The 42,144-nt window shown below is 41.5% G+C and carries 32 protein-coding genes and 5 pseudogenes; 9 read left to right on the top strand and 28 right to left on the bottom strand.

Annotated features, from left to right (window positions below):
- Positions 1–154: 154 nt before the first annotated feature.
- Positions 155–423, bottom strand: a pseudogene (locus CA598_RS21955) (heavy metal translocating P-type ATPase); the annotation flags it as partial.
- 135 nt (positions 424–558) lie between these two features.
- Here CA598_RS21955 and CA598_RS21950 point away from each other — a divergent pair.
- The 3 genes from CA598_RS21950 (at position 559) to CA598_RS21940 (ending at position 1,883) form a co-directional block, all read left to right on the top strand.
- Entirely contained in the window at positions 559–741 is a 183-nt protein-coding gene (locus CA598_RS21950; protein WP_094874495.1) for a hypothetical protein, read from the top strand.
- A 64-nt stretch (positions 742–805) separates the two neighbouring features.
- Positions 806–1,336, top strand: coding sequence for a hypothetical protein (locus CA598_RS21945; RefSeq protein ID WP_094874494.1), 531 nt, complete (start codon positions 806–808; stop codon positions 1,334–1,336).
- A complete protein-coding gene (locus CA598_RS21940; RefSeq protein ID WP_143812437.1) occupies positions 1,281–1,883 on the top strand; it encodes a hypothetical protein in 603 nt (200 codons plus the stop codon). The genes CA598_RS21945 and CA598_RS21940 overlap by 56 nt, the downstream gene beginning before the upstream one ends.
- Before the next feature lie 285 nt (positions 1,884–2,168).
- Here the strand turns inward: CA598_RS21940 and CA598_RS21935 are convergent, their stop codons facing one another.
- From CA598_RS21935 to CA598_RS21905, 6 genes are all read right to left on the bottom strand, one after another.
- Positions 2,169–2,399 (bottom strand): hypothetical protein, encoded by a 231-nt coding sequence (locus CA598_RS21935; RefSeq protein WP_094874492.1) that lies wholly within the window; start codon positions 2,397–2,399, stop codon positions 2,169–2,171.
- A gap of 93 nt (positions 2,400–2,492) precedes the next feature.
- Positions 2,493–2,894 carry a NusG domain II-containing protein gene (locus tag CA598_RS21930; RefSeq protein WP_094874491.1) on the bottom strand — a complete coding sequence of 134 codons (402 nt, stop codon included), beginning with the start codon at positions 2,892–2,894 and terminating at the stop codon, positions 2,493–2,495.
- Between the two features lie 60 nt (positions 2,895–2,954).
- The gene (locus tag CA598_RS21925) at positions 2,955–4,064 is read right to left on the bottom strand and encodes a YncE family protein (RefSeq protein ID WP_094874490.1); all 1,110 of its coding nucleotides are present in this window, start codon (positions 4,062–4,064) and stop codon (positions 2,955–2,957) included.
- Positions 4,065–4,360: 296 nt separating this feature from the next.
- The gene (locus CA598_RS21915) at positions 4,361–4,573 is read right to left on the bottom strand and encodes a DUF2933 domain-containing protein (protein ID WP_094874488.1); all 213 of its coding nucleotides are present in this window, start codon (positions 4,571–4,573) and stop codon (positions 4,361–4,363) included.
- 206 nt (positions 4,574–4,779) lie between these two features.
- Positions 4,780–5,070, bottom strand: a complete 291-nt coding sequence (locus CA598_RS21910; RefSeq protein ID WP_094874487.1) for a hypothetical protein — start codon at positions 5,068–5,070, stop codon at positions 4,780–4,782.
- Positions 5,071–5,120: 50 nt separating this feature from the next.
- Entirely contained in the window at positions 5,121–5,660 is a 540-nt protein-coding gene (locus CA598_RS21905; RefSeq protein ID WP_143812217.1) for a hypothetical protein, read from the bottom strand.
- 428 nt (positions 5,661–6,088) lie between these two features.
- On the opposite strand from CA598_RS21905, the pseudogene CA598_RS33510 reads away from it, so the two are divergent.
- Positions 6,089–6,499 (top strand): annotated as a pseudogene (locus CA598_RS33510) (C40 family peptidase).
- Between the two features lie 248 nt (positions 6,500–6,747).
- On the opposite strand, the gene CA598_RS21890 reads toward CA598_RS33510, so the two are convergent.
- The 4 genes from CA598_RS21890 to CA598_RS21875 all read right to left on the bottom strand — a co-directional run bounded on the left by CA598_RS21890 (position 6,748) and on the right by CA598_RS21875 (position 11,119).
- Complete coding sequence (locus tag CA598_RS21890; RefSeq protein WP_094874484.1) at positions 6,748–8,166, bottom strand: sensor histidine kinase; 1,419 nt, start codon at positions 8,164–8,166, stop codon at positions 6,748–6,750.
- Entirely contained in the window at positions 8,156–8,869 is a 714-nt protein-coding gene (locus CA598_RS21885; protein WP_094874483.1) for a response regulator transcription factor, read from the bottom strand. Before CA598_RS21885 ends, CA598_RS21890 begins: the two co-directional genes overlap by 11 nt.
- 35 nt (positions 8,870–8,904) lie before the next feature.
- Positions 8,905–9,699 carry a prolipoprotein diacylglyceryl transferase gene (gene lgt, locus CA598_RS21880; RefSeq protein WP_094874482.1) on the bottom strand — a complete coding sequence of 265 codons (795 nt, stop codon included), beginning with the start codon at positions 9,697–9,699 and terminating at the stop codon, positions 8,905–8,907.
- A gap of 229 nt (positions 9,700–9,928) precedes the next feature.
- A complete protein-coding gene (locus tag CA598_RS21875) occupies positions 9,929–11,119 on the bottom strand; it encodes a cell wall-binding repeat-containing protein (protein ID WP_094874481.1) in 1,191 nt (396 codons plus the stop codon).
- Positions 11,120–11,274: 155 nt separating this feature from the next.
- On the opposite strand from CA598_RS21875, the gene CA598_RS21870 reads away from it, so the two are divergent.
- The 3 genes and pseudogenes from CA598_RS21870 to CA598_RS21860 form a co-directional block, all read left to right on the top strand.
- Positions 11,275–11,931: a hypothetical protein gene (locus tag CA598_RS21870; protein WP_094877887.1), complete on the top strand. Its 657-nt coding sequence runs from the start codon at positions 11,275–11,277 to the stop codon at positions 11,929–11,931.
- 173 nt (positions 11,932–12,104) lie between these two features.
- Positions 12,105–13,296 (top strand): annotated as a pseudogene (locus CA598_RS21865) (IS256 family transposase).
- Between the two features lie 12 nt (positions 13,297–13,308).
- Positions 13,309–14,221 (top strand): annotated as a pseudogene (locus CA598_RS21860) (ISL3 family transposase); the annotation flags it as partial.
- A 1,004-nt stretch (positions 14,222–15,225) separates the two neighbouring features.
- Here the strand turns inward: CA598_RS21860 and CA598_RS21850 are convergent.
- From CA598_RS21850 to CA598_RS21825, 6 genes and pseudogenes are all read right to left on the bottom strand, one after another.
- Positions 15,226–16,056: a hypothetical protein gene (locus CA598_RS21850; protein ID WP_094877886.1), complete on the bottom strand. Its 831-nt coding sequence runs from the start codon at positions 16,054–16,056 to the stop codon at positions 15,226–15,228.
- A 467-nt stretch (positions 16,057–16,523) separates the two neighbouring features.
- Positions 16,524–16,697: pseudogene (locus CA598_RS21845) on the bottom strand (S-layer homology domain-containing protein); the annotation flags it as partial.
- 12 nt (positions 16,698–16,709) lie between these two features.
- The gene (locus tag CA598_RS21840) at positions 16,710–17,243 is read right to left on the bottom strand and encodes a hypothetical protein (RefSeq protein WP_094877884.1); all 534 of its coding nucleotides are present in this window, start codon (positions 17,241–17,243) and stop codon (positions 16,710–16,712) included.
- A gap of 176 nt (positions 17,244–17,419) precedes the next feature.
- Positions 17,420–17,566, bottom strand: a complete 147-nt coding sequence (locus CA598_RS32740) for a hypothetical protein (RefSeq protein ID WP_218832617.1) — start codon at positions 17,564–17,566, stop codon at positions 17,420–17,422.
- Positions 17,567–18,027: 461 nt separating this feature from the next.
- The gene (locus tag CA598_RS21830; protein WP_094877883.1) at positions 18,028–18,498 is read right to left on the bottom strand and encodes an immunity protein YezG family protein; all 471 of its coding nucleotides are present in this window, start codon (positions 18,496–18,498) and stop codon (positions 18,028–18,030) included.
- Between the two features lies 1 nt (position 18,499).
- Positions 18,500–23,068 carry a DNA/RNA non-specific endonuclease gene (locus tag CA598_RS21825; RefSeq protein ID WP_094877882.1) on the bottom strand — a complete coding sequence of 1,523 codons (4,569 nt, stop codon included), beginning with the start codon at positions 23,066–23,068 and terminating at the stop codon, positions 18,500–18,502.
- Positions 23,069–23,169: 101 nt separating this feature from the next.
- On the opposite strand from CA598_RS21825, the gene CA598_RS33055 reads away from it, so the two are divergent.
- A complete protein-coding gene (locus CA598_RS33055; RefSeq protein ID WP_256990588.1) occupies positions 23,170–23,502 on the top strand; it encodes a hypothetical protein in 333 nt (110 codons plus the stop codon).
- A gap of 1,194 nt (positions 23,503–24,696) precedes the next feature.
- Here CA598_RS33055 and CA598_RS32010 read toward each other — a convergent pair.
- On the bottom strand, positions 24,697–24,975 hold the full coding sequence (locus CA598_RS32010; protein WP_143812436.1) for a hypothetical protein: 279 nt from the start codon (positions 24,973–24,975) through the stop codon (positions 24,697–24,699).
- A gap of 296 nt (positions 24,976–25,271) precedes the next feature.
- Between CA598_RS32010 and CA598_RS21810 the strand changes: the two genes are divergently transcribed.
- On the top strand, positions 25,272–25,988 hold the full coding sequence (locus CA598_RS21810; protein ID WP_094877880.1) for a hypothetical protein: 717 nt from the start codon (positions 25,272–25,274) through the stop codon (positions 25,986–25,988).
- Between the two features lie 805 nt (positions 25,989–26,793).
- Here CA598_RS21810 and CA598_RS21805 read toward each other — a convergent pair.
- The 10 genes from CA598_RS21805 to CA598_RS21760 all read right to left on the bottom strand — a co-directional run bounded on the left by CA598_RS21805 (position 26,794) and on the right by CA598_RS21760 (position 42,039).
- Positions 26,794–27,504 carry a dihydropteridine reductase gene (locus CA598_RS21805; protein ID WP_094877879.1) on the bottom strand — a complete coding sequence of 237 codons (711 nt, stop codon included), beginning with the start codon at positions 27,502–27,504 and terminating at the stop codon, positions 26,794–26,796.
- A 230-nt stretch (positions 27,505–27,734) separates the two neighbouring features.
- Positions 27,735–28,262, bottom strand: coding sequence for a redoxin domain-containing protein (locus tag CA598_RS21800; protein ID WP_094868936.1), 528 nt, complete (start codon positions 28,260–28,262; stop codon positions 27,735–27,737).
- Positions 28,259–28,978, bottom strand: a complete 720-nt coding sequence (locus CA598_RS21795) for an ABC transporter ATP-binding protein (RefSeq protein ID WP_094877878.1) — start codon at positions 28,976–28,978, stop codon at positions 28,259–28,261. The genes CA598_RS21800 and CA598_RS21795 overlap by 4 nt, the downstream gene beginning before the upstream one ends.
- Positions 28,971–29,792 carry an ABC transporter permease gene (locus CA598_RS21790; RefSeq protein WP_094877877.1) on the bottom strand — a complete coding sequence of 274 codons (822 nt, stop codon included), beginning with the start codon at positions 29,790–29,792 and terminating at the stop codon, positions 28,971–28,973. Before CA598_RS21790 ends, CA598_RS21795 begins: the two co-directional genes overlap by 8 nt.
- Before the next feature lie 2 nt (positions 29,793–29,794).
- A complete protein-coding gene (locus tag CA598_RS21785) occupies positions 29,795–30,352 on the bottom strand; it encodes a nitrous oxide reductase accessory protein NosL (RefSeq protein ID WP_094868939.1) in 558 nt (185 codons plus the stop codon).
- A complete protein-coding gene (locus tag CA598_RS21780; protein ID WP_256990587.1) occupies positions 30,349–31,710 on the bottom strand; it encodes a right-handed parallel beta-helix repeat-containing protein in 1,362 nt (453 codons plus the stop codon). The genes CA598_RS21785 and CA598_RS21780 overlap by 4 nt, the downstream gene beginning before the upstream one ends.
- 574 nt (positions 31,711–32,284) lie before the next feature.
- Positions 32,285–39,073 (bottom strand): stalk domain-containing protein, encoded by a 6,789-nt coding sequence (locus tag CA598_RS21775; RefSeq protein ID WP_094877876.1) that lies wholly within the window; start codon positions 39,071–39,073, stop codon positions 32,285–32,287.
- Between the two features lie 109 nt (positions 39,074–39,182).
- Positions 39,183–40,124, bottom strand: a complete 942-nt coding sequence (locus CA598_RS21770; RefSeq protein ID WP_094877875.1) for a hypothetical protein — start codon at positions 40,122–40,124, stop codon at positions 39,183–39,185.
- A gap of 416 nt (positions 40,125–40,540) precedes the next feature.
- Positions 40,541–41,299, bottom strand: coding sequence for an ABC transporter permease (locus tag CA598_RS21765; RefSeq protein WP_094877874.1), 759 nt, complete (start codon positions 41,297–41,299; stop codon positions 40,541–40,543).
- A complete protein-coding gene (locus tag CA598_RS21760; protein WP_094877873.1) occupies positions 41,296–42,039 on the bottom strand; it encodes an ABC transporter permease in 744 nt (247 codons plus the stop codon). Before CA598_RS21760 ends, CA598_RS21765 begins: the two co-directional genes overlap by 4 nt.
- Positions 42,040–42,144: the final 105 nt, after the last annotated feature.

Below are 42,144 nucleotides of genomic sequence, written 5' to 3'. Positions count from 1 at the left end.
TTACAACTGACACCTTGGATGTATAGTCTTTAGAGAAATTAGTATTGGGACTTTTTCAGTGGCCTCGATATTCTTCGAAGTCTTTTTTGAAATCATCGAAAGTAGGAGACACGTAACTTCTGATAACCAAAGGGATACCAGACCCGCTTCATGTTTATAGCTTTACACGTTGTAATCGAAGAGCATTTAGAACTACGGATACAGAGCTAAGTGCCATAGCCACTCCTACAACCCAAGGCGCCAAGAGTCCAGCAGCAAAGAATAACCCAGAGTATTTTAACCAAGAGCCCAGAACAGATTCTGGCGGGTCTTAGTCATTGTCTTGTGGCTCATATATATGGCATCAGGAATACTCGTCAAGTCACCTCGAATCAGAGTTACATCTACTGCCTCCATCGCAACGTCCGTTCCAGTATTCATGGCAGGATAGTTTAAAACTTTCACGAATATACAATCAAGATAATACCTTACTTACAACGTTCATAAATTAGAGCATGTTTAATAGTGCTTAAGATTAGCCAAATGAAAGTAATAAAAGAAAATAAGGAGCGATTTCGTATGAATAACCTACAGGAAAAGGTATTGTTAATCGGTGAATTAACAACAGAATCAATTGTCAATGAATTAAAGATATTAGATAAGGTATATATAAATAAACTATTAAGTTCTTCTCCTGATAATTGGAGAGATGCTAAACAGAAAACAAGAGAATATTTCACATGTTTTTATGAAGTTGACTGAAAGTGCTATTCTTAGATGTTGCGACGACGAATACTTCGAAGGCCTAAGGAGAATATGTACCGCAATGAAACCATATTTTCACAAAGTCTATGTGTATGAAGATAACTTGAAATACATATTCAATTCTGACGTCGAGCTTGAACTTGATGATGAAGAGTATAAGAAAGAACGGGAAGCAGGCAAAACACAACAGAAATTAGTTATAGATTATCTTATCAACTGCGGGGTTGAAATTGTTCCTTATAATCGGAGATTAGAAATTTCAGTATCAACTAGAGCCTTTTTAAAAGAAACCACAAAAGGATTACTTTTTAGGTTATATGTAAACAATGAACAGTTATGGTCAAATGAAATTGATAAGCTCCTCTCCCTTTTTTCAGACTATCTTAAGAAAACGAAGGGATTCAACGTAAACCTAGATCAAATGAATACTCAGAATGGTGTAATATACTCTTTTTATTGTGATGATCAAACGTTGGATTCAGAGAACTTTGAAAGATCATTCACTGAATTCACTGACTTTTTAGAAGTTTGTGCAAATGATGTTAATCAAGCAAGTAGTATGCTATTGGATGCAAATTTATCAAGTAAATGAGATGAGTAAAATTATAAGTAAATATGCTAGAGAAGCAAAAAGATTAGCAATAGATATTAAATATGAACAAGAATCAAAGTTGTTAGCTATTAAACATAGATTGCATTCTGAAATGATTGACCTGGGTTCACCAGATCCAATCAACAGCATGGTTACAACGACAAGACCAGACTCTTTCTTAGATATTACAAGTCCTGACTATCTTAATGGATTCATTAGTAACGTAGATACAGTAAACATTCACAACCCACAAATCCTCTCCAATGTAAGGGGAATTATAGCAAAAGAAATAAATGGAGGTTTAAATTATAATGATTTTGATGAACAATTATTAAGAATATTCAAAGATAAAACGTCGTCAAAGATAGAGTATTTAAATTTAAAAACTGCACTTGATGAATTGAAAGATGAAACAACTCCTGAAACTAACAAGGTTACCGCTATGCAAAAAATCAAGGAATTCACAGTGAAAGCAGGATCAAGTATTGGACAAGTGGGACTGAATTTATTGGAAAAGTACATTGAGAATTTACTTCTTGGCTCATAAATCTTAATCAGTGAGTCCCAACATCCATACACTGCTCTTCTACGATGTGCCTGAGGAGTCCTTTAGGGCAATTTAAAGGAGAATAATGCCCCCTCCTAAGCTCAGTTTAACCGATCAAGATCCAGTTTAATTTCTGATTTTTATTTCGCAGGTGATGGATGTCGGAAATGCAACAAACTCTATAGGACTTCGTGCTTCCTACAAGTATGAATACATATTCTTAAAAATGAAAAAAGCTGACAACCGGTTCAAAACGGGAAGTCAGCTTGTTATTTGAAAGCCCTCTTAGATCGATTGCATCATTTTGCTCATATCGGCACCTTGCATCATTTTGCTCATGTCTCCGGATTGATGCATGTCTAATAACTGATCTTCGGACATATTAGGGTGCATCTCCTTCATGAAGGGAAGCATGTCCTTCAGGTGGGATGTTTCATCTCCCGCTGCATATACTGCTGTTCCAATACCCATCGCTAATATAACTGTGCTAAGACCAATCCAAAACTTCTTTCTCATTTAGTATCTCCTCCTATATTTTCTTCTTCTCTGAATAAACGGGGATGAATGAAGTTCAGAAATAAATATTTTTGTTCAAGGAAATCCCAAAAGTTAAATGACAGCGTCAAGTTCATCCGCATTTTTATTACCGCCTGGGTTAAGTACTTCAACCATCACCCGGTTAGGAATACAAATGATCTGCTGATGAGGCTTCGAAATAAAGCCCATTTGTAAGGCGATTTTTTTGGGACAATCAGAAAATATCATCTGGATACCGTAATCAAATACCTTCAAGGTATCATGTCCGTATTTAGTTTGGATATCGATAATTTGCTCTTCCTTTGTTAAATTGACGGTCTTATATGTTCTGCCATCCACCGTGATTTGGGCAACTAACTGGCCTTGAACATACGTATCATTCCGTGAATCAAACCATTTCACTCCGTATATCAAACCTACAATGAAAAGTACGATACCAATAATCACAACGTCTCCACGTTTTATGTTCTGCAACGTCCTTACCCTCTCGCTTTGTACTCATTCATTGAAAATCAATATGAACTCTATATCAGCTTAGGGTGTGTAACTAATACCATTCGGAGTTGCACCTACATTAACCTGGGAGATCACCTTGTTTTCTTGGTTATCTATGACGCTGACGGTATTGTCAAACATGTTCGTTACATATATGCGGATATTATCCGTACTTGTTACGACACCATGAGCACCCTTGCCGGTTTCTATGGTTGCAACCACTTGCTGTGTACTCAAATCGATTTTGGAAATGCTGTTTGAAGGGTTTTCCTCTGTACCTTGATTGGCAACAAAGGCATATTGATCATCTGACTGGATAAAGACTTGTGCAGGGCCTGCACCAACAGGTACTTTCACACTACTACCTTTTTCCAAATCCATTATGGTAACTGCATTTTCAGCGTTAAGCGTAACAACCAAGGTTTGACCATCACTTGTTATACCTGTTGTAACAGGAGTCTGTCCTGCCGTAATCTTCTGTTCTTCTTTCATCGTTTGGAGGTTTAACACGCTGACGGTATCTTCCTTCATATTAGCAACATAAGCGAATTTACTATCTGCAGAAACTCTAAATCCATGCGGTCCCTTTCCCGTAGGAATTGTTGTTACCTGTCCATATGTCTTGGCATCAAGAACCGTCACATTATCATCTTCATTATTGGAGATCAGGATATACTTATTGTCTTCTGTAAATACGATATGTGCAGGGTGTAATCCCACCTCTACCTGGTGAATCTTATTGTTTGTTGCTGTATCATAAAATACCGCAGATCCGTTCATGTCATGATCGGAATTATGATTATCATCACTCTCACTCATCTCCGGCATTTCGGGGACTACCGTTACTCCAACGGTTTTTCCATCGGGTGAAATCTGAACATTGTGAACGGCTCCATCCATTTGAATGGTATCTAGTACTTTATTGGTGGCTGCATCTATCTTCGAGATGCTGCCTCCTTCATTCGCTGTATAATAGACTCCCCTTTCTTCCAAGGCTCCTTCTCCTGGGGAGGGTTTATTCGACTCTACAGTTTGACTATTAGCAGCTGGTAGTGCAGAGTTCAGTTTCGTACTTGAACCATTACCACATGCTGTGAGTCCTACTGCAAGAATAAGGATAGACAGACCGATTATCATTTTTTTGTTCATAGTATAGTTATGCCCTCCAACTAAAGTAATTAAGGATCATTTTATGTTTCTCTTTCGCATCATTAGCGGCATCAATATTAAATGTGAGAGCGGGCAAATAAGTAACAGGCTGTATGTTAAGATATTGCTAGATGCCCCTTTGGAAGAATTCGCTACAAGCATAATCCCTATAAGAACAATAGGTAGGATGCAGCATAATTTCATAAACCAACCATGTTTTTTTATTTCACCGTGATCATGACCGTTATCCTCGTGGGCTTGTTTTCCATGATTGTGATTTCCACAACAACTCATTCCTAATTCCCCCTTACGACTGCTTTATCTTTTAACCCTTGCACTTCTTTTTGCAATAAATCATTTTGTGCTTTTAAATTCAATAATTCTTGCTGTACCTCACCAGCGGAAAGTTGTTTCTTATGAGGACCATGGCTGTGTCCACCTCGCATACCAAACATCATAAATATCATCATTAACGGACAAACCAGAGCGATTAGCCAAGACCAATCCATATCGTTACCTCCATAAAAATATGATTTGTTATAGTCTCATTGTAGGGAATGACTATGTAGAAAATATGTAGAAACATTGGGTTAATCATAAAGATAGAAAAAATTCACAAATATTTATTAACAAGAAAAGAACAAGCTGTAACCCGGTTTTTCCGAAGTCAGCTTGTTCTTTTTCCTGAATCCATTGGATTTGACTATTCGAACGATTACATCATTCCCATTCCGCCGCCACTGCTGCTTGAATTGCCGTTGTTCATATTCATGTCATCATCCATCATACCGCCTGAGCTTCCCATAGTAGAACCCTGTTGTCCCATATAGCCTTGCTGCATTTGCATCATTTCCTGCTGTAATTTGTTCATCTGTTGCATCATATTTTCCATCTGATCCATCGATACACCATTCCTAGTCCCTTGCATGGTTCCTCCTACCACCATGATAATTAACCCAACAAACGAGATTATGGCTAGTTTCAGCCACCCATTATTGCTTTTCATTTTGAATCCCTCCAATTTCGTATCGTTATTTCTTCAATTCCATGTTAGATTCAATCGTTCGCTGTTTTATCCTTTTGAGTGGGCTTCTCTTTTTTTCCTGAGGTAAGGAAAGCTCCATTTGAAGAAGCCATAGTGATATATTGTTTCACATAGCTGAATAAGAAAGCAATCAATGCCATGATCATAAGGATGGTCAACAGTATAATAAAAAACGTTATTTTTGCCGAAACACTTAAGCTGGAAATCAGTCCAATTTGATTTGGATAAAATCCTCCATTCATCAGAATACCCAAGAGATACAAGACCACAAGTACACCCAGTAAGGTGGATGCCAGAACGACTATCGTCTTCAGCATAGGATCATTGCTAATGAATTCTTTCCCTCTGTTAAATGATTCTTTAAAATACTTGTTCTTCACCCATACTCCTAGTCCGATAGCCAGGCTAAGAATTAACACCACAACTAACAACTGAGTCAAGCCAGATAAAAGGCCACTCATCACACCACCTGAATTATAGTTCCCCGCGCCCATCATGCCTTCTGCACTTCCAGAAACTCTAAACCCTGACGGCATACTCGACTCGTCCATCTGCATCATTTCCTCCTCTTAATGAACAGTTTGTCTAACAATACTCTGATGCTCTTGCTGTATTTCAAGCGTACCAATGTACTTTGGGAAAAGTATGGAGAAAGAATGTTCTTGTAAAAAATCATATTGTAGCTAAAGTTCTTGTGGGAATCATGTGGACTTTATGTGGTTTCAATGGAGTTTATAGAAAATGATGGTGCCAAATATTACGCCTTACAAATCTATAAAACCCTATGTTAGGATGTGAGCAGATTCACATGACAACATAAGGAGGAACACAACATGAAAAAAACAATAGCTATCTTTTCGTCTCCATAACATTATTCACGAGTCCATCTGGGATTCTTTCTACCTATGCGGCTAGCGAGCTCCCTTTACAGTCGACAGCAACAGCGAGTACTCTGAGAGAGAACGTAATAAGACAGGGAATGAATTATCTAGGCACTCCTTACGAGTTTGGTTCAATCCGTAGTAACACTAAAACTTTCGATTGCTCTGATTTTGTAAGACAAGCTTATCTAGAAGGGACGGGAATCATACTACCCGCAGATTCGAGGACTCAAGGGGCTTATATCAAAAAAACGGAATGGACATAACCAACTGGAGAATCCTGAAACCAGGGCGACATTATGTTCTTTATGTCTTACCGTGGCAGCAAAGAAACCGATTATAAGGGGATTAACAAAAATAAGGCCCGAATTATGCATAACGGCATTTATATCGGAAACAGTAAAATTATACAAACTTATTCCATAAAATCAGGTGGAGTTCGGATTGATAACATTGAAGGTACCAAATGGGAAAAACGTTTTCTATTTGGTGGTAGCGTTCTTAAATAGAAATAAAAAGGGAGCAGCATTAACTACTGCTCCCTTTTATCCACACTGGCAAGGTTTATTTTTTTGACCTTCTGTTTAGATTCAATACTCTCAGCAGCAGGAACAAACTTATCGCGATGAGTACTGCACATATCAAAAATGTTTTTACGAAACTGCCAAATTGAAGAAGCGTCTCACTCCGAAAAGAAACGGCTGACAGGGTCATACACATGACCCCTATTCCCATAAAGAGAAAGGATATAAGCCATTCAATTTTCTTCACATGATTCCCCCCCATGGCTCGGTTGCAGCATAAAGTGAACTTCAAACCGGGTACCTTCGCCTAACTTACTGGTAACCGTTATTTCCCCGCCCTGTAACTCAATTAGCTTTTTAACGATGGATAAACCTAATCCCGTCCCCCCGAATTGACGGGAACGAGATTTTTCCACTCTATAAAACCGTTCAAAAATATAAGGCAGGTCTTCTTCAGGAATTCCTATCCCTGTATCCTCAACAATTAAGATTACCGATGTAGTGGTATACTGCAAATCTACATTAATGCTACCCTTCTCTGTATAGCGAACGGCATTCTCCAGCAGATTCAAGACGATTTGCTCCATCCGTTTACCATCTGCAAGAACCAAAGAACTGGTGCCATACGGATGGAACGACAGGCTTAAGCTTTTTTCTTTTCTCTTCAATTCAACTTTTTGGACAGCCTGTTCCACCAGGTCCGTCATGTTGATCCGTTCTAGTAAAAGGGGTATTTTCCCTTCTTCCATTTTTGCCAAATCGAAAACATCATCGACTAAATGCTGCAGCCGGACCGCCTCTTGATAAATGATATCCAGGTAACGTTCTTTCTCCTCTTCGGTCTCATAGAGGTGATCTCTAACCACTTTAGAGTACCCTTCCAAATAGGTAATGGGTGTCCGCAGGTCATGTGAAATGTTAGAGAACAACTCTTGACGGGTATCCCGGTAACGCTGAAGATCGGCCGCTAAATCATTGATGGCCTCCGCCAAACTTCCGATTTCATCTCTACTTTTGATCTCGATCCGGGTTTCCAGTTCACCTATAGCAATTTTACGAGTAGCTTTTTGCATTTGTAAAAGCGGACGAGACAAGACTTGGGCGATAATCCACGTAATTCCCAAAGCTAGCAAAAATGCCCCCATCCCGGAGAGGATCAGCAAATTCCTTACTCCAGATAGGGATTGCTCCATTTGTTCCGTAGAAGACATTACATAAAGGGCTGAGGTAATGACACCTTCGCTAGAGATCGGTTGACCGGAAACAAAATAACGATGTCCGTCAGGATCTTCATACAGCAAGCTAACCTTTTTGCCGGTAAAAATCTTTTCGAGGTCAGAATTCCGAATAAACGCTCGGTCGGCTGAATCATGGACACCGGAGTGAAGATTTACTTTTCCATTTTCTAAAATATTAAAGATACTAACATTCGAAAACTCCGCAAAAGTCATCATGGTCTGCTCGGATGTCGTATCGGCAGCATTAGCCATAACCGAAAAGTGGGAGGCAATCTCCTCGGTTTCTTTTCGCATTTCGGCGGTATAAAAATTTGTGAACATTTTGTCGATGGCAAAGCCCAGGAATAACAAAACAATCAAGAGTACAGTAATGATCACAAGTCCTAGTTTTAACCCTATACGGTTATTTCGCATCTTGATTCTCTGCCGCTTGAAATTTATAGCCTACTCCCCACAACGTTTGGATCGGATTATAACTCATTCCAGCTCTATGCAGCTTCTCACGAATATTCTTAATATGAGTATCCACCACTCGAATTTCACCCTCATAATCATGTCCCCAAACCCGTTCAACCAGTTCCTCCCGGGTAAAGGCACGCTGTTTGCTCTGGGCTAACATCATAAGAAGATCAAATTCCTTTTGAGTAAAATCTACAGGAACCTCATGAATACGAATCTCTCGAGCATCCGGGAAAATATTTAACTCTGGAAAATCCAGCACCCATTGTGGGGGTTGCAAGACTTGAGTAATCGTAGACCTCCGGATTAACGAATACATTCTAGCCAATAACTCTTCAGGTTCAAAGGGCTTCGTTAAATAATCATCTGCCCCTACCCCAAGTCCATGGATTTTGTCTTTGGTTTCCGTACGTGCCGTGAGCATCAGAATAGGTACGGTATCTGTTTCTCTGACAGCCCTGCATACTTGCCAGCCATCCATATCAGGCATCATTACATCCAGCAATATGATATCAAAGGTGTTTTTTTTTATCATAGACAGGGCTTCTTGACCCGTTGCAGCTTCTTGAATTCGAAATCCTTCTTTCATTAGATAAATACGAAGTAAGTTCCGCATATTCCACTCATCATCTACGATCAATACCTGTAGTTTTGACATTATACCCACACTCTCCATTCTTTATTTTATCTACTTCAACCCGCTGTACCGCTAGTTATCGGTGTATCCAGTCTTTGTTTTCTTATAAAGTACACCATAAGAACCAGAGCCACACTCATTACCGAAACACTAGTCCATTGGCCAGCTGTCCAGTCGAGCGCATACCGCGGAGAATCTCCACGGAGATATTCCAGTAAGAATCGGCCAGCTGCATAGAGAATATTGTAGGATAGAAAAAGAACACCTCTAGGCAGTTTCTTGTTTTTTAAGGAAAGAAGAATAGCAAAGACAACAAAGTCCCACTGTCCCTCCCAGACTTCTGCCGGCCATAATGGAACAGCTCCATACTGCTCATAGGCTAACGTTCCTTCTGGATAAACGACTCCAAAACCCGCATTAGTAGGTGAACCAAAAGCATCTCCGTTTAGAAAACAGGCTATGCGACCAATCGCTTGTCCCAATATGATTGCTGGCGCAAGCATATCTGCTAATTCCCAGAAGGAGATCCGATGGATTCGGGCATAGGCTGCTGCGGTAACGCTCCCCCCAATCAATGCTCCCTGTATAGAGATCCCACCGTTCCAGATTGCAATAATTTCTGAAGGATGCATCGAAAAATAGTCCCATTGAAAAAAGAACACGTGCCAGATTCTGGCTCCAAGAATTGCCCCACCTATAACGTAAATCATCAAATTGGGTATATGCTCACGAAAAGAAGTATCTCTTGCTATGTATAATGCCACTCCCACCGCCGCCAAAACCGCCAGTGTGACGACAACTCCATAGGATCGAATTGTAAAGCCGCCTATTTCAAATAATTCTACTCTCATATGATTCCCCTTCGGTATACGACTTTATCATTTCTTACCTGATGATCTGATTAGCTATCTTTATTGTACGGACTGAATATGTAGAAAATATGTTGAAACATTGGGTAAAGATTGGGTTATCATGACTTTCAACGGATCATGTGTACCAAAACAGGCTGACAACCGAGAATTGACCGGTGCCAGCCTGTTCAGTGATATCAAGAATTTGATATCAGTTTATGAATGACAATTAATGGCCGGAATGCGGGTTTCCGCCAGATGCAGGGGAAATCTCAAGCATATCATCAATCTCACTTTGGGTAGTGGCAGAAATTGTTGAGCTCTCACCGGTTACCCAGGCATGATTGTAGGGACCTTCTGAAGGTGATTTCTGAAATTTGGGTTGAACATTCATCAAATATTCCATCACAGAATTCGGCAGTCCATCCTTTTCTGTAAAAATCAACGGAGCGTGTTTGCCCAAATGACTAAATGGAGCAGCAGCGATTGCCAGCATCGTCGAATCTGTCGTCAAGAACGAAAAGTTATGTCCGGGCGTAGTGATTCCCCATCCAAAATTATTGTTAGTATCTTTATACTGGGCAAAAGCGATCGCATTTTCGTAGGGATTTTCGCCTGCAATTCGGGTTACCGATCCATAAGACTTTAATTCTTCTTCAACTTTGCTGGATATAACCGAGTCTGGACCAAGGACATAGATGGTCGCCTTTCCTCCGCGCTTATTCAGAGCTTCCACTGTAGCTGCAGGAATTTCGTCTTTCTTCACATAGAGTAATGGTTCTGGCATGTGGGCGATCCAATTTACAGCTGGTAATGTATACTCAGGACTATCCATGGACCCAACAATGACGGCCTGTGGAAGCTCACCCGCTGCTTTTGCATAATAGGCATCAATGGCCTGTGCAACAGCTGCTGGCTCGTCCCCTTCAATCTTATCGATCTTCATATCCAAGGTGTTCAATTGCTCTTCAACGCTTGACGATACTGGCCCTACAATAACAATCTGTATGTTCTCATTCCCTTTAGCACCCATCGGCTTCAGCCGCTTAAGCTCTTCTATTGTTACAGAAGGAACACTCTCTTTGCCAAAAAAGAGAACCGGCCCATTGCTGGGGTGATGAATCAAATCGGTGCTAGCCGCAGCGATTTGCCAGTTACTCACATCGGTCAAAACCACACTTGAGGGTCTATTATTTTCTGTCTCCGCCGTCCAAAGTGTGCGGGAGACCAGAACTGCTGCCTGAGTCGGATCAGACGTATTAATGCGTGTCGTATTTTTAGTCCCCACCCAAGGTTCTGAGATCGTAGTACTCTTTGGTTCATTGGTTGCTGCTTCAGAGTCTTTATTGCCTACTTGACATCCAGATAAAATGGCACTTAATAACAACGTTAACGATCCAATGATTAAAACCTTTTTCATTCCATTTCCTCCAATTTGTAATATCTTAATTTTATTAACTATACTTTACATAAAAATTGTGTGGAAACTATGAAGTTCTACCCTATATTTTAGGGTGGAATGAATCCCTCTCTTTGGCCATACGATACATTATCAACAAACAGGGGGTTGTACAAATGACAAGCTGGATGGTTGCTACAATCTTTTATGTTTTCATGGCATGTTGGTCATTCGGTTTCATTTACCGCTACCGTTGTAATCTTACAAGTACGATCACGATGATATCCCCAATGGTAAGCGGCATGATCATCGGCTTTGGGGGAGGAACGATTGCGGGTTTGTTACTCAGTCATAACTTGCTGCTATCCCTTTTCATTTGTGTTCTTATCGGGATGATTGCAGGTGGCAGTATAGGGGCGATAATCAGTATTGGTGCCTTTCTGAACGGGGCATTATCTGGCATGATGGCAGGGATGACGGGCGCGATGCTCATTAATATGCTTCCCACTTCACAGTGGAGCCAAAGTATCTTAGCATTTATGGTTATCAGTGGTATTTTTCAGTTTGTCCACCTGTTAATGCTTCAAGGGCAGATTGAAGAAAAAATCCTTAGCCAGTCCCCATGGATATATCGCAGTCCCGCGCTTATGCTCATTGTAACCGTTATACTTCTTTCAATTCACATCACCTTCGAACGTAAGGAAGCTTCACTCATCGACTTTAGATCTTCCTTCTCTAAGTCATTGTATTTATTACCTAAAATAGCTGATAAGCTTAATATTGTTCCATCAAAAGTCAGTTTAACACCCATTATCTCGGATTTTTTCGGTTAATCTTTTTGCGTATCTCTTTATTTTTGCCCCTAAAGTTCTCTATCAATTCAGCAATTTTTTCAGTAAAGGGATGGCGTAAAGTAAGTTGTGTACCAAGATTTGGAGCCTAGCAGGCAACAAAAAAGTAGGGTATTCTCGGGATTGCGAAACCACCAAGAAAGGAACCCTACTCGATGACTATTGTACCCGAAAATCTCATGAATAATCTATTTGAAAATCTTGTCACTACGTTTGTCAAAGACAACTTGGAATCTATCATGAGAACGGAAATTCAGCACTTCATGGAGAATGAGCAAGCGGGTGAGCGTAACAGCCGCAATGGATATTACAAACGGAGTCTGCACACCAAATACGGTCATTTGGAGGATCTAGAGGTGCCTAGAGACCGTAAAGGATACTACCAGACACAAATGTTTGAACCGTATCAACGCAGAGACGGCTGGCTGGAAGAGGCGGTGATCCAAATGTACAAAAGCGGCATGGGCACACGAGACGTGGCCCGTTTCATTGAAAGTATGTTCGGCAGCCATTATTCCGCAACGACCGTGAGCAACATTACCGCAACGGTGCTGGAGGACATTCAGAACTGGCAGGCGCGTCAGCTCGCCCAACGCTACTCCGTGATTTACCTGGACGGTCTCTATGTGAAGCTCAAACGAGGCACCGTCGACGGTGAAGTCATCTATTTTGCCATGGGCATTGAAGAGGGACATCGTCAAATCCTCGGGTTTTACGTCGGCGGTCAAGAGAGCTCCAATGGGCTGGCGGGAAGTCCTAAAAGACCTCTACACCCGTGGTGCACAGGAAGTCCTGCTGGGGGTGTTTGACGGCCTGCCGGGACTCGACGCTGCATTTAAAGAAACGTATCCTCAAGCCGATGTGCAGCACTGTGTGGTTCACAAAGTGCGAGCGACATTTCCTAAAATCCGGGTGGAACACAAAACCGATGTCATTGAAGCCCTTAAGACCGTGTATACCGCACCTGATGAAGAGTTAGCCCGGGCCGCATTCGATACGGTCAAAGCCCGGTGGGGCAAGCTGTACCCGAAAGAAATGGCCTCATGGGAAGAACAGTTGTCAACCTTACTGACGTTCTACAAGTACCCGGCGGAGATCCGCAAAGCCATCTACACGTCGAATCCGATCGAGCGAATGAATAAGGAAATCCGTAAGCGACTCAAACCAATGAATAGTCTGACCAATATGGACGCGGCGGAGAAAATCGTGTACTTGGAAGCGACGGATTACAATGAACGCTTTGCAGAACGTGTAGTCCCAGGATTTGGTGTGGATGCGGTGAAAAAGAAGCTGAATGAGCTGTTCGAAGCCCGCTATCCAACAATACCAACACGGGAAGGAGAGTAGCTTCCGTCATAGACTGTAAACCAGGCACTGGGCTCCACGGCAGCGCATAGGCGAGAATGCAAGATCTACCTGCCAGCACGGTTCAGCGCATGCATCAAGAGGCCTTGCCCGCAGAGAATGAGCGTCTACTTGAGCAGGCTTGGCGTCAAGCCAAAGACACGCCAGAACTGGTGCTCGGCATCGACGACTTTGCGATCAAAAAAGGATACACCTACAATACTGGCATTCACGATCTTCGAGGCGAAACCATGCTAGACCTGCTGGCTGGGCGAAAGCTGGATGCGTTACGTGCGTATGCCCAGCAACATCCCGATTTTTTGAACCTAAATCCCAAGGCAGTTGTTATGGATCTGGCTCAAACGTATCACACTTGGCTCAGCGAATGTTTTCCGGGGGCGCTCCGAATTGCCGATCGGTTCCACGTTCACGGTTGCGTCATTGAAAGTGTCCAGGCGGTCCGGAAATCAGTTCAGTCTACCCTTTTCCCCCGGGCCAAAGTCATCTTGAAAAGTCATCATCGCCTGCTGAATCCGCCTGCAGATTCCTTACCCGAAAAGAGCAGAACTCAGTTAGATCAACTGCTGGCATTCTCGCCGCTGCTGCGTGAGGTATGGGAATGGAAAGAGGCGTTTCTCACTGGTATGATTATTCGCCAAATCACCATGTGGCCCAGCTTGGGTTTACTCGTTGGTGTCAGCAGGGGGAAGCCCTTGAGCACGAAGCGATGCAAAGCGCCTTGAAAACGATGCGAAATTGGGAAGAGGAAATTGTGAACTACCATAGCTGCCGCTGGACGAATGCGACGTTGGAAGGAAGACATAATCGCATCAAAGCATATCAGCGTCGACATTATTTCACGCGCAATCGTCGATGTTACAAAGCTGGTATTTTAATCGAATGCAATCGGCTACGCTTATTAGGATGAAAATATCAACCGCTAATTTTTAGGTTGAGCCTCTTAAGTAATCAAAAACTTTCATGCTTCACCTAATTGAAATTTATTTACAATATGCTGCGATTGTGTTTGGAAATGGTTTCAGGTGTTTGTGCAATTGCGTATAACGTCCTTTTTACGAACTTCGTAAAAAGTCTATCCTAAAGGTTATTCGTGAAATTGTTGAACAATCCTGCCTGTTAGTCCGGCCCAGAAATTCTTACTCCCTCTTACAGTAATATCATGCTTTTTTGACGTCTTTCCGGTGGTTTGGTTTTGAATATATTAATTATCGGTTAACGGTACATATTCTTGGCCTATTTCGGCATTCGGTACATATTCTTGTCATTAGCTTTTGACAAGAATATGTACCGTAAAAAAGAAAAACCCGCAATTTATGCGGGTTCTATGCGGAACACATTCTTGTCATCCGACAGTGTGTCCGGTGTGTCCGGTGTGGACAAGAACTTAGTCCCTTGTAGGACAAGAACTTAGTCCCTTTGCCGACAAAGCCCCTATTCTGGCCATAAAAAAACAACTCAACTGGAGCAGTTTTCAATAATCATGCTTCTTTATATAAGAACTTACGTAATTAATCAGTTCATAATTTTTTGGATAATCAATGGATATCCGTGCTGGTACATAGGATTTCATTTTTGAAATAGCTTTCTTTTTTCTTAAGCTATGATTGGGGCATTGATATTCAGTGATTCTTGTGTTGATTGTATTCTCATAATACATCTTAAAGTTTATACTTTCAGCGCTCTTACCTTTAACCTCTTGGTACTTAAAAGCCATTTTGAAGTTAGCTTTTGTGCTGATGTGAGAATTTATAAGAACTTTATCTTTAAGACATAATCTACATTCTTGAAGCATTCGTGCCCCAGCTCCCTGCCGGCATGCCTTAATGGTCTATATATTTGGCACAGGCCCCTCAAAAAAAATAACAGAACCCTTAACTTAAAGCACTTTAAGGGTTCTGTTTATTATTTTATTTATTTGACATATTTAATTGCATACTTGTCAAGAAGCATTTCGGATTTGTTCAATTGCTTAATTCCTTCTGCCCCCTTCTTTTCACCTGCATTGAATTTGGACCAATTTATTTTGGTCGTCTTCAAGCTGTCCCGCATTATAGTGAACCCTTCCAACTGGAGTTTTGCTCCTGCCAGATAGTAGGTATGTATTTCTTTCAACTCTACATTATTAGCTTTGAGGTTTTTCAACCCGGATACAAATTTAGTATAATTGGGCAATACAGTATTGTTTAAAGTAAGAAAGAGTGTTTTTCTTGTTGAATCGTTCAGGAGTCTATTTTGATTTAACGTAGTTATGGCTTTCTTTTCATAGCTTCCTAATGGCTGCAACTGCTCAATGTAATCTTCAAGATCCTGTAACATAATTTCTTCGTGTGTAGGTTCCTTTATAACTACCGGCTTAGTTGGTTCAGGAATGACTGTATAATCATCCACCACTTGAACATTGAATACATAAGGTTCAAACTTTTCTCCAATATTGACAGTTAAGGTAGCATTCCCTTTATTTATTGCATGAAGTTCAGAAACCCATTGCGTTTTTCGTACGACCTTGACAACATTCTCATCTGAAGAGATTGGAGTGAAGTCATGTTCCGTAACGTCTGCATCGGTCCAGTCAGTGATGGCTATTTCGTATGATTTCCACTCCCCAACTTTTATCTCAGCAGGTTTGGTCACTTTGACAATGTCGGTGATGTTCCGTGCAGCCGCATAAATACTGCCAACCCCGAATACAACCGATACTATAATTGCTAGCATTAGCGAATAAATCCAACTCTTTCGTTTCATATAGCCTTATCCCCGCTTAATTATTAATAGTAAAGCATCTACCAATTTTGCTAAGACATTTCAAGAATAGGTCGCAGGTAGCAAAAGCAGCATATTACTTTCCTCTTATATTATATAACTTAGCAGGAATAATTGTCCTATGTTTTTGGGTTTGCTTCCCGTTTCGGGGCACCCTCTTTAACTGATTCGTTCCATAAATGGAAAAGGGGCAATCATCTTAGTCCGGTTTCCGGCATTGTCATACTCATAAAAGGATTGGTTTTACGTCCGGGTCTATTCTGATCTACTCACACAAATAGCCGTCCGCCAGCAGATTCCTGGCGGACGGCTATTCAGCTTGTTATTTAATGCAATTATATACAATCTGTGCTGCCTCTTCCCGGGTGCGGCAGCCCTTGGGCTCAGCTCCTTACCAAGCCCGTGAGTATTCCCGCTTCTACAAACTGCTTCATTGCTGTCCGGGCATATCAGGCTACCGCACTGACATCTTTGAAGCTGTCGTAGCTCTGACCGTTGCTGCCATCCGGCAGCCGGTTCAACTGCTTCATGATATTATACAGAAAGTCAGCCCGCTTCACCTGGGCCTCAGGTGCAAACACATAGCTGCTTACCCCCTTTACCACCTCTCTCGCCGCCAAGTAGTCAACGGCACCTCAATACCAGTTGCCCGGTGCAACATCATTGAATTTGATTTCGTTATACCCTAAAGCATAATTTGAAAAATGGGAGGTCTGGAAGTTAACCTTTTCGGCTGCTGCATCGTAGCCCCCGTTAACCAACTGAAGGTTTCCTGTCTGATCGCTATAATACACCACAATGGCTTTTGACTTTTCATTTGCTTTTGGCGTATAAGGTACACTGATCTTAACTATTTCACCGTTGAATGCTGTAATTTCAGCATTTCCGGCTGTTACAGAGAAGTTTACAACCGGTCTGTCTCCAAGCTTGCTCCGGGCTTTGTCCGGCAAGCTTAATGAAGCAAGGATTGTGCTATCCTCTGCTGCATTTCCAATAGCAGCTACTGCGTTGGACGTAAAGGTAATAGCAGCAATGCCTGTATTCAGCTTCAGCTCTGCCCTGGCGGCTTCGGCTTGCTTGACCTTGCGGACCAGATCACTGATTACAGTGGAATCCAACTTGACGATGGCAGCTCCTGCTTCCTTGCCTGCCGTTGCTTGGATCTTCACACTATAAGTAGTGGTGCCGTCAGCAGCAGTCCAGAGGTCACGGCTGCCGGAGTGAGTGACGCTTCTTTGTCTGTGTAAGCATTGATCTGGAAATGTCGAATCGGTTCGCCTCGTCTGAGACAGCCAAGGTGTTTTTGGACACCTAGCCCCCTGCCATACGAGTAAAGAGTATTCAATTAAGCTTCACTAAGGAGAAAGTGTGCGGCTACCTCCCGCGAGGTCGGCAGCTCCAGCACTTGGCTGAACAACGCTTCCTTGTTTCCGAACGCGAGTATAGGCGAGCATTCGACTCCTGTGGCCTGCGTCAAGTCGGTGTAAGACATACATTAGATAATCATCAAATCGGCAATAGTAACATGTTGTTGTCCAATTTCGGAAAAGGGACTATGTTCTTGTCCACCTACAACAAGAACATAGTCCCTTGTAGGACAAGAACTTGGTTCCTTTGCCGAATCCCCCCTTCTAATGCAAAAAAACAACCGGTTAATCACGGTTGTTTACAGTCGTTAAATAGTGTTCTTACAGCAATTTGGTTGGAGTTTAGTCATGTTTTTTTACAAAGGAATCTACATAATCCTTTAAGGCCTTGTTTCTTAGTGCATACTGAAGAGGCAGAATAAATGAGAAACTCTCAGAAGAGTGGTTGTTTAGCAGCATTGTATTCGGATCCCTAATTCGGTCTCTGTGAGGATGTGCACGGTCTTAGTGTTTACATAAATCTTATAAAAATAACGAAAGGTGCCCCAAACAACCATATAATGGCTTTCGGGACACCGCAAGAGAATTAATCAATCTTTTGTTTTAGATATTCATCTAAGTACGATTGGTGAAATGCATCTGTAGGAAGTAATCCTAGAACTTTATATTTCCAGATCGTTCGTTGTTTAGAAGGATTGAAAACAACCTCATCATAATTATAATCGATATTAAACTTACCTGAAGAATCCAAATACATCGTCAGATTTGTCCAAGCTTGATCAAGTGTGCTTCTAGAACCCTCATTTAATTCAACGAAATATTCTTGTAACTCCCTACATAACCGATCATATATAAGTTCATCTACTCCATAAACTTTAGGGATACTATGACTATAAATTAGCTCCTTTTTTGTAGTTGATTCGAAGTAAAAATAGATAATTCTTGAACCAGGTAATATTTCTGCGTAAAGATAAATCTTACTCCACTCATCAGGGATTATTCCTATTAGCTTATTTCCGATAAGTTGATATAGTTCTTCCGTTTTTTTCACTGACATGTTAACCTCCAACTTGATTTAATATAGTTACAATTTCAGGTTCGCCATTGTTAATAGTGTATTTCACATTAAAAGAAGATGGTCTTTGTGACACTCCAGAATATACTGGTTCTATCTTAACATTTACACTTTTGTGATTTTGAAGCGCGTTTCTCCACACTTCCTCCATTTGATACCATTTCCCGCCAGATCCATTAATTTGAGCGTTCATAGCAACCAAATTATCTAAATCTCCAGATCCATTAAATGAAGATGCTATTAAATGTCCACCAACATCTGGATTTTGTAAGTCTCTAATGCGATCTTGTCTACCTGCTATACCTTGAGCATATTCGTTTCTAGTCGCTGAATTTAAAACAAGGCTGCCTTCAACCCTATTAATCCTACCCTTGTTATCAGTAGTATAAGTATAACCGTTTTTTCTATAATAAGCATTCTCGGTTAACACTTTAATTCTACCACTCTTCTTATAATGATCCCCAGTCATCGCGTTCTCAAATGTTGTATCGATTTCGGCAGCTGTCTCAGCCCATTTGGACTCTAGAAAGAATTTATATCTAGCCTGTGCAACTTCATTAGTTCCTTCAATCAGTTGAGCTTGATTAAAATTCATCCGGCCTATGTCAGCAAACTCAAGTTCTATTCTTCCGTTATACCCCGAATAAACATTGGTAATTAGCGAATTCAAGTTACTAGACGTATTTTTTATGGCTGACTTTAGATTACTTATTGAACTTCCGGCATTTTGTAGAATTGTTTTCACTTGAGTTGAGTTATAAACTCTTAATACAGCGCTTCCTGCATAGTTGGTAAATTTCCCAATAACCGGACCTGCTGCTGTAAAACCAGCCGAAAGAACAGCATCTTTTGTACTTCCTGTTACGAAACTAATTATTATATTTCCACTTCCAGCAACAATACCAACTACTGGGAAAACAGAAATTAAATCAAGGCTTTTCTGAAGATCTCTTAATGCATCTGAATTTGTATAAGCAAGATATTCGGTTTCCCATAAAGGGCCCATGGAATTTATAAAAGTATTAATGTCAACCCAACTACCACTTCTATTTCCACCAAAAACGTTAAATTGCGACATACCATCTACTTTATAAAAGATACCTGTCGATTCCGCTCCCCATTGTCTTACATAAATCCCATTATTCTTCTTTCTTTCAAAGTATTTCGCTAATGCGTTCTTAATACTCTGTGGGGTTGCAAAATAGCCCTCTTTATATAAAGTCATATCCATAGGTACTGTGATGTCCTCATAGGTTTTACCTTTGAACGTATCATTAATCCAGGCTCTTATAGTAAGCTGATTGTTTCCAACAAATTGAACTTGCCCCCAACCATTTTTAAATTTATTGATTGATAGGTACGTTCTAATGTGTACCCAGCCTGCTGGAGCTTGTTGAGTTGACGTCTTTTTTCCAGTTGTATCTGTTTTCATATGCTTCGCAGATAATTCAATATTATTGTATGGATTAGATGTTGCAGCCATAGGGCTTATCGCACTTAAGGAATTAAATGTTGAAACTTCAGATAGCGATGTAAAAACTTGCTCATTATCTATTCTTTTTAATTCACCATTTTCTAATGCGATTAAAACTTCTCGCCTCAAATCATCCATCCAACTATCCGGAAGTTTTCGACCATTTAATTTAGAAATATATAAAAGACCTATCGATCTTCCTGCAAAGTTATTATATAAATCCATTACTTTCTGATCTGCTGGATTATTAGGTTCACCCTCTTCATGCGCAGTTCCCCATCTTCCAGCCCAATTATAGCCAACTTCAGGATTAGCGACCATCAGCGCACCCCAATAAGCGTGCCTAAATGCATCGCCATTTCCATTACTTAATTCACTTGTGTCAAACAGATTTTCTGCACGAGCTAATGCTACAGCACCTACAGCCAAAGACCAAAATGCTTTGTTTAAATTTTCCCCCTTTAATGCCAACTCTTGGGGATTCAAACCCCCAGGATCGTAACCACTATCTTCTGTAGCACTAGTTGCACTAGATGTGCTAGTTTGTAGTGTGGACTCATTAATTCTTTCATTAATCTTTAAATTATTATTAACACTTGCTCTTAAGGATTTAATAAATTCGTTTATTTCATTCCCATTAGACTCGGGATGAGTATAAAGATAATCATATAACTCCCCGAGCTTACCATCAAAATCATAATTGGATATGCCTCTCAAACCATAAACATTCTCTGATACTGACAAGGTACTCGTTGAATCATAAACACTTTCCGATACACTTGATAATTGTGCTTTCTTCATAGAAGCAACTGATTTAGGAGTAAGTAATACTTTATTAGATGTTTCTGTTACATCCATTCGTTGCAATAAGTAGCTTGTAGAATACCAGTAATCCATACCTTCTTTTTTATAATCAATGCCTTCCAATAATCCATTGTTGTCACCAGACAAACCAGAAATATTCAAATAAGTTTTATTATTCCGATAAGTCCTTGCATTATAATCACCTTCATTGGTAAATAGTCCATCTACTTTAACCTCTAAATTCTTATTAATATATCCATCAGTAGTAACTTGAATCGCTTGACTAACTTGCGAATTATTCCCTAGAAGATCGACCGCAGTTATTGAGTACGAATAAGTCGAAGAACTATTTAAATCATTGATAGTGTACGTAGTTTCTGTTGACAAATATTCTTTGTTTGTACTTTGATCACGAATAATATATTTACTGATTCCTGAAGTATCAATTGATGGTGACCAACTTAATGTAACACTATTTAACTTAACGTCCTTAAAAATTAAGTTTGTGGGCACAGAAGGAGGAGTAATATCACTAAAATCTATAGTACTGATATTACTTGCAGCCGATATATTATTTGCTGCATCAACTGCTTTTACTTTGAATTTATAGATAGATGGTTTACTAATATTTGAAACTAAGTAATTCGTATTTGAAGTCGATCCAATTAACGTCTCACCATTGTATATGTTATATTGTTTTACACCAATATTGTCTGTCGATGAAGTCCAGGATAAGTATACGTTGGTATTATCGAAACTTTCTGATATTAACTCAGTTGGAGCGCTTGGAGGTTCTGTGTCTGTATCATAATTAATTGTTATTTTGGAAGGCTTGTTTGTTATATAACCGTTGCCTAGAAATACTCTGAGGTCGCTTTGATATATGTTGTGATTATAGGAAGCCAATGCGATGGTCAGCTTGTTCTTAGGTTTATCATAAGCAGTTTTAACTAATTGGGTAACATCCGATTCATAAAGCGTATTTGTTGGGGAAGTAAGAGATAAATGGACCATTTGCCCGGAGATAGTTGTGCTATGCAAGGGTTTGGTTGCCCATGAATAAGTTGCTCCTGGCGTGATATCATTCTCGACATAATAAGGATAGAAATCAAACATAGGTGAAGGATTAGAATTACCTCCGCTTATTGTCATATACCTGATGTAATATAGGGAGAGTGTCGCGCTTTTGACTTTGATATCCTTAGGTAGTTGTGGCAAAGAATAAAGCAGATAGCTTATCGTATTAGCATTATGGGCATTTATGGGATTTCCATAAGGACCTTGCGTACCCCCAATTTGAATGTCATATGGGCTAAAATTCAAGCCGCTGCTATTAACAATAGTAAGTCCGTTCCCCTCCGGTTGAGCAACCACTGAAGGATCGATTGTAACTGGATATTCAAGACCTGAAGCATCCCACTCCACATCCAAATAGGTTTTTAAGCCTTCATAGCGTTCTTTAACGGCAACATCGCGGTATACACCTTTGCTATCTACTAACCAAAGCGGTAATAGGCTAAGATTACCTGCCTTAGACTTGTCCGTTATCTTTCGGGTAATCTCAAAGCTTAGCTTCTTCGGGGAGTCCGGATTCTGTAAAATAATGTTTTCCTTGATCCCCGTTGAGGTCACGATCAACTCCATATCAGTGTTCTTCCAAGCATTATGATAGGTCAACTTACTTCCTGTCGTTTTGTCCAATACTGCCGATGCCGTTTGTGACACATTTAGCGGTTTGATTCGAATTTCATTGCCATCCTTACCAATTCCGTAGCCGTTTACTATTTTTTTCGGAATCTCAACACTAAAGGGGATCTGAGCGGCTATGTAGTTACTTGCCTCTTTTTTAATTCCTTGCGCGTATTCCTTGCTTTTGCTTTTGAACTTGCTCGCAAAATCCTTGGAATAGGTTGTCTTCAAGCTGGTAATCTCCGATTCATCCATAAAACGAGGCAGTATATCTTGGAGGTTTCCCGCATCGTCTTTATAATGAATATCGTCTTTATAGATTTCTGCCTGATAACTGCCGTCTTCGAGAAGATAATGTTTAGAGTTGTGAGTTCTGTTGGATAGAAGCTCCTTTACCTTACGTTTCATGTCTACATTAGGATTGTTGGAGTTCAACTGTACACCAATGTTTGCGCTTACATCTTTTTGCTCACCTTTGCCAACTGTATCGCTTGTTATGTTCGTTTGGGCTAAAGCAGAGAATGTGTTGGCATTTAGAAGAATTAAGACTAAAAGAACTGCAATTTTTTTCCTTGAAAAATTCATAAAAATCCTCCAGTCAAATCATTTTTGATCTATTCGAAATCGATTTCGAATAGATCATTTGTATTATATTGCCAAAAGATCGTTCGTGTCATTAAGAGAAAATGTCGAATATTAAGTGTTTGAACACATTCGTTGCCAAATGTAATATTTTAGCCATAATTGCTATGATACTGTTACATCGAAAAGAGAAGCTGCCGAGTAATGTGGTTAGCCATTCACCTCCTCTCTTTCAGGAGGAAGTATTTTACCGGGATGGCCAACTATTCTTTGGGATTGTAAATGGTGTGTTTGCTGCGCTTCCGATTTTTGCAATGAAGTATAAGCTAAGTCCGGATAATTATATCGTCTATTCCTCGATGATTACCTTTTTTCTTGGCATCGGCTTACTGCTGGGCAGCATTCTCGGTCCTCGTCTCATCGGACGCGCCCTATAAATTTCTTATTTAATTAGACATTTATCAAATCGGCAATAGTACCATGTTCTTGTCCATTTTCGGCAATGGGATCAAGTTCTTGTCCTGAGCAAAGGACAAGAACTTGATCCCATAAAACAGAAAACCCGCGCTGGACGCGAGCTCATATGGGACTATGTTGTTGTCCTCTTACATGTGTCCTGTGTGGACAAGAACTTAGTCCCATTGCCGCCCCCCTATTCTGGCCATACCCTAATGAGTTGGTTTTTTAATAAATGCTTCTTTATAAAAGAACTCACGTAATTAAGTAGTTCATAATTTTTTGAATAATCCGTACAACAGGCTCATTTGGAGAACTAACTCCGGTCGGGTCTGTTCTTCATCAGCTGCTGGTAGACGATGAACATTCTATATCTATTGGACCGGCTTCACCGGCGAACTGAGTGGCCAACTGCACAACGATTTTACAGCTCGTGCACCTTGTCTTATAGATGCACCAAGGCTGGGCTGCTATCCTTCCCCAAAGGTATATTCGAGAGACAAAGACAATTTGTCTTAGGGAGTTATGAGTACGCGCTTCGTATCCTTGTAGCGATCACTGAGCTTGGCCGTCTTCAAATTTAACCCCAATGATTTACTTACGTCTTCAATCAAGCCCCAACTCCGAGGAAGACCGGCACCGTCTAGGTATTCCAAAAAGGGAGTCCTGAACACCCAACTGGAAACAATTTCCACTCCTCGCACTGTGCTTTCCATTAGAAGAGTTCGTCGCAATTCCTTTCTACACCATTTATAGAGACTCAACGGCTTCGTACTCTGTTTATGCTTGATGCCATGCATCAGTTGCTTGAATTAACAGCAGCCGAACCCCGACTTTATCCTTTTCTATTTGAGCCAAAAACGGTTCTTATGCTGGAGGAGAGCAGCTCCTCTGCTAAGAAATTTTCCATTGTGAAACATCAAAAAAAACGCTACGCTATACCGTTTTTTTTTGAATTTCGCTTCAAATTTATGGAACACTTCCTACTTAGTTGAGAAAAAGCGATGCGAAAAGAATATTAAGACTTACCGGTACGCCCGACCCGGATGGCGGCAGCCGTCGTCGTATGAAACGTCTGGTAACGACCACCAAGTCCCCGCGGTTAGCCGATGATAAAAAAAAGGACCATCTGGCCGGCCCCTTTGGCGGCGGTCGCCACACACCGCCCTTCCCTGTTACCTCGCACCGGCTATGCCCGACTTTCTTCCTTTACTCCCAGTACGTGCTACCCTGGTGGCTGCAGCAACCGGATGGGAATTCACCGATGCTGCGACTACCGCCGTCGTCCGGAACGTCTGATACCGCAGCCGCTCAGGCCAAAGAGGTAGGTGACCCTTTCCCCGGCTGCGGCCGGCGAGCAGCCACCGACTCCCATCGCACCATCTGGTTTCCCTTTGCCGATTCCCCCACTTTTTCCGGCATTTAAAATCCACCCATATAAATGACTTGATCAATAACCATGTTTTCTTGCAAAATTAACGAGATGGGTCACTGACTTCGGTCGTTCCACCCACCTATGTGTCCGAAGCAACCAGGTATGCTGTGCACAGCAGCTGGCCACGCCGCCGGCACCGATTTACGCAGCTCACGGTAATTGTAGATTTCCCCGTTAAAAATAGTGATACTTCGCCCGGCTCATTTGTGCATCGGCTGCGAACCTTGAATCCATACGGTTTATTTAGGAAGGGTGTCACTTCAACTCATCCATGAATAGGCTGTTGTAATAAATTGAATAATGGAGGTATCCCAGATGACCTTTGGGAACGAATATCCAAACAGCCAGGCTAATCCATCCGTACACCCTTACTTTACCCGTTACGATCCTTTCCCTTACTCTCATTACTACCATCTCTTCCGTTCAGAAAGCAGTCTGGCAGATCAACCCTCAGACAGCGAAAACACCAAAAAAGAACTTTTAAAAGGTTATATGAACGAAAATGTATGCAGCGGTCAGGGGATTAAGCTAAATACCGGAGGAGAAGTAGGCGGTAAACACGGCATTGGCTTAAATGCTGGCGGGAATTTAGCCTTAGGTAGCATGGGTATGTATGCGGGCGGCCATATGGGCACTCCTTCATATGGAATCCATGCGCAAGGCAATACTCATCTGGACAGCAGCCAGGGTCTAGGGCTCAATGCCGAAGCCCAGGCCTTCGGCAAGTACGGGATTGCGGCTCAGGCAAAAACCCAAATAGGTGGCGGTCAAGAGGCAGGTTTTCATACGGGGGCGCAGGTCGGAGGAGAGTACGGTATGAGTGCTGATACAGAAGGACACTTGGGGTTCACTCAAGGCGCGGGACTGCAAACCCATTTGCAGCTTGGTGGCGAAAATGGTCTCGGCGCCCAGGCCAAGGCACAACTCGGCGGCGGTCAAGGAGCAGGCTTAGGAGTTGCCGGACAGGTAGGCAAATATAATGGAAAGTTAGGATTTAATATTGGCGGCAAGGACAAAGAAACCAAGGAGTAAAAGTTGCCCCAACGTTAAGTATTTAACCTTTCATTAGATATTCATTTAATCGTCAATGCGACTATATACTTGTCCTTGAGGAAATAGTTAATTAATTCCAATCTTATTTGATGAATATCAAATCGGTAATAGGGCCATGTTCCTGTCCATTAACGGCTAAGGGATCAAGTTCTTGTCTGGAGTAAAGGACAAGAACTTGATCCCTTAAATACAAAAACCGCTCGGGGCTCGGGTTCTTATAGGACTATGTTCTTGTCTCCTGACAGTAATAGTTAGTTCGTAACTTCATCCAGCTCCTTCTACAGTCTATATGTCGGTCTTTACTTCCATATACAGCTATTGCGTGGCATAAAAAAACTGTGGTTTTGCATCTTATGATTATTTCATTAATCAACTTAAATAAAGTTCTTCTCTCTACGATTTTTCGAATGTCTGTTTATTTAAAATAAGAACCGCGACTACATATGGTAATTCGGTTCATCGTGAAATGTGTTGCGTACTATTTACTGTTGTCTTTTACTGTGATTGCAAAGTTAATTTTCATGGGAGTTTAACAGTCTGCCGATCCCGAACAAATCGGCTAAGGATGCGAGTTTTTGTCCTCTGACAGTAATAACAAGTAATCGGAAATTTATCTTTACTAAAAAAACTGACCTTCATTAAGAAAGGTCAGCACTGAGTTATTAATTTATTATTTTTTTTATTAATATCATTGAATGTGTAAGTTGAATCAATTGAAGTTGTAATATTCCCATTTCCAATAAGACTATTTTCATAGTCATCTGATCGAAACACTTACTTAAAATTACAAATCAAATGATAAAAACTCAGGTAGTTGTTGTTCACGCTTGTCGAGCATAATCTGATCTGGCTTGATGCCCTGCTCACGCAGTACTTCAATGTTCTGAACGAGGAATTCGTCACTACCGACAATATAGAAAAGTCCATCCTTGTCTGTAGCAAGATTTTTCACTTCTTCATAGTAGTCTTTACGATTATCGACGAACTGTGATGTGAACTTCTTATCAGGAATGGATTCGAAAATATTAGTGAATAAGAAATTTTTTGATGAATCTATGTTCAGGGAATGAATTTGATTGACATTGTCAGCACGTTCGAAATAATCAAGAACAAGAGGTCTGAAAGTAGCCAGTCCGACACCTGATGACAGCAGGTAAACATTTTTATCTTCTCTTTTAAGCGGTAGATTCGAATGAGTTTTGAATATTGCAACTTCATTGCCGACTTTAAGAGTTCTTAAAATCGTTTTAAACTCAGAGCACTGCTCTCTGATTCGTGTTGTGATACCGATTGATTTTTCGTGTGGTAAAGTAGAGATTGACATATGGCGAATCAGGCCACGATTTGGTTTATCTCCGGCATTAAAACCTTCCAGTGCGAAGTGGGTGTGGGATCCTTCTTCCCATGTAAAGTCTTTCGGACAGTCTAGCAGGTACGTTTTAACTTCAGGTGTTTCTTCAATAATCTTATTTATTTTAGTCCAATATATTTGCATTATATATCCCCCACTCAATTATATGTATCGTTCTTAATATACAACAATTGATAATAATTCTCAATCAAAAGGATCGATAACTCGATGATTTGATTCTTTGCAAAGCTACTATTGATGTCATTAAAAGATGGCTTCACCGGATTTCCCGCGCTTCACGCACTTAACTGGCTAAAGCCATAATAAAAAAGATAGCTTTAACAGCCATCTTTTATATCTTTGGAGCAACCTCCTCATTTTATGTTTTTCGCATCCTCCAGCCACTGCTGCAGCAACGTGTAATCTTCGATTTCGCCCAGCCTAATCTTTGCGATCTCTCCATCTTCATTAATTATGAAGGTTGAAGGAAGCGCAGTAATTCCAAAGGCGATAGAGATTTTCCCGGTAACATCAATAGTGACAGGAAACGAAAACTGGTGTCCTTTCAGATATTCTGATACCGTCCCTTTAGATTCTCCAACATTAATAAACAACGTTTCAACCTGATCCCCCGAAGACATGTGAATATCATTCAGCAGAGGCATTTCCTGCATGCAAGGCTTGCACCATGAGGCCCAGAAATTAAGCAGCACTCTTTTCCCCTTGTAATCCTTCAAGGTAATTTTTTCGCCGGTTAGTGTAGTAGCTTCAAAGTCAGGAGCGGCAGCCCCCACTTGAATCCTTTCAGATGGAACCTTGTTTTCATTATCTATAAATGCCCATACGACGGCCCAAATAGCCCCGACAACGACTAGCAAGGCAATGATTCGGTTTATCCTCATCTCAGACCCAGACTATGATTAAAGGCTGCGTATAAAGAACCGAATTCTGATTGAAAACCTTCAGTCGGACCTGAACCAACACATTTTCCATGGTTGAGAAAAACAATTTGATCGGCTACCTTATCTGCTATTTCCAGTTGATGAGTTGAGAACACCACCGTATATCCTTCTGCCTTTATGCCTTGTAGCAGATTAACGAATTCATTCATCCAGAAAGGGTCGAGACCGTTGGTAGGCTCATCCATAATCAACAATGGCGGTTTGGCTATCAACGCTTGACCGAACAAGATACGCTGACGCATTCCTTTGGAGAAAGTGTTTACCAGAAGATTACGTTTGTCCTCTAGTCCTACTAAGACGAGTATTTCTTCGACTCTTGCTTTCCGTTTAGGAACTTTACGAAGTGCTGCCCAAAAAGTTAGAATTTCTGCAGCAGACAGACCCTGTGTAAACTGATAATCATCAGGCATATATCCGATCTGCGTCGAGAATTGTTTGCGTGAATCACTCCAGCGAAGACCATTTACGGAAATTTCACCTGCTGTTGGCTGAAGAATACCTGCAATCATCCGCAGAACTGTGCTTTTTCCTGCCCCGTTTCCGCCACATAGCGCTAATATACTTCCACGAGGAATTTGAAAACTGATTTCCTCTACTAATGTTTTCTTTTTTATAATCTTAGAGATTCCCTTCACATTTACAAATAAATTATCCACGGGAACGCCCCCTTTCCCAAATCCAATAAACGAATAGAATCGAGGTTAGTATCCAAATCAGGCATACTCCCACAAACAACAAAGTACCGTTAGATCCTCTAATCCACTCTACCCACTGGTAGTACTCAGGTCCCAGTACTGAGCCTCCACCTAGCTTTATCACAACGAATAAACGTACTAGCTCCGCAGGATTCAGAATGGTGAGTGCCACGAGCAGAGGCTTTATCCAGAGATAAGGTAGTAAACCTAAACCAGCTATCAGAAAAGTCGGCCAGCCAATGACCAAGAAGAACCATACTGCGACGGACACCGTCAGGGCTTGCCAGCGGTTACCGGACAATGAACCAATCAATAAGGCAATCGTCAAGAATAATATAACCAGACCGGCTGAAAAAGCCAGAAAAAGAAAGTACGTACTGGAATCGAAAGCCATGCCCATCAATCCAGACATCATCCCCATCAACCCATAACCAAAAGCCACAATGATGAGCAGCACAGAGGCCAGTCCCATATACTTGCCCAGAATAAAAGAGAACGTTCCAATTGGGTAAGTTGACAGCAGTTGCCAGCTACCCTCCTCCTTTTCCGAAGTTAAAGAGAAGGAACCTAAAAACAAGGTCATTAGAGGCAAAAGATAAACAATAAGACTTAACATGGAACCCGTGACAGCTGTATACCCTTCGACCACATTTTGTGAATTAATTAGCAAAAGGCCTAAACTAAATGTACAGAATAGGCCCAAAAAAGAATAAGCCCAAGGATTGCGAAATCCCATTTTAATTTCTCTACGGGCCACTTGCAGCATGTCAGCCATAATTACATGCCCGTCTCTTGGTCATTATGCATACCATCCTGATCCTCAGACATATGGTCGTCCATATGACCTTCTTCACCATGCATATCCATATTCATATTATCCGTATTTTGTTTCCATTCATGGGATGCCAAATCTCCGGCAGTCAGTACTGTACCTACCCCTTGCTCCTTTACAAAATCTTCAGCAGCAGTGCTATCCTTAAAGCTAATTACACCATAGGCCATAGGTGTACGCAGAGACTCATCATAGACATAGCTCGCTTTGCTAAATTCAATCCACTCTTTGTCGTTGTAATCCCTGACATAGTCCATTCCAATGTCCTTGGTCCCGTTCTTTTCCTTCCATTCGTTCATACAACCAATATCATCAAACTTATAATTTTTACCATCTTTGGTCGTCAATTGAGTGGCATAAGCATCATCCTTAACCTGCATGTTGCAAATCACACAAATATCTACCGCTTCATTTATAGCCAAAGGTTTGTACTTCTTGACTCCACAAGCTGACAAGACTAACAAACTCAGGACCAATATTAAACCTACATTCCATTTTTTCATAATCGTAATACCCCCAAGTATATTATTAAAATCACTGAAAAAAACATAAGCAGCCAACCTACTATCATTACTGATCCTTGGCCTCCACTTGTCTGCCCTTCAGCGGCCGCACCTATCTCCAATTGCATTAGCGGAGTCGAGTCAGTAGACCACTGTGCTTTACCGTCTGTATACATATCGCTTAAAAATGTCATGCCTGGTGATTGGAAAAAAATCTGATAAGCAGCAGTTTTGGAGATTAATTGCTGGTAAAAGGGATTAATTGCATAAGAAAGATCGCTCACGCCATCCCCAGTAAGATCAAGACCCTCGAATGAATCCCAAAAATTACCGTTCATCTCATTATTCCTGCTTCCTGTCGCTTGTGCCTCAATGACATTAGCAACAAAACCATTGCGTTGAAAACGATTACCTTCTGCTTCTTCAAACTGAATTCCAATATAGTTCCGGAGCACAAGGTTATTCTGGAGGTTGTTGTCTGAAGACTGCTGCATATAGATCCCCACACGATTTCCTTCCACCACGTTGTTCACAATTTTTGAGGTATGCACATCATATAGCAAAATCCCTTGGGAATGGACATTCTGTCTCTGCTTGCGAAAAGAATTGCCTGAAACCAGAACATCTTTCACTCCCATTATCATTGCTCCCGTCACATTGTATTCCCCAATGTTGTTGGTGACCGAAGAGCCATTGATATACATACAATGAACACCATAGCGTAAATACGAAAGCTTGTTCTGGTCAACTACCGTATTGCGACTGTTCTCCAGATAGATGCCATCCCGCAAGTAAGAGATTTCATTCTCACTTATGTTTGTTCCGTGAGAGTTATATAGGTCAATCCCATTGCCCCTTGTTCCCGGAGCAGTCCCTTTTGGAATAAACCAGCGGATTTTATTATTTGCAATAATGCCACCGTCAGCCTCACGTAATACAATTCCAAATCCCGCAGTATGGATCGTCAAATTCCTCAATATAAACCTATCTGCTTCCACCTGAACCGCTGCCGCATCCTCGTCGTTGTCTTGTTGAATATTCAGATTTTCCAACTGTACGCCTTCAGAGAGAATAAGGACAGCAATCTTAGCGTCTGGAGAAGAGTTTACTAATGTCGCTCTTCCCTCTCCACTGATGGTCAGCCTTTTGTCAATGCGAACCGGTCCCAGGTAAGTTCCCGGAGCGAGGGAAATTGAATCTCCGCTGCGAGCCGCATCTATAATCGGCTGCAGTGGAATCGCTTCCGGATTCGTATTAGTTGCATTACAATAGGTTGGTGTGATAAAGAAGAGAGTAGCTAATATCGTGACCAGAATTCTCAGAATGCCTGAATGATAGTTTCTCTTGGCTATAACCACTGCCCCCTTTTTTTACGATCCTTGGATACCTCCGAAGCTTGCATCAGTTTCATCATAAATGGTTCATACTGATTCAGCCTCCCGTTTCTCTGCGAAGCAGTTGAAGAAGTGCACGAAAAAGTTGTTTTACCTGCGCTATTTTCGCTTAGAATTGCTTCTGACTCACCTAATAATGAATGAAAGCTTAATTCCTTCAAAATATTGGATTGATTGTACCCCCCACTATATCGCGAGATTTCTATTGCTAGAGACGTTTTGTGCACACTAGTTTCAGTATCGTGAGCGCTCCTCTATGAATACGCTTTAAGTGTAAATAAAAGGAAGATAACTGCCTATAGCTCAATGTAGCTATACTCGTCAAAAAGATGTGTCTTTTTTATGATTTATGTCATATCTCTTTGTAAAGTATCTGACAATCGATTTCAAAAAAACGGTATATGTGATTTATCGAAATGAGTTACTTAAAAATAGTAGCTTGAATGCTATAAATCCTCGAAATTGCAAAAAAAAGTCCTGATAAAGTTATCATCAGGACTTTTTTAATAGCTATGAAAATAAATTTTGTTAGCGAATACTATTTCATGATACGAATGGATTTTGTAGTATTATCGAAGAATACATCTGCACCAAAATACTCAGCAATGAAGCGTAATGGGAGCATAGTACGTCCGTTTACAATTTCAGCAGCTACATCCATTCCTGGTGCAAGTTCACCGATCGCAATCGACAAAGTCTTTCCTTCCAAGGTAATCAGTACGGTTTTCGTAATGTTATCCCAGCCTACTTTTGCTCCTAAGCTCTCGGCTACGAAGCGTAGTGGTACTAACGTTCTTCCTTTAACGACCATCGACGCAACGTCCATACTCATTTCGTTTCCGTTTAATTTATACCCTGTCTTACCTAGCGTAAATTCCAATATCACAGGTTCAGGCTTAGTTGTAACGAAGATATAGCCTAGCCCTTTTGCTGTGAAGGTAAATTTACCTGTCTTATGGTCATAGTTACCGCCTAAACGTTCCATGCTACCGTCTAACCGAAGAATGACACCGCATAACATGCTGATATCGTTATTCAACAACTTCTCTTTTGTCAGATCGAAGGTTACGGGTATAAGCCCTTTATACTCCTTTATTTCCCGGTCATCCGCGAAGATCTTCAACTCATAACCCCGCCCTATTACTAAGTCTCCTTCATCTACAGGTTTAATGACAATCTTCATTTTCTTGCCTGTATTCAATTGCTTCAACAATTCAGGTGATAATTCAACCGAAACGGTGTCATTCGTAACGATTAGTGGTTTGTCAGCTTTAATAATTGCACCGATCGTATCGCTATGAATCTCAAGCTCGTCTATTCCGGCTGACAACGTCAATTCTATGGAATCGCCCTTCTTCAGCTGCTCTTTGATTGTAGCATCCATACGATCCGCTACTGATGGTTCTGGCGAAGGCGTCGGCGTACTGCTTGGGCCACCTGAACTTTCGTCATTGTTATTACCGCCGTTGTCTTTGGCAGTAATTACGATAGTTAACTCTGTCGTATCCCTGCCAGCATGATTGGAAGCCGTAACAGTAAATTTGTACGTTCCCGCTTCAGTAGGCACCCCTGATATTACACCCGAAGCTTCTTCTAAATTCAACCCAACAGGTAAATAATTATCACTCACTGTCCAAGTAACCGGTTCGTCGCCGTATACCGCTAATGTTACCGTATACGGTTGTCCAGCTTTGCCGTTTGGCAGATTCTTAGTGATAATCTCTGGAGCTGTATCTACTGGCTTATCCTCTTTAATCTCGATGCTTAATACCCGCTCATCTTTACCAAAGTCATTCATTGCTGCAACATTAAATTCGTAATACCCTGCCTCTTGAGGTGTACCCGAGATAACGCCGGTTGTTTCATCTAGGTTAAAATCTGCTGGCAAAGCTCCTCCCTGGATCTTCCAAGTCATCGGTTGGCTGCCATATACCGCTAAAGTTGCCGTATACGGTTGTCCTACTTTGCCGCTTGGCAAGTTCTTAGTTATAATTTCCGGAGCTGTGTCATCTGAGACCTCTTTAGTGATTACTATATTGAACGGTTTCGTGTCACTGCCTGCTTCATTATTAGCTTGAACTTTGAACGTAAATTGACCCCATTGATCCGGTGTACCAGATATAATACCTGCATCTTCATCCAAGCTTAATCCTGATGGCAATTGACCCTCTACAATGGCCCATTTGATCGGTTTATCACCGTCAGTGGTAAAGACTGCCGAATACGGTTGTCCAACTTTGCCATCCGCAAGCAAATTCGTCGTAATCGTTGGCGCCGTACCTGCGTCTTCAACCCATTTCGCATATAATTCAATATCCCTTGTAACAGGATCAGCAACGAAATCCCAGGCATCGTTTAATCCTGCATCTTGATACCAACCGTCGAAAACCGTTTCTTCTTTTGTCGGCACTGTTGGCCCGGTAATTGTCCCGCCCAGATCAGCGAACTTCATTGCAACATCGCTGCCACCATTAGAATCAAAAGTCACCGCATAAGGGTTGTGTGCACCGATGGAAGGTGTTCTGCCGCTAAGTGGGTTGCCGAAGAAGTCTGTTCTCTCCGTCATATGAGGTAGAGCGTTCGCGCGATCCACATATGGGCTCACAATTTCGGCACCTGTACCAAAGGCCAGGTTATTACCGTCAGCAAGACGGAACCCGTTCATCGCACTATAATCAAGCTTGGCATCAACTGTTCCACTGTTAGTAATCCAATGTTCCGGTGTAGATTTATAATCATTTAATATAGAATTTAGTTCCTCTTCTGTTACATAGCGGTTGTCTGTTGCAGTTACGCCTGCACCTAGATACCCGCCCCCGCCTGCGTACATGCTACCAAAAAGATTAGTCGGATACACAATGTTGTTCGTAAACCGTCCGGCTGCAAATGGAGCTGATGTTCCCCCGCCTTTCAGACCAACATGGTTGTTTTCCCCAGTGTAGGCAAAAATATTATTCTGGAAATAAATGTTCAAGTTGGAGGCTGTCGGGTCAAACACTAACGAACTGCTATTCTTTAATGGCGTGACGATAACATTGTTATAGTATAAGCCGCTTAATTCCTCGCTCGTTGAAGAACCCCCCGCTAGTAATATAAGACTATTAAAGCTCTTGTTAAAATCCGGGCTGCGACCATCATTCACGCTAATGTTATACCGAACGATATTGCCCTTGGCAGCATTCATCTGTAAATACCAACCGCCATAGTTATTTCGGCTGTAATTGTATTCATATACATTGTCCTGACAATAGTTGTCTATGTCCCAAGCCATACCGTCATTGCTAGCATGATAAGGGTTATCGACAGCTTCATTATAGCGGAAGATCGTACCTTTACTTGCCATAATCCACGCGGCCGCATAGTTTTGCGAACCTAGATATGTTGGGTTTGTATTATTTGGTCCCCAGTTCGTAACCAGGTTGCCGCTATTATCGCTTAGATAGCTGTAACCGTTGTCTGTGACCACATTTCTTTCCACAAGGGAGTTGTTCCCCCCGGACATGACAATACCATCTCCAACCGAACTAGAAACCCAGTTGTTTCTAAACACAGCTTTTGATGCCCAAGGATAGCTTGAGTTACTCCAAGTAATACCTGTGTTATTGGTCCCTGGATTGCTTGGCCCGTAGGCATTATTGCGAATACCTTCATTATCGCAGCGAAGGGTTTTGTTGCCTTCAACCAATATATCTACATAACCATTAATAATGATGCCGCCGGACACCTTATTTGCTCCATTTGCTTGGTGCAGCCCATTAACATCATGAACATAGTTATCTCGAATCACGATTCCTTGCATACGAGCATCAGCATACTCTTGAATATTAAACTGACCTTGACTCAGCTTGGAAATCCGCGACATTACAGCGATACCGGAACGGCCGTCACCTGCTGCATTGCCGATGTTCGTGACTTCAATTCCACTGACTACCCAATAGTTAACGTCATATAACTCAATGGTACCGTTTAAGGAAATCCCTGATGGGCTCGACGCTGTTCCACCACCATTAATGATCGGTCGTTGGTTAGGATCGGCCGTATTATATTTTGTAAGCGTAATCGGATTTCCTTCCTCACCATTGCCGCGCAGTCTGATTTGTTCATTCCATACGCTATTCGCATCCAGATAAATGGTTGAACCCGGCATAAATACATATTCATTAATCTTGGAGATTGATTTCCAAGCCGTAGCCGGAGTGAGCCCATCTTCCTGATCGTCACCGTTATTGGAGAAATAATAATCACGGACTTCAAGGGGTACAATGTTCAACTCGAATGTGATTTCGGCAGGATTCAGATTAAGTCTAACCGTATATTTTCCCGGTACGATATTATTTCTTGCGAATGATTCTTTGTTAATCTTCAATACATTACCGCTAACCTTATAATCCACATCCCGGAGTAAAGTTACAGTGCCGATTTCCACTCCAGCTAGATCCGCCAAATCAGGATTTACGGTGATATTATAGTCATCCAGACCCATAACATATGTGCTGTCTTCCAAGTGACTATACTCTTTAGGCAACAGCTTTAGCGTAATAGAAGCTGTCCCGGTTTGGGCTGTTTTTCCACTATCGATAACATATACGTCATCGATAAAATGTTTGTTCTGTATATCCTTAACCGTTCCAGCCTTGTTGCCCCAGTTTGTAGCAAGCTGCAATGCATCGATCTTGGAAATATTATTCTTAACTTGGGTATCAAAATTGCCACCATCTGTTGATTGCCTTTGAAGGTCTTGTCCATCGATTTTATAGGTCGTTCCCGTTGATGTAACGAACCATTGGAATTTATGCCAGCCTTCGCTTCGCTTGACATCTACAGGATAGAATCTTCCGGATGAACCGGGTCTGACTGCGTAATGGGTCAGATTTTCCGCCCAATCACCATCTCCATTGCCATAATTGATGGCGATATGTTCATTGGACGATGGGGTTAAGCCAAAGACAGCATGGTCATTGGAACCCGCTCTGCCATCATCATAGTACCAAGCAGTAACGATTGTTGTCTTACCGGTTGCAGGGGCGTAATTATAGGTACCTGGAACAGTAGCCACCTGACCGGCGCCGCTTGATGTCGCGGCCTTTCCTCCGGTACGGGACATCACATCGCTGTGAACATATCCGTTCGCACCATTTGAAAATTTCTTCTCCCCTTCAAACCCATCGTAAAACATAGTTTCAGCCTTATTGAAGTAATCAACGCTCACTTGAACAGTGACCTCTTCGTTCCCTGTCGGAACATAACCTTTCTTAACCGTCACGAATCCGGCAGCATCCACTTCAATCTTATCCTTGTCTTGATCCGCTGGGCTGAAGCTGATGTTATCAGCAACGAACATATCAGCAGTGTCAACGATTAACCGCGTTTTATCTCCTGCACGCAGAGTATCGTTCTGGCGAATTAACGCAATGTTAGCTGAATATTGGGTACTCTCCCCTGATTCAGCAGAGTCTAAGAATCGTGATGTTGCGTTGCCGTTTGCTGTTACTTTAAATGTATCATTTAAAGTCGGGGACAAAGCCACATCACTGGTTGTTGCTGCAATCGGGCTTCCATTAGCCACTCCATTCCTGAAGAGTTGAACCGAATAGGCAGCTGCGTTAGCGACACGGTCCCATGTAGCGTATGTGCCGTTCCATCTGACATTTACCGGTACAGGTAATTTCTCGATCTTTAATATTCCGGATGCTGCAACTTCTTCACTGATGTCTCCCACATTATTAATGACAATGGCTGTAACAGTGTAGTTGCCCACTCCCAGTGCCCTAGCATAGGGCAGAACATGATGCCTTTCATGATTGTTAGGTTGGTCGGGTCCCCCATTTTTCGATAAATAATAACCAACAGGTCCACCGTCTTTGAACAGTGTTACAAGGGTATCTCCGTAATTGGAAGCACCACTATAAATGCCCGTATCTGAGTCAAGCATCGGGTTAATTGGCGCATTCACCTGTGTATTGGTGGTTATCAATAACGGTACAGCATTGGATTTCACCATAACTCCCTCTGCCGAGGACACTTCGCAATAATAGAAATTGCCTTGTTGTGAAGCTGAGTCCACATTGGGAAGCGTTAATAGCGCCTTATCAGCTCCACTGACTTTTGTCCCGTTCAAGCCAGTCTCGTCATCAGATACATACCACTGATAGGCTGAAGCAGCGGCTGATGCCGCAACGCTAAATGTTGCTGTCTCACCTTGTTTCACTTTTACCGCTTTTGGCTGAGTGATTATTTCTAAATTTGGCAATCCACCGGGAGGTACCAAATTCAATGTTAATGTTCTGGTTTCTGTTGCTGTAGCCACATCTTTAACAACATAAAAATCGTCGATTAGATGTTTATTTTTAATATAAGCTTTGTTGCCTGACTGGTTGTTCCATCCTCCAGCTATTTTAGGCTGAATGGTTGTACCGCTCTTCATAGCTTTGTAAATATTACTTTGCGCTGAATCGGATATTAATGTTCCGTCTATTTGTAAAGTCGCACCATTCGGTGTAATGAGCCACTCGAATTTATGCCAGCCTGTGGAACGTAAAGCCCCGCTATCTTTCCAACGGTTGCCTGCTGTACCCGCTGATGATGGTGCATATGCCCAAGTATATCTAGTCGGGTTATGAATAACATCAGCCTCTGAGCTTTGATAGAATGTCCCGGCAAAGGTGGCATTTTTGCCATCTACAATAGCAAATTGAGTTCTATCCGTCGCTGTCTTCTCCTCATCAGGATACGGGTCAAAATACCATGCCGTCATCTTGTAATTGCTGCCTGCCGGCAATGCCACGTCTTGGGCTACATTTTCATTATTCGTATCATTCGAAGGTGTAATCGCTTTCAATCCAGAACGGGACTGAGCATCGGACAGCGTGTATGACGAGCCTAATTTGCCCGTTGATGTCATCGGACCATTGTTGTTCTCGAAGTCCTCCATGAACAACACATCGGAGTCATGGTAATAACTCGCCGCGGCCGTGATTGTCACCGGGATGCCCGGAGCGCCTTGCGACGCAAAGGTATAACCGCTAGCTAAAGTAATGTTCCCCTGATTATTAACAGTTAAAAGATTTGTATTGCTGGAATCGTAATTAACCTCGTCAATAACCGGTCCTTTCACCAGACTGCTTAAAGGCGAACCTTTATAGGTAAGATTCACCCTGCCCGCCTGACCTGCCGCTTGTGTCAATTCTAGTACAACAGAGTCAAAAGATTCGCCCCCTCCCGCAGCTGACACTTCAGATAAAGGCGCCAAGCCGAACAGACCAGGGAATACCAACGAAGATGCCGTAATCATCGACAAAGCTTTTTGCATCCATTTCGATCGTATCATCCAAACACTTCCTCCCTTTGAAATTAATAAATGAATACTTTATAAAAAATCTGCATCTATAGAAGTCTCAATAGACATAGATTCTTATAAACTTAAAAACATAACTATTCTAGTTCACTACTAATTCACTGAATTGATTAGCGTTATACACGATCTTCAACTTATTGGTATTTGCAATTAACGCCCGTAAGTCAGATTCCGCCCATCCGTATAGAATGGAATCCTTCACTTCTTCCAGTTTAAGCTTGGAGATTTCCGGTTTTGTGATTAAGGTGGCAATGACATCTTCACCCATATATTTACCGATTACTGTCTCGCCTACAGAAGCAGCAGCTAATGACTCCCAGAACTTAAGAGATTCGGTATCTTCTTTAGATATGTCCAAACGATTTAGCACTTTCTCTTCCTTAGCCTGCCCCGCTATCGCTAACGTGGCCGTTAATTCATCAGCAACACGAACATATTCCGCACTTTTTGAAGCATACTCAACTTGCAACTCGGATTCGCTCATTTTCGTTTTTTTAAGCTGGGTTTCTACCAAATCCGGCCAACGGGCGCCACTTAAATATTGCATGTATTGATATAAGTCAAACTGAGGCAACCCATAGTAAGTCCCTCCTGAATCATCCATCTTTGTTCGCTTTACATTTTCATCTTCCATGTCGGATTTTAGCTCATCGAAGCTTTTGTATGGGGCGACCCCCCGCTCATCTGCAATTAATTGCTCCTGTTTGGTCTTTAGCAATGCAGTCATCGCAGATTTTTTGGCGTATTCAGATGGGTTTTCATGATTTTCGCCGTATTGACGTGTCCAGAAGCCCTCATCTACTTGGGCCCCATAAGTTTTGAAGAAATAGTCTGTCGTTATAGATCTTTGCTCTTTGACATAAAATTGAAATTCTTCTTCTGTTACGGCGTATCCGCCTACTGTGAATATCCAATTTTCAGGCAGTCCCGCTTTTTTGTTAGTTAAGCTCAACACGAGTAAAATAAGAACAATCAGAGCGATAAATAAGATAATCACTGTTGGTTTTCGTCTTTTAATCCCCATGACGCCTCCTTTTCCAATATTCAATCTAGCTTTGCAAGAAAGCCTATGACAGTATAATTCGTCGCCGTTATAGGAGAAGTTCCCAAATTTAATGCTTAGACATCATTGTAAGTTTAGCCGCCCCCTAATGTAAGCGCTTATTTAGACTGGATTTGAACAAATTTGACTTATAAAAACTGTCCTAGTTCGCAATTATTTGTGTGCTAGGGGATCAATTTCCACAAGAAGGACCATTGCGAGGTGTTCGCTAAAACACCAAAAAACACAAATGGCTTCGTCCTCTGAAAACAAAGGACGAAGCCATTTGATATTAACGTTTAAATGCAATTATAGATGATCATAAATTTATGATAGCAACAGCTGTAGCTCGAAATCAATCCATAAGAGAATTTACAACCTTATAATGAAACCTGAAATTAGGCATCCCGTTTACGGTAAAATACAATAGCAACTGTAATAAAGATCAATGTCCATAACATTGAAATACCTGTCCCTTGCATTGATGTAAGGACATTTATCTCCTCAGAGGAGCGCGGCATATACATATAATACCCTGCCATATCCGGAAAATAATTTGTAATACCAGGCAGAAAATTTCTCAGCAGTGGACTTACAATGAAATAATAACCAAGCAGTAACACTAAAGCAGGCATGGTTCGCCTTAATAAAGCACCTATAGCTGCACTGAGAAGTGTAGTTAATGTTAGATAGCCCGTTGCACCTGTTAATGTTGTTATCATAGTGTCTATTGTAATCACTTCTGCTGTATCTTCCATCCTAATAAAAGTATATAGTACACCTGATCCAGCAATAATAAACGCCACAGGAATGGTTATAATCGCCAATGCCAAATACTTCGTGGATAATTGAAACCCACGCCAAGGTATCGTAGTTAAAGTAGTTCGAATCTGTCCACCCGTATACTCTGAACAAGTAGCTAAAATACCAAGAATAATAAACCCCGCTTGAAGATATCCCATAGAAGCAAGTCCTATATTCAGTATACTTTGCGTTCCTGCTGCCCCTTGTTGACCAACAGAAGTAAAAGCTGCAGCTACAACTAAATTAAAAATGAACGTCCCCATAAGAGTGAGCCATATCGATGGTAAGGTAACTAGTTTTTCCAGTTCAGCACCAAGTATTTGTGTTATTTTTCTACTAGATGAAACACTCATGCTGCAACGTCCCTCCTATGGAATACAATAGCTGCAACTATGAAAAGAACAGCTACCCATATAGACATGATTAAACCGCCTGCGAATGGGGTGTTAAATCCGAGGCTCATAAACATATCAGCGCCAGCTATATCTGGTAAGTAAAACGCTAACTTTGTAATCTTAGAAAGCAGGAAACTAAATGACACAAGTGATGAATTTATCAAGAGTACAGTAAGCGGGATAATGCCATTCTTAGTAAGAACAGTAATCCCAAATGCTAAAAGAGCAGTAAATGTCCAGTAGCAAACTGCACCGATAAGTTTAGACCATTCCAATGCAGGGGTATATTCACCAAGAATAAGATGGGTTGCTGACACAGTTGTCATAATAGCAACAATACACAGCAGTATACTAATCACTGTCACAGCCCCTGCTTTTGCCAGCAAAAAATGAAGTCGGGATGAAACAACAGTTAAACTTGTTATAATCTGTTGTCCTCCACCCGATTCACTGCTCTCTGTCATATACTCACTACTAACAGCAAGCACGCCAAGAAGAATGACACCTTGCACACCATAAACTAATCCAATATAGCCAACTTCCGCTAGCCTTGTGCTAACACCAGCAATAATCTCCTCTTTTTGTGCGGTACTGTCCAAGGCAGCAATGACCGCTGGGGCAAATGCTCCAATGAAAGAGGCAAGCCAAATGCCCGGCAGGGAGAATAATTTTGATAGTTCCGCCTTGAATGCTCTCATACAACAACACCTGTATTCTCATTTGTCAGGGCAAAATAGGCATCCTCCAGCGTGGAATGGTTACCTTTTACTTCTTCCAATGTTCCATCTGCAACGATTGTTCCA

Source organism: Paenibacillus sp. VTT E-133291 (genome assembly GCF_002264395.1).
Classification (GTDB): Bacteria; Bacillota; Bacilli; order Paenibacillales; family Paenibacillaceae; genus Paenibacillus_AQ; species Paenibacillus_AQ nitricinens.
Note: the sequence above shows the minus strand (reverse complement) of the source record. Positions and strands in the feature narration are given on the sequence as shown.

What these genes read in the sequence shown, in the direction of transcription:
- CA598_RS33055 (WP_256990588.1), top strand. Translation starts at nt 23,170, where the DNA reads ATGTCGAATATTAAGTGTTTGAACACATTCGTTGCCAAATGTAATATT.
- CA598_RS21890 (WP_094874484.1), bottom strand. Translation starts at nt 8,166, where the DNA reads ATGCGAAATAACCGTATAGGGTTAAAACTAGGACTTGTGATCATTACT.
- CA598_RS32740 (WP_218832617.1), bottom strand. Translation starts at nt 17,566, where the DNA reads ATGTCTTACACCGACTTGACGCAGGCCACAGGAGTCGAATGCTCGCCT.
- CA598_RS21805 (WP_094877879.1), bottom strand. Translation starts at nt 27,504, where the DNA reads ATGCAAATATATTGGACTAAAATAAATAAGATTATTGAAGAAACACCT.
- CA598_RS21915 (WP_094874488.1), bottom strand. Translation starts at nt 4,573, where the DNA reads ATGGATTGGTCTTGGCTAATCGCTCTGGTTTGTCCGTTAATGATGATA.
- CA598_RS21850 (WP_094877886.1), bottom strand. Translation starts at nt 16,056, where the DNA reads ATGAAACGAAAGAGTTGGATTTATTCGCTAATGCTAGCAATTATAGTA.
- CA598_RS21825 (WP_094877882.1), bottom strand. Translation starts at nt 23,068, where the DNA reads ATGAATTTTTCAAGGAAAAAAATTGCAGTTCTTTTAGTCTTAATTCTT.
- CA598_RS21940 (WP_143812437.1), top strand. Translation starts at nt 1,281, where the DNA reads ATGATGTTAATCAAGCAAGTAGTATGCTATTGGATGCAAATTTATCAA.
- CA598_RS21830 (WP_094877883.1), bottom strand. Translation starts at nt 18,498, where the DNA reads ATGTCAGTGAAAAAAACGGAAGAACTATATCAACTTATCGGAAATAAG.
- CA598_RS21870 (WP_094877887.1), top strand. Translation starts at nt 11,275, where the DNA reads ATGACAAGCTGGATGGTTGCTACAATCTTTTATGTTTTCATGGCATGT.
- CA598_RS21800 (WP_094868936.1), bottom strand. Translation starts at nt 28,262, where the DNA reads ATGAGGATAAACCGAATCATTGCCTTGCTAGTCGTTGTCGGGGCTATT.
- lgt (WP_094874482.1), bottom strand. Translation starts at nt 9,699, where the DNA reads ATGAGAGTAGAATTATTTGAAATAGGCGGCTTTACAATTCGATCCTAT.
- CA598_RS21945 (WP_094874494.1), top strand. Translation starts at nt 806, where the DNA reads ATGAAACCATATTTTCACAAAGTCTATGTGTATGAAGATAACTTGAAA.
- CA598_RS21875 (WP_094874481.1), bottom strand. Translation starts at nt 11,119, where the DNA reads ATGAAAAAGGTTTTAATCATTGGATCGTTAACGTTGTTATTAAGTGCC.
- CA598_RS21785 (WP_094868939.1), bottom strand. Translation starts at nt 30,352, where the DNA reads ATGAAAAAATGGAATGTAGGTTTAATATTGGTCCTGAGTTTGTTAGTC.
- CA598_RS21775 (WP_094877876.1), bottom strand. Translation starts at nt 39,073, where the DNA reads ATGATACGATCGAAATGGATGCAAAAAGCTTTGTCGATGATTACGGCA.
- CA598_RS21770 (WP_094877875.1), bottom strand. Translation starts at nt 40,124, where the DNA reads ATGGGGATTAAAAGACGAAAACCAACAGTGATTATCTTATTTATCGCT.
- CA598_RS21910 (WP_094874487.1), bottom strand. Translation starts at nt 5,070, where the DNA reads ATGAAAAGCAATAATGGGTGGCTGAAACTAGCCATAATCTCGTTTGTT.
- CA598_RS21790 (WP_094877877.1), bottom strand. Translation starts at nt 29,792, where the DNA reads ATGGCTGACATGCTGCAAGTGGCCCGTAGAGAAATTAAAATGGGATTT.
- CA598_RS21905 (WP_143812217.1), bottom strand. Translation starts at nt 5,660, where the DNA reads ATGGACGAGTCGAGTATGCCGTCAGGGTTTAGAGTTTCTGGAAGTGCA.
- CA598_RS21925 (WP_094874490.1), bottom strand. Translation starts at nt 4,064, where the DNA reads ATGAACAAAAAAATGATAATCGGTCTGTCTATCCTTATTCTTGCAGTA.
- CA598_RS21760 (WP_094877873.1), bottom strand. Translation starts at nt 42,039, where the DNA reads ATGAGAGCATTCAAGGCGGAACTATCAAAATTATTCTCCCTGCCGGGC.
- CA598_RS21810 (WP_094877880.1), top strand. Translation starts at nt 25,272, where the DNA reads ATGACCTTTGGGAACGAATATCCAAACAGCCAGGCTAATCCATCCGTA.
- CA598_RS21765 (WP_094877874.1), bottom strand. Translation starts at nt 41,299, where the DNA reads ATGAGTGTTTCATCTAGTAGAAAAATAACACAAATACTTGGTGCTGAA.
- CA598_RS21935 (WP_094874492.1), bottom strand. Translation starts at nt 2,399, where the DNA reads ATGAGAAAGAAGTTTTGGATTGGTCTTAGCACAGTTATATTAGCGATG.
- CA598_RS21950 (WP_094874495.1), top strand. Translation starts at nt 559, where the DNA reads ATGAATAACCTACAGGAAAAGGTATTGTTAATCGGTGAATTAACAACA.
- CA598_RS21885 (WP_094874483.1), bottom strand. Translation starts at nt 8,869, where the DNA reads ATGTCAAAACTACAGGTATTGATCGTAGATGATGAGTGGAATATGCGG.